Here is a 57,671-nt window from a genome sequence, read left to right as displayed (position 1 = left end):
TGATCATCAACCGTGATATGCTGATCGCCCCGCCGAAAAACGGTGAGCAGAAAGACCTCGTAAAAGGACCAAATATCTCTACACTGCCGGATTTTAGCGAATTCAGTGATTTTGAGGTATCTGTTCTGCTTAAGATGGGGGATAACGTCTCGACCGATGAAATTCTGCGCGCCGGGGCTGATGTGCTGCCATTCAGAAGCAACATCCCCGAAATCAGCAAATTCTCTTTCTCTGTGATTGATGAGTCATTTTACGATCGCGCGATGGAAACCAAAAAGACAAACGGCGGCCACGTTGTTGTTGCAGGGGATAATTATGCGCAGGGATCCAGCCGTGAACATGCGGCAATCGCGCCAAGATATCTCGGGCAGCGTGCTGTCATTGCAAAGAGCTATGCCCGGATCGGCTGGCAAAACCTGATTAACTTCGGGATTGCCCCCCTCGAGTTCAAAAACCCTGATGACTATGATAAAATTGAACAAGGAGATACTCTGAAAGTCGAAGGAATCCGCGATCAAATGAAAAGCGGACATGAAGTTACCGTCACAAATTTAACGAAAGGCTTTGAATTTAAGGCGGGTCATACACTTAGCGATCGTCAGCTAATTGCTTTGCTGGACGGTGGTATAATCAACACATTTAAAAAACGACACTGAAATGTGAATCAGAATGAAGTGTTAGGCGAATTCGGAGTTGGATACCTGATTTTTTTATTGCAATGCTGATCAAGATCGTGCCATTAATGGCTGACAGGTATTTTTGATAAAAATCTTCACCGGATGAATCCGCTTCATCCGGTGAATTCTCCGTTCTCTGTTATGACCCAACGCATACATCGCATCACTCCTCTGATTATGAAATGGCGGTTGGAAGCCGTAATTTTACAGTTTGAAAACTACACGCAATGCAGTACAAAAGTAGATGAATAAAGATAAGCAGACACTGGATTCAACAGGAAACAACCACTCTGTTCAGGATATTGACGATATAGGTGAAGATCATATTGCAACATCGGTACAGACGCCACTTCGCAAGGATGCATTCCTGCTGAGTGATGATGAAAAAATCGCCAAAATTGAAAATCATTTTGGTGAAATTATGCAGATTCTTGGACTCGATCTTACCGATGAAAGCCTGAGCGGCACACCCCGCAGGGTAGCCAAAATGTATGTGAAGGAAATTTTCCAGGGATTGAATCCAAAAAACCGCCCGGATGCCAAAAAATTCGGAAATAAATACGAATATGGCGACCTTGTAGTTGTAAAGAACATCAACGTAACGTCATTTTGTGAACACCATTTTCTGCCGTTTCTCGGTAAAGCACACGTGGCATACAAAAGCAGCGGCAGTGTGATAGGTCTCTCAAAAATCAATCGGCTGGTTGATTACTACTCCCGTCGTCCGCAGGTTCAGGAACGACTGACCCTTCAGATTGCCGATGAACTGGAAACCTCTCTTGAAACGGGTGATGTTGCAGTTTTTATTGAAAGTAAACACCTTTGCGTGTCTACACGCGGTATCCAGGACCGTGCAAGCAGCACGGTAACCACGGAGTATCGCGGAGCTTTCAAAGAAAAGGATACACAACAACGTTTTATCGATTACATCAGCACAGACACAGAGATGTAAGCCAAAAGAAATGATGAACATGCAGGAACAGGATCGCTTTCCTATCCGGTTATTTAATTCACTTAGCAGAAAGAAAGAGACATTCAAACCAATTAATCCTCCACATGTGGGTCTCTACGTATGCGGGCCAACGGTATATGGTGATCCCCACCTGGGACACGCGCGTGCCGGAATAACTTTCGATCTGATTTACCGCTACCTGCGGCAGATGGGATACAAAGTCCGTTATGTGAGAAATATTACGGATGTGGGTCACCTCGAAAATGAAGAGGCGGGAACCGGCGAGGATAAAATTGCAAAGAAAGCCCGCCTTGAAGAGCTGGAACCGATGGAAGTGGTTCAGCACTACACCATTCAGTACCACAAAGGGCTTGATGCGCTGAACTGCTTGCGGCCGAGTATTGAGCCAACAGCATCGGGACATATTCCGGAGCAGATCAGGCTGGTGGAGAAGATTCTAAAGAATGGCCTCGCCTACGAAGTGAATGGGAACGTCTATTTTGATCTCGAAGCGTATCGCAAAGGAAACAACTACGGAGAACTATCGGGTAAAGTGCTGGAAGACCTTCAGGCCGGAAGCCGCGATACCGAAGGAATGGAGGATAAAAAAAGCCCGCATGATTTTGCGCTTTGGAAGAATGCATCTCCTGAACACATTATGAGATGGGATTCACCCTGGGGCGAAGGATTTCCCGGCTGGCATATCGAGTGTACGACCATGAGCACCAAATATCTTGGAGAACAGTTCGACATCCACGGGGGAGGGCTCGACCTACAATTTCCGCATCACGAAGCAGAAATTGCGCAATGCCGCGGTGCCCACGGCACCGACCCGGCCAACTACTGGATCCATAACAATATGGTGACGATCGACGGCGCTAAGATGAGTAAATCAGCCGGAAATTTTATTACGCTGGATCAGCTCTTTTCGGGAGATCATGAGTACCTGAACCGTAAGTACAGCCCGATGGCGGCTCGTTTTCTGATGCTGCAATCGCACTACAGAAGCAAAATTGATTTCTCAAACGAAGCACTGGAGGCGGCTGAGAAGGGATATCACAAAATGATGAAAGCATTTTCGCTTATACAGGAATTGTCGTTTACAGGTGCTGACGAAAAAGGGGAGCTGGATGATGAAATCAACACGCTTTGCGACGGCTGTTATGAAAAAATGAGTGATGATTTTAATACTGCCCAGGTACTCGCTGTGCTTTTTGAGATGGTAAATAAAATTAACGCCATACATCATCGTCAGCTTGATGATAAGTCGATTTCGCAAGAGGTTTTCCAGAGAATGAAAGCCACGTTTATCACATTTGTGAGCGATGTGCTTGGACTTGAACCAGAAGCGGATCAACAGAACAGCAAAACCGACGATCTACTGAAGCTGCTGATTGAGGTAAGAGCTGAGGCGCGCGTGAATAAAGATTTCAAACTGTCAGATAAAATCCGCGACGACCTGAAAGAGATCGGTATCACACTAAAGGATGAGAAAACCGGGAAAACAACCTATGAAATTGAATAATATCGACCTGAGTTCGATTATAAAATCATGAATATAAAAGTTTCCTTGGATAGGCTGTGAGAAAATAAATCAACAAGCATTAAAAAAATTCCTTCTATTTGGCCACGAAATCACGATGACACGAAGAATCACGAAGGTTAGTAATTTGATTTTGTTATACTTCGTGTACCCTCGTGACTTTGCGTCTTCGTGGTAAAAATAATGGGCCGATATCTTTGATTAAGTATTTGCTCACAGCCTCTCGAAAAGGGAGGTGAGGGGGGATGTTTATCGAAATTTAAAAAAACGATAAACACCTCTCTGTATCCTCCCATCTTAGGGGAGGCTTTATACCAAATAAATGAATTATTTATAAGCCGAACTGATCTTATAAGTGCGTAATATGGTATCCCCGGCAACTGAACTGTTGTTTTGAACACATCCGAATCAAATAGAACAGGTGATCGAAAATCCGTAATTGAATTTATCGGGCAGGCGATTCGGTGGATTGTAATTAAATTTGTCCGAGCATATCAGCTTATCATTTCACCATGGCTTGGGTCGAACTGCCTCCATACCCCAACATGTTCCAATTATATGATCGAAGCCGTTGAAGAGTGGGGAGCGGTCAAAGGTGTGTGGTTAGGGTTGCGGCGCATCGGTAAATGCCATCCCTGGGGAACCTCGGGATATGATCCTGTGCCGAAACGAACATCAGACAGAAACAAAAGTGAAGAACAATGAAATCAAAACGTTTTGATAGCCCGAAAACCAAATCAAAAAAAGAGATTGAACTTGGCAGCCGGCTTCTGCCAAAATTCAATGAAGACGGACTCATACCGTGTATTACAACTGATGCTTCATCCCGGGAAGTTTTAATGTTTGCCTGGATGAATGAAGAGGCTCTGAGCCTGACATTGAAGACCGGCAAAGCAACGTACTACAGCCGAAGCCGGAAGAAATTGTGGGTGAAAGGAGAGAGCTCCGGACGGGAACAGAAAGTAGTGCAGCTGCTGGTTGATTGCGACCAGGATGTAATTCAGTTACGTGTGCAAGTACAGGGCGAGGGCACATGCCATAACGGGTACAGGAGCTGTTTTTACAGGGCCGTAAAAAACGGCAGCAATGATGAACTCGAATACGTGATTGAGGATCGGGCTTTCGATCCGGATGAAGTTTACGGTGCATAAAATAGATTGCAAATATGAATATTTAAAATACTGCAGTTCAATTATTTAAGTATCACAAACAATAATAATTTTAAGTTGATGAAACACTGAAATGACAAGTTGTATGGCAGACCTAATGACAATTAAATTTGCTGTATATCCACATAAACTGATGGAGTTGTGCTGTAGCAGATTCTATCTTACTTTCACAGATCAGCCGGGAAATTCCCTGAATTGATTGGAGTTACAATATTTAGAATTGACCGTCTTATCCGGTACTTTAAATAGTAATCAAAGAACAAAAGCATCGTAACAATGCCTGATATTCAATCCATCTACCCGAAAGCAGAAAATGGAAACAAGTATACTCAAATACGGATCGAAACTCTTCAGCAGGATCATGGATTTGATTTAAAAAAAACCATACTGGCTACATCTGTTTGCAGTGATGAAATCATACAATCCGCCACCAACTTCCGGGACCACGTTGCCCTGGACAACCCGTTTCAAATAGGAGGGCTTGCCGGATTTCCATTTGCAGGCCTGACCGGATTCCACGCATTTGCGGGGCATATTCCCGATGATGGTGGAGCCATAATTATTTACGGTCCGCATATCGGGGTTTCAGAGTCGAATCATACGGGTAAAGTAATTCGGACAGGGCAGAGGATCGAAACCAGTTGCTGCGGGGCTCTTGTTGGCGCTGTGGGTGCCTTAAAGAATGCCGAAAGTCCGAAACCCGATAAAGAATTAGATTATCAACAATGGCTGTTAACGGATCAGCTGAGCAGACATACAGATGAAATTACAGAGAGTGATGATCCGCTCATCGCCGCAACTGACCGAATGTTTGAGAAGATCGACGGCAGGATAAAAAAATTACTCGAAAAAAGCCGGGATCACTTTAAAGGAGTCCGCGTAGCACTGTTGGGTGGTATAATTATTAATACCGACTACGGTAAAGATGATTGGTTCGATGAACGCAATTTCGAAGTCCACTCGTTTTAAATACTATTAAACAGATTTTATAGATTCAGAAGTATGACCGATAAGAAAAAAAGACCAAGCCGACCTTCATCTTCCAGCGAAAAAGAAGATTCGTTTTCTAAAAAGAAACGTCGTCCATCGGGTAAAAAGAAATCCGGAGTAAGCCGCCAGTCCCGCCGTTCTGAAGGCTCGATGAAGGCTCCTAAAACCGCTCCTCAAAAACAAAACATTGCAGAGGAGATGAGAATCAATAAATATATTGCTCACGCGGGGTTGTGTTCACGCAGGGATGCGGATGAATACGTATCGGCCGGAAAGGTAAAAGTGAATGGAAAAACGGTGACAGAGCTGGGTACAAAAGTTAAGAAAACCGATTCAATTGTAGTCGACGGTCAAACATTAACCCTTGAGCCGTTTACCTACATTCTGCTTAATAAAAATTCCGGAACCATTACCACTACCGATGATGAGCGCGACAGAAACACGGTGATGGATACCATTGAAGATGCCACTGGTCATCGGGTGTATCCTGTTGGCCGGCTCGATAGAAAGACTATGGGGCTGCTGCTGCTCACAAATGATGGTGATCTTGCCCATCGCCTGATGCACCCCAGTTACAAGGTGCGGAAAATCTACCTCGTTCAGCCAAACCGCGTACTCACAGAAGAGGAAATTATCAGGCTGCGGGAAGGAGTGGACCTGGAGGATGGGTTTGCCAAACCGGATTCCGTAGTTCGGGATAAAATTCGGGGTGATTCTATCATCATAACTGTTTTTGAGGGGCGAAATCACCTGATCCGAAGAATGGTAGACTATATCGGGGCAGATGTTAAAAATCTGAAACGGATTGAGTACGCCGGACTCCAGGAAAAAGATCTCAACGTTGGACGCTGGCGCTACCTTCGTAAAGATGAAATCAACAACCTGAGAAAACTCGTCAAACTGGATACACTCGACTTTAACCAACCTGAATAATGCAATATAGCAGCGTAAAAAAAGAATCCGGATCTGTACCTTCTGTAGAAAATCTTCCGATCCATTATGACCTCTATTCACCGGTAACCACCCAAAGCCGATCATTTCCTGTAATTTTATTCCTTCATGGGTTCAAAGGATTTAAAGACTGGGGAGCCTTTCCCGATGCATGCGAAACTATTGCAAGACAAGGATTTTGCGTAGTTTCCTTTAATTTGTCTAAGAATGGTGTCGGCGAGAATATGCTTGAGTTTGATGAGCCGGAACTCTTTCGAAAACAAACTCTCACTTCAGACCTGGAGGATGTTGGCAGCGTAATCAAGCATCTGAAAAAGGGGCAGTTGAAAAGTGAGCAGGTGACGATGAATACTGACAAAATCGGGTTGATCGGACATTCCCGGGGTGGACATACTGCAGTTGCCGCAGCAGCTGAATTTACCGAAGTGCAATGCCTGGTTACCTGGTCTGCAGTTGCGGACTATAACAAACGATGGAGTGATGAGATGATCAGTGACTGGGAAAGCCAGGGATTCACGGATATCGTTAACGGCAGAACCGGACAGACCTTTCCGGTTGACAAGATTGTTTATGATGATGCCCGTGAAAACAGCGACAGATTAATGGCTATTAAGCGCGTAAAAGAACTTCATATTCCGGTACTTTTTGCTGCAGGCAAGGATGATGAATCTGTACCGGTTAAAGATTCAAAAAAACTTTTCCGGGCTTGTCCTTCCGATGATAAAGAGTTACTGATAATTGAAAATACCGGACATACGTTTGGCGTTTCTCATCCGTTCGAAGATGAGAATTTACCAGAACCGTTTGAGGATCTGCTTGAATCCACTGAAACATGGTTCATTCAGCACCTTAGGTAGCCGCAGATTTGCTTATAGCCGGTTCACTGATGGGTTCTGAATGACTCAACTCAACACGAACAATTCACGCACATACTGTATGAACCGTTTGTACTCCATTCTGATTACCGTAGTTCTGCTGCTGACTCTTTCGGAAAAGTCACAGTCCCAGACTCCCGTGCTGATACACGATGAATCATTCCAGAACGGTGCAGTGGAAGCAATAGACTCGCTGTACAACCGGAACACCGAGGCGGCACACCAAATCATGCAGCCGTGGAGAGACAGGCATCCTGATCACCCGATCTGGTCAATGTGGGAAGCCATGGAGCTGTGGTGGCAGGTACTCGAAGATCTTTACGACCACTCGCTGGATGACCAGTTAATGGAGATGATGCAGAGAAGCGAGTATGAAGCCGGGCGGCTGCTCAATCGTGAACGAAATCATCCCGATGCGCTGATAATCCGGGCGCTTGCCAACGGTTACATCGCCCGACATTATGCAAACCGGGACAGCTGGATTACGAGTGTACGAACAGCCCGGAGAGCCTATGTATCCTACGAACAGCTTATGGAGGTTGAGCCCGATTTTATCGATAATGAATTTGTTCGCGGGATGGTGTTGTATTATGCAGCCTACATTCCTGATGAATACCCGGTGGTACGGGCGGTATCGTGGTTTTTACCGGATGGTGACCGGAAAGAGGGGTTAAATAAAATCGATATAGCAGCATCAGACGGAATCTTTTCGCGACCGGAGGCTTCTTATTTTATGGGTAATATTTTACTGAATTATGAGAAGCGTTACGCTGCTGCCATGATTTACCTCAGCAGGCTGGTTGAGGATTATCCGAATAATAGCTATTACCGGAGGCTCTACGTGCGAACGCTTGCCAATCAAAACCGGAATAATGAGGTGCTTGAAGCCGTAGAGAGTGCGATCAGCGAATGGAAAGAAAAGAATAACCCGCGGGAAGATATTCTGCTCGAAGAACTTCGGTTCTGGGAAGGAAGGGCGCTTTACAGGATGAATCGGTTCGAAGAGGCGCTCGAAGCGTTCAATAAATCTATAGAATACGGCTACAACCTTCCAAATCGATCCGAGAGGCTTTACTACAGTGTTGCCAACTACTACGCCGGCCTCACATCAGAAGCCCTTCAGCAGCGCGATAACGCGCGCAGCTACTATACCGTTACGGTTGATCAAAATGTTGAGGGCAATTTTAAGTCGAGGGCCAGAGAACGTCTTCGTGAATTATAATCAGGAACGATTACGTAAAAGAATCATTCACCGGGTTCAGCTTTGAACTCATACCTTACCTCAGACATGTTTTCTTCTCTGCCAGAAGGATAGGTCCGCTCAATAAAAGTGACATTGTGGTTGGTATCCACCATAAGAAGTGTAGAACAGCGTGTTCCGTAATCACTTGTTCGAATAAATAGAGGGGATACCGCTCTCTCCATTTCGGGCGAAAGTCCTGTATCCGGAAGGTGAGCAGCAGGATATTTTTTATCATTTTTCAACATTCTAAAGATCGCTTCTTTGTCCGGTTCTTCGCTGCTTATACTCTCGCGGAACATCGCCTTAGCATGTTCTACTTTAGGCCAGGGCGTATCCAGGAATGCATTGCTCAGCCCGTGAATTCCCGGTTCTATAGGATGATAAATGCCGCGGATGTTGGTTAGGTAATAGAGGCGGCTGACAGAACCGGCAAGCAGGTTGTATCCGTCAAAATCCTCTCTTTGCTGAAGGAATCGCTGAAGTGTTGATTCCGGATTTTCATCATTTGTCAAAAATCTGGGAATTAAAATCCCCCTGGACTGATGGCTTTCCCGCGCAGTTTTAAAATCTCTGTAGTTTGTCAACGCCGCAAGTGTTCCGCGTTTTGATAGTCCCAGCCAGGTTCCGCCTGCTTTCAGATCTTTACCTGCAAGGATAGTTGGCTCATTCTCCCAGAAATGAGCTTTTTGAGTGGGTCTTTCGTAAAATTCATCACGGTTTCCCGCTAAAATTAAGGGGTATCTGGGATGATTTTTATAACTAAAAACAATCAGGCACATGGCGTAAATTTTTCTGTGAATACTATGCTATTAAGATTAAATTGCAGGCTGAAGTAAAAAAGAAGATGGTAAATTTTTTGCAACATTTTAGCTCATTATTACGAACTAATTTAGGTCTGGTTAAAAATTGTTCTGAACTGTTACCGGATGTAAACGAAACACTACGATAGATTCACTCATTCATGCTGGAAACGGACACGGCAAAAAGAGATATCACCCTTGTGGTGATCGGGCTTCTGGCTGCCGGTTTTTTTTATTGGTTTTACGGCTCTGTTCACCCGCTTGGGACGGCTGACGGCTCGCTGGGGGAGGATACTGCTCAATCGATCTCTTCACAAGAACTTACAAGGCTTGGTTACGCAACGGCGTCTGATGCACTTACAACATTCAGAACTAATAATTCGGTTCTTGAGGCCCGGCAGCGAAATCCTGCAGATGACAGTATTATTGTGCGATTACAAGATAGACAATCTTATTTTGTAGCTCCGGCTTTCTATTGGCACTCTCAGCAGGTTTTAACCGCAGATGAGCGGTCTCGCGCTTTAATGGGGGGTGATGCAGTTGACAGCACAGTTGAAGTTGTGCTTTCTGAATCTGGGGAATTTATAGCTCTTTATAACAGCGAAGCCATATTTCCATCAAGAGTGATGGAGCTTCCATTTCTGGAAGAAATATTTCCTGAACACGCCGGACAGCTGCAGTCTTATCGAACAGATAGCAACATATTTGATCAGTTCCATTTTCAAATAAACAGCTCAAGAAATGGATTGGGAACAAGTGAGAATCAATTTGTACTCTCACGGGAGGATGTCATCCGGCTTGCTGAGTATCATCTTGATGAAACGGTATGGCCGCTTGACTATTTTTCGTTAAGCGATATCGAATCGATTGTGTATCACGGTGTGGATCTTGCGCGTGTTGAATATACAGGTGGAGATTCTGATCAGATTGTGCTCGCGATGGAGATGCTGCCAACCGGAGCGCTGCTCAGTTTGAGCTACAATTTCACAACGGATGAAAATGAGAGCGCAATTTCCGACATCCGGATCGGAACTGTAACAACAGTCGCGCTTCTTTTTGCTATCTGGGTTCTCGTACTTCTTTTTGTGCGTATTCGCCTGAGGCTTATTGATACGAAACTTGCCGTGCTTATTGCTGTACTTGCAGGTTTTTTACTTCCGCTCGTGGGGCTGCTGGAGTGGATTTATAGTATCTTTTTTACTTTTGATGAGTTTACTCTGCAAACTATTTTCTGGGATCTTTTCCAATTTGGTTTCCTTGCTTCACTCGGTTCACTTTTCTTTTTCACAACAACTGCTGTTGGCGATTCCATCACGCGGGATAACTGGCTGGAAAAATTGAGAACTTTTGACCTGATCCGGCTTGGTAAAGTATACAACCGCCCGGTAGGATTAATGGTCATTCGGGGAGTAGCGTGGTCGTACATTATGATCATTCTATTCGGTTTCATTTTTTACATGATGCCGGATGGATATTTAAATGTGTCCGAACAGTTTCGATCAGATCGTACCATACTGCCGTCCGTTTCAGTACTGATTATCAATCTTCTTCTTTTCCTGTTTATCACCCAGGCTCTGCTTCTGATTCTTGTGGGGAAACTCCGCGCGTTCACAAAAAAAGGCATCTGGATTGTGCTGCTGGTTGGTACTGTTTCTGCTGTGATCGGATTTCTGCCGGTAAATATCGGTCCGTGGTATGTAGATATGACGGTTGGGGGGCTGGTCGGCCTGGCGATCGGGTGGATCTATTTAAAAGAAGATTATCTCACCATTTTACTTGCACTCATTTTACTTGGTATGCACCTGATGAGTGCCTCGGGGTGGGTTATGGCAACTTCACCTGACAGCTCGGTTTTTTATGTATCGCTATTGTTTACAGTAATACTGATCGGCATTGGTGCATATGGCCTCTACAGAGGACAGCCAATCGATCAGCTGCCGGAGTATGTCCCCGATTACATCAATGATTTAAAGAAAGATGAACGGGTAAAGCAGGAGCTTCAAATTGCCAGAAAAGTACAACAGTCGTTCCTGCCTGAAACAATGCCTGTAGGAAACGGAATGGAGTTTGCCGCGATCTGTAAACCTGCATACGAAACCGGGGGTGATTATTACGATTTTATCGGTATTGATGATGATAAACACGCGATTACTATCGGGGATGTGAGCGGCAAGGGAATCGAAGCAGCTTTTTATATGACCTTTACCAAAGGTGTGCTCCATGCACTCTGTAGCAGCTCCGGCTCAACAGTAGATATCCTTGCAAAAATTAATGAGCTCTTCCTGAAGAATGCAAGGAAGGGAACGTTTATCTCACTCATATTTGGTGTGATCGATACAACCCGCAACACCTTTCGTTTTTCGAGAGGGGGGCATAATCCCATTCTGCACTTTTCTGCTGAGGAAGGCGTTCTGAAGGAGCATCGTCCGCCGGGAATCGGACTTGGAATGGCACCGGACGGCATTTTCAGGAAAAACATGCAAGAAACAGAAATCTCTCTGAAATCGGGGGATCTCATTGTGCTGTTCACCGATGGAGTGGTGGAGGCTACCAATGCCCGCGGAAAGTTCTACGGTGATAAACGGCTGCATGGTGTGATTAAACGTCACTCCAGGCGAAGTGCTGAGGAAATTCTTAACGCAATTGCCGCTGATCTGTATAAATTTGCCGAGGGTTCCGATCCACACGATGATATGACGGCGATCGTTATAAAGAAGCAGTAAAATTTTTTAAGAAGTTCATTATCTTATTTTCTATGAAACATAAAATTATCTTTTTGATTGCAGTTGCAGGCTTTCTGCTGTATTCAGTTTCGGCATCTGCCCAATCCCTGAACCCCACCGAACTCGACAGAGCTCTCGAATATGCGGGGCAGAATGACAAAAAAGTTCTGATCGATGTCTATGCCGAATGGTGTCCCTACTGTGAACGAATGCACAACGAAGTTTACACAGAATCAGGTGTAATTGAAGCGGTGAACGAACACTACTACTTAGTGAAGATCAATATCGAATCGGAAGAATTGGTAAACTATCTCGGCAATGAAATGTCTGAGCGGGAATTTTCAGCTATGCTGAACAGCTCAAGTCTGCCAACTACATTCTTCATGAATCCGGATGGGGATCTGCTCGGAATGCAGCCGGGGTTACTTCCTGCCGATGTTTTCGAAGATCTGCTGTATTTCGTTGGAACAAATGCATTTGAATCGAATACTTTCGAGGAGTACAGAAACCGGAATTAGTTAAACCGAGCCCGAAATTTACCTCCATGAGCAGAAGTCAGTCCGTAGAAGACTACCTCAAAGCGATTTACAAACTTGAACTAAACCTCGATGGCAAGGGCGTACCCACGTCTGAACTTGCCCGTGAGATGGGTGTGGCCAATGCCTCGGTAACCAATATGGTAAAGCGATTGTCAGAACTTGGAATGGCAACGCATCAATCCTATTACGGCACCAAGCTAACCGAATCAGGTAAAAAAATCGCTCTCGAAATGATTCGGCATCACCGCCTGCTTGAGCTTTACCTTGCAGAGATGCTTGGTTACTCCTGGGATCAGGTGCATGACGAGGCTGAAAAACTGGAGCATCACATCTCGGAACAGTTCGAGGATAGAATTTCTGAACTTCTGGACGACCCGAAGTTTGACCCGCACGGTGATCCTATCCCTTCTAAAGATGGAAAAATTCCGAGGCTTGGACTCAAACCGCTGTCCGAAATTAATGAGAGTACAAAAATTATCGTCAAAAGGGTGAAAAATCAGGATCCTGAACTGCTCCGTTATCTTCATACGTACGGCCTGACCCCGGGATCAAACGTCAAGGTAATAAAAAAAGAGCCGTTCGATGGTCCTCTTGAATTACTTGTGGATGGGAAAACGGTTACACTTGGTCATAATATTGCAGAAGATATACTTGTTGTATACCCCGGCGAAAGTAAAAATCAACCTCAGGCAGTGTGATCCATCGGGTTGGGATAGTTGAAGGAGAAATCGAACTCTTCTTTAAGTTTTTCGTTCAAAATAATCCGGTTTATTGAATCACTCTCCTCATCAAATTGGGGTTCAGGAACATCATAATGGCGTGCAGCCGACTGATAGAGTGTCTTTCGGGGTGGGTGGCCGTCAGAAACTGCGTTATAGATTCCACTGCTAATCTCACTCTTCAACAGCGTCTGAACGATTCGAATGCAGTCCCGCTGATGAATAAGATTCACCGGTTTGTAAGGAGATTTTATGCCGGTACGACCAGACAGTTGTTTAACCGGATGGCGGCTGTAGCCATATAATCCTCCAAAACGGAGGACAATGGTTTCAAACTGATCCGAACTGCAAATGATCTCTTCCGCACGGAGAACAGCTTTTCCGGAAGGCCGGCTCGTATTGTTTATATCTGTCATCTCTTCTGTAAAGGAGCCTTCCTCCATAGGGTAAACTGAGGTGCTGCTGGCAAAAATTACCTGCTGAATATCAGAATTTTTGGATTCCAGAACGGATCGTACGGATTCGATTTTTTCAGTATAAGATTGCACGACATTTTCCGTGCCTCTCCCGGGAGGGATGTTCAAAAATAATGTATTGGATTTCCAGAATGATGATGATGATGATCCGCAATCCGACAGGTCTTCTGGCAAGGTCAGGCGATGCGCCTCAACTCCATTTTCTTCAAGAAGTCTGAATTTTTCATCTGAGCGGGTTGATCCTTTTACATTATATCCGCTTTCAAGTAACTCTTGTGCAAGCGGAAAGCCAAGCCATCCGCAACCCAAAATTGATATTTGCATTACTACATTTGATTGATTCAGTAGAAGGTAATCACTGCTGCATGTAATTAAAAAAAGAAATAAAAAAAGGGCGCTGCTAATGCCGCGCCCTTTTTGTGTTTAGTGAATTTTAGCCACTGTCCTACATTGATTCTTGGGCACGATACTACAAAAAGTGACGTATCACACGAATCAGATAATCTTACAATGTGATTTTCAATCCACCCATAAACATTCTTGGGAGTCCGGGACGAACTCCGTGTGGCCTGTCAGATACGATATATGTATCATCGAGCAGGTTACGTACATTTACAAATACATTGATATTGTTTGATGCCTGGTATGATGTATTCAGATCTACGAGGAAATATCTGTCTGTTCGTTGATCGTTTGGAATCGTACCCTGTCCGGCAACCGTTCGCATCTGGCTTGTGGTGGTGGTATTCAGGTTTAAGCTGTATTGGCGGTAATCCAGTCCTGCTGAAGCATTGAACTGATGGGAGGGAATGAATGGAAGTTCATCACCACTGTTTACCGATCCCCACGGGCTGAAATCACTGTCGAATGAATTTTTAAATGTAGCGTTTGTAAAGGTATAGTTTACGTTTACAGGAATGGAAAACGCAGAGTCGTTGGTACGAATCAGGTTGGTGCCTGCGGCTACTTCAAGGCCAGAAACTTCTACTTTACCTGCATTGAACTGGGCAGTGGTTCCTGTACCGCCTCCGGCTGCGAGATCTGAACCAAGAAGGTTGCTGTAATCGTTAAAGAATCCGATTACTTCGAGGTTGTATCGCTCATCTGCGAAACGAAATCCAAGTTCATAGTTAATACTCTCCTCTGAACGCGTATCCGCTGATGAACCCGGGCTCGGTGGAGAAAATCCTTTATGAATTCCGGAGATGAGGGTCAGGTTGTCTAACAGATCGTAGGTAACTCCAATTCCGGGGACAAATACATTGATCGAATATTCATTGACGGATAGGTCACTTCCGGTTCGGTCGAGATCCGCAGATCCATAATTCCGATTTTCAAACTGAATGTTTTCGTATCGAATACCCGGTGTAAAGGTAAATTGGTTAAACGTTATTCTATCTTGCAGAAAAACGGAAAGAGCGGTTGCAGATCCTACTCTGTTCGCTTGAGTTCCGGGTGTTCCCTGTGAAGTAAGAATCATAGTTCCTTCCTCCATTCGGTATCCATCTTCATACTGGAACCGGTCTTCTTCATCCTGGTGCAGTCTCACGCCAAGCTGAATATCATTTTGAAACGTTCCGATATCTGCAGTCATGGAAAGTACAGTTTCAACACCCTGAGAGAAATATTCGCGATTGTTGGAGCGTACTGAAAGCGCATCATCAGCACTGTTTGCACCGCGCAAGATATCCAAAGCAGCCTCGTTTTGTGCCGGGTTACGCAGAACGCCTGCAGGGGATGATCCATTTATTGTCTGCAGCTTATACCAGTCTCTCGAAAAATTATTTCTGTAGAGTGTAGTAGTGAGATCCAGTCTTTCTGAGAACTGTATGAAATGTCGCGCCATAAACTGCAGGTGTTCGGCATCCATGCGGTCCGCTTGCGAAGCGGCATAACGGCGAAATGGAGATTCTTCAAAATCAGCCCGGGTAAGTCCAAGATACGTTTCATTTGATACCTCGTCGTAATAACCCACTTTGAAATCAGCCCGCTGATAATATCTCGCATCCGGACTGGTTCGGACCATAAACTTTCCTACAAAGTTGCGAATATCGAAACCCGTATTATCACCGCCATCCAGATTTTTAAAACCATCGGTTCCAATCTGCATGCCCTCAATCATATACCCGAAATTTTGGAATGAATCTCCAACATTGGCATACAGATTGTTGGAACTATTCTCACCGATGCTCATTTCAGCATTACCGCCAAATTCAGATGGAATTGGGGTTGAAATCAGGTTAATTGCACCACCGGTGGTGTTGGGGCCATATTTGATCTGCGCCGAACCTTTACGAACTTCCACAGTATTCATGCGGCGAACCATAGGAAAATAATACGCCGCCGGAGCAGAATAGGGTGCAGGAGCAATCAATACCCCATCTTCCATAAGATTCACTTTTGAACTTCGCTCCACACCGGCTCCACGAAGTCCGATATTGGGACGAAGGCCGTATCCATCTTCATCCTGAATGTTAATTCCGCTGATATTCCGCAGAACACGGTGGATATCAGTATAGCTCTGTTTCTGAAGCTGTTCCGCTGTGATATATGTGGCTGCACCCGGAATTTTATTCATCCAAACCGGCGCACCGACAATAGTAACGCGATCCATCACCACTTTGTCGAGATGGTTTGTAGTATCACGGTCAGCCGTGGTTCTGTCCTGTGCTGAAAGAGTTGTAACTGTGAGACAAAGCGAACATAAAATCAGGATCACTTTCAGTTGTTTATTCAGATTCATAGTATCTTTTTACCAATTATGTAATTTAACAGGGTTAGTTATTTAGAACGAGTCTAATTTAAGGCGGGATTCATTAAGGTTCAACGTTATTTAGAATAAATCTAAATTAATATAGCAGGTCGCTGACCCGATCTTTAGAACGTAATATCATCATGGCCAACAATAAGATAGCAGTATTAGGAGCCGGTATAACAGGCCTGGTTGCCGCATATAAACTCAATATAATTGGAAAAACAGTTGAGCTATTTGATCGCAAACCTGTAGCCGGCGGAGCGATCCGGACACAAAAAGAGGAGGGATGGCAATTTGAATATGGACCTAATACTCTTTTGCTGAAAGATGCTGAAGTTGAAGAGTTCCTGATGGAGCTTGGACTGACTGACGAAATCAGTGTGGCAAATCCGGAAGCTTCCCGTCGATTTATAGTACGGAATGGCAAAATGCATCCGCTGCCGACATCACTTAAATCATTTATCAAAACCCCGATATTTTCAGGAAAAGCAAAATTTCGCCTGCTCGGGGAGCCTTTTCCCTCACGCGGTCCGGATGACGAATCGCTGGCTGATTTTGTGGAGCGCCGATTTGGAACCGAAATTCTAAATTACGCCGTAAATCCGTTTGTGGCCGGAATCCATGCGGGTGATCCGTCCGTTCTTTCATTGAAACATAGTTTTCCGCTGCTACATGAACTTGAACAGTCTTCTGGTTCTGTTCTGATGGGCGCCGTTCGCCGGATGATGAATCGTAACAAAACAGCGTCCGTTAAAAGACGATTGATCTCATTTAAAAACGGTATGCAGCAACTGCCTGATACCCTTTTTTCCCGCCTTGATACCACTTTTATGAATTGCGAAATCAAGAGTATCAGAAAAACGGACCAAGGTTGGAATCTTCATACCCAAAATGGAGATTTCGGACCCTACTCAGATATCATTTCAACTATCCCGCTGCATAAATGGTCTGATGAACTTTTTCCCTTTACAAAGCTGGAGATTGAAACGGCACGTAATGTATATCACCCGCCTATTTCAGTACTATTGCTCGGTTATAAAAAAGAACAAATAAGGCATCCGTTAAATGGATTTGGTTTCCTGGTTCCCGAAATTGAAAATCGATCTGTTTTAGGAGCACTGTTCACATCCACACTGTTTGAAAATCGGGCTCCTGAGGGATGCCATCTTTTAACTGTTTTTATTGGCGGGGTAAGGCAGCCGAAATTAGCGAATCTGAGCAGTGAAAAACTGGTAAAACTGGCGGAGACTGATTTAAAAGATCTGATAGGGCTCAGCGGCGAAGCTGTTTTTAAAGATCACATCTACTGGCCCAAGGCTATACCACAGTATCAGGTTGGATATGGAGAGGTGTTACAGATGTTTGATGAGCTTGAGGAAAAGCACGAGGGACTCCACCTGGCCGGTAACTATCGGGGCGGAATTTCGGTACCTGACTGCATCAAAAACGGACTACAGCTGGCGGAATCTCTACGCTGAGTGGAGGTGTCTGGAATTGGAGATATGGTATTTCTCGTGCTTATTAATCCAGCCCAAAAATTTGATGTCGCAATGGATGATTCGTTTTGCAAGGCTCAAGATTTCAGAAATACCATATCTAAGAGGCTATGAGTTATGAAAGGGAAAGATATGGTATTTCTCATGCTAATTAATTCAGTTCAAAAATCAGATGTCACAATGGATGATTCGTTTTGCAAGACTCAAGACCTTCAGAAATACCATATCTAAGAGGCTATGAGTTATGAAAAGGAAAGATATGGTATTTCTCATGCCAATGAATCCAGTTCAAAAACCAGATGTCGCAATGGATGATTCGTTTTGCAAGGCTCAAGATCTTCAGAAATACCATATCTAAGAGGCTGTTAGTTGTGTAAAGGAAAGATATGGTATTTCTCATGCCAACGAATCCAGTTCAAAAATTGATGTCGTAATGGGTGTTTTGTTTTGCAAGACTCAAGATCCTCAGAAATACCATATCTAAGAAGCCGTGAGTTATGAAAGGGAAAGATATGCTATTTCTCGTGCTTATTAATCCAGCCCAAAAATTTGATGTCGCAATGGATGATTCGTTTTGCAAGACTCAAGATCTTCAGAATTACCATAACTGCCCAACCAAAGTGACCTATTTTTCTAATGTGGGTCTGGATGAAAACATCTCCAGAACCTCCTGAAGTACATTTTGCCCGATTTTTGTAAATCGTTCTCCTCTGCTCAATGCTAAAAACCGAAGCATAAGTCTCAGGTTATTCATCAGTAGTGGAGGGTTGGTTACCAGGGTTTCATTTTCAATGATAAAATCCCAGTCTATTTTTCCATCAAATTGAACACCCTCTTTCTCCATAAACTGCTTATATATATTCGCAATTAACCCATACCCGATAGTGGACGGATGCAGCCCGTCGAGGCTAAAAATTCCACCTCTGTCAATCTTCCCTGAGGAATCCGCAAGCCTGAGGTAATCGGTGGAAATCCGGGGTTGTCCATCTTCGTCAACCAGGTAGGAGGTCGAACGGTTTTTTTTGAGAGCTTCAATGAATGGTTCTGGAAACGGGCGAACATTTTCAGCACCCATACGCCGGCGTGCCGCTGCCTGAACATATCGCCCAACGGGCACTACATGAAATCCAAACTCATCCGCAAGTTCCAGGATGATAGCGTTATACTGATCGATATGCTGATCCAGGGTAATAGCTTGCTCTTTTGTAAGATGCGGATGCTTGTCGGGATCAAAATCCTCATCCCAGATCCAAAACCTTGAGTAGTAGTCAAAGTAGCCGGTTCTCGGTTTCGTTTTATCCGAATTTACTCCACGAATGGCAGGGGGGATTGTCAAATAAGGAAGTGTGGGTAAAAACACGCGATTTACACCAATTCTACTGATTTTCTGATACAGAATCCGAAGTTCATCTTCAAAATGTTCCGGACGGAAAACTGTACATGTGCGTTCATTATGCGGAGCATTCAGATCATGCTCTTCAGAGTAAATGAGCTCCAGGTTTGTAACTGCCCCCACAATATTGTTGTGTCCCACACAGCAGATCAGGTTTTCAATTCCGCCATCTTTCTGGAGCCATTCTACGTTGTCAATCATCGAATAACCTTCAAACTTTTCTGAAAAGGAAGGATTTAGAACCATTCGCGCGGTTATATGCATGGCATGATCCGGCAGAACACTGAATACCGTATACCGGGGAGCGTTATTTTCGATGAATTGCCGGCTGTATGATTCATTTATCAGCCAGGTATCACTCAGTGAAAATCCCCACACCGACAGGTTGTGATAGGGTGCATTTCGTTCCACTCGAAGGGATCTGTTTTGACCTTCCCAGTGATTTTTTATTCTGCGCAGGGTTTTAAAAAGATGCGTTCCGGCACTGAGGTATTGATTCCACGAAATTTCATCTCCGAACTCTTCAGACATTTCCCGAACCAGCATTTCTATGTTGATGGGAATACCGGTGTGAGCTGTGAAGGAGGGACGTTCGAATTCAACTTTTGGTTTAAAAGCTCGCGCAAGAAGGGCCGGAAAACTGAGATCTGTACGATAGATTCCCCCGTTTTTAAATCCCTGTGCCATACTATCCCCGATAGCGACAAGCCGATGTTTGTAAGAAGTCCGTCTGCTAAACACGAGATGAAATTGTTATCTTATGGAACTAATTCTGTTTCATGTGTACAATTGACTGTACTTAATGGAACACAATTGTGCCTGATTCATTTTCTATTTTGCATAAATAGGGGGCTTTGCAATACTACCCGTCTCCACGCTGTATGAGCGGACTGATGGGTATTTCAAAGCTTTCTAATAAACCATTGGTTTTGCAGTGATTTACTGCTCAGTTGCCAACGCAATAATAGTCATTAACGATGATGCATCTACAAAGATATAAACTTAAGTATTAAACGAGATTAAAATTATGTCCAATCCGTCAAGTGATCTTCAAAATTTCAGAGAATCCCGTCAGATAATGAATGAAAAAATTCTCGACCTGGATCACCTTGGAATTAAGCGGTTTTTCAATTTGGATACAAATACATATCGCGATGGTGCTCTCCCGTCACAAACGAAAGAACTTCTCGGGCTTGTGGCATCAGCCGTTTTGCGCTGCAACGACTGTATCGATTACCACCTGGAGCAGTGCGCTGCCTCCGGCTCAACGAAAGAGGAAATTATCGATGCAATGAACGTTGCCCTGGTAGTGGGAGGTAGTATTGTGATCCCCCACTTACGCCACGCGGTTCAAACCATAGAAACACTTGAAAATGAAGGAGCCCTTTGAAGAGATTGATTCTCTGTATTTCAGTTTTTTTAATTGGATTTGTCCTATTTAGTCCGGTTTCCGCACAATTGATGGATGATACCGATCGGCAGGGGAGTCAGCATTCGATTTTTCCGTTGGTCGGTTATACGACCGATTATGGACTTTTCGGCGGCGGGGTTTACCAGCGAATCAACTATGCAGATTCAAGACGTCCTTTTTTATCCAATATGATGGTTGATGTTACGGGTTCTACAAAAGGAAAATGGGCCGCCCGGGTTGATTATGAACGTATCGAAATGTTCAGCCGCCCGATCCGGAACCGAACAATTGTTGATCTGGAATTGAACCCCATCCGCAGTTATTTTGGTATTGGAAACAATACACTCTACACTCGAGAGGATTTGGATGACGGGCTCTACTACTTAAATCAACAGCATGCTCTTGTTACTTTTGAAGCCAGGACACCTCTGTTTGATATTACAGGTGAATCGGCACTTGACGGCGCTCTGCGCCTTAAGACATCGTACACATCGGCTACAGAAGATGGCGAAGAGACTCGCTTTTATACAGATCCGCCATCTCATTTTGATGCAGGATGGGTAAATACACTGGGAGCCGGACTGCTCTTTGACAGCCGGGAAAATGAGTTTGCCCCAAAATCCGGTCAGCGACACGAAATCGGTATTGATATAAGCAGTTCACTGTTTGGCAGTTCTTATTCGTTTTATGAACTTTTTGCTGATTTGAGTTATTATCTTTCACCGCTGGAAAACACCGTTCTGGCGCAGCGTTTTACAGCACGCCATAACATTGGTGATACACCCTTCTGGGAACTTCCTGCACTCGGAAGCAGTCGTGGCTTACGTGGGTTTGCACTGGACCGTTTTATGGGCGACAGCTCCGTGCTCTACATGGCTGAACTCCGGCAGTGGCTCGTTTCTTTTCTTGACGATGAAATCCGGTTAGGTGCACATCTGTTTTTTGATACCGGCCGCGTTTTTTCTGAATTTGATTCAAACGAACTATTTGACGAATGGAAAAGAACGTGGGGAGTTGGTGGTGCAATGACACTATTTAGCCCCGATCTTATCTTCCGCGGTGAAGTCGGCTTTTCCGGGGAAGATTACAGGATTTATGCGGGAGTGGGGTACGCTTTTTAAATCAGTCATTGAAATTTGAATGAACCGGGAATTACCACGCAGCCCATTAATTCAAAAACGTACTCATAACCGTACACTACTAACTCCAATCAATGCTGAAAAACTTTTGATTGAGAGTTTGTAACCTCTTTCCATTTCAAAAAAAATGCAGGACAAACAATTAAACTTTTTTATGAGCAGTAAAAATATTCTTGTGACAGCTCCATCTGAAATGTGCGGAAACCTAAAACTGTTGATAGATCAGAATCCGGATTTCTTCACCCATACACCGCTCGAACAATATGAACCGTTCATTCAGCGAGAGGAGTCAGACGCGCTGAAAGCACTGCTCCATACATTTACATTCGTTGTGTATGGAAGCCTCGGAAATGCGAAGTATTTTATCCGATGGGTGAAAGAACATGAGCAGATGGATGTCATACAAAATCTCGTCCATTTTGTGATGGATAAACCGGCTGCCCAATTCTTAGAAAAAAACGGAGTGCCTGCAATTATGCCCCGGGAGAATGCCCGCCCGATTGATATCATGGAGTTTATGCTGAGGGTTTCAAAAGAGGGGAAAACTCTGTATCCAAAGTCCAAGGAAAAGGCTGAAGAGATGCCCGGTTTGCTTCATGAACTTCAAATGCCCGTTGCAGAATTTACCGTTAGCCGCGAGAAGGAACTGCAATCCGGTACGCTGAAATCGCATCGGCTGAAATTTTCGGATGAGGATCCAAAAGTGATTTTATTTCATAACCGCTCATCTGTCACCCGTTCGGTTACGGCTTTCCCAAACCTGAACCTGTCTGAAAAAGTAATTATTTCAGGAAGTGCCGGTGTTACCCAAATGCTGGTAGATAAGGCCATTGAGCCGGGTTTTGAGGCGGAAGGGAGCTGGCCATCGATAGGGGAACTGATCCAAAAAGAGATCTTGAGTTAGTCGTACACTGAAGAAAACCTGTGGCTTTAGTGTAATGCCTTCAATAAAATCTGGCACGTCATCGGGTGAGTTTTTCGAAAAATCGAGTCACATTGGGTCAATCAATTGACTCATGGATGACTCATCCGAATACTTATGTCATGTCAACCCTAATCCTGTCAGGTTTGAAGAATGAAAGCCTTGATAAGAAGTATAAACCCAAAAAACCTGACAGGTTTTAACCAACATTATCGATCACACGGCACTAATTCAAAAAAGGAAATCTACTTCAGCTCCACAAGCGTGCATCCCGGTCCACCTTGTTCCCATGGGGCGAGGTTGTACTTTTTGATCTCTTTTCTCTTTTCGAGGTGTTCATGCACGAGTTTTTTCAGGATACCGTCACCTTTTCCATGGACGATTTCCACCTGCTGCATTCCGCGGGCAACGGCGTTATCGATATAGTGCATAAGTTCTTTAACGGCTGCATCTCCGCGATAGCCGCGTATATCGAGGCGGGGTTTTACATTCAGGTCAATTTTATCAGATCCGCCATAACTTCGGGTACTCTGCTTTTTCTTCTTTTTGGGTGGAGATGCAGGTGTGATTTTGTTTAGTTTTGATTTAATCTTCATCCCGTTCACAAGAATAGTGACTTGTTTGCCGGATATCTCCACAACTTCGCCGGATGTTCCGCCTTCTCCAACAGTTACATAATCGCCCACTTCCGGAATTTTTGACGATTTACTGCTTTCCATGGAAATTTCAAGATCCGCTTTACCGCGCCGAACAGCTTTTTTTGTATCCTGGATCTCCCGCCTCGCCTCACGGATCGTCTCACGATCCTCATTCCCGGCTGCAATAATTTTTTCAACCGCTGCCTCAATTCGTTGATTGGCAGTCTGCATGATTCTGTCCGCCTCTTTGTAGGCATCATTCAGAATCTTTTTCTTTTCCCGGTCGAACTCCTGTTGTTTTTTGCTGAGTTTTTCATCCCGTATTTCCGCCTCAATTTTTAAATTACGGAGTTCATCATGCTCGGATTGATTTTCCTGGATCTGTTTTTCGAGTGAAAGAAGCATTTCACCCATTCGGTTTTTTTGATCTCCAAGCAGTTCACGTGCCCGCTTCATCACATTTTTGTGAAGGTTCATCCGGTCGGCAATCTCAAATGCATAACTGCTGCCGGGAACACCTTTGCGAAAGCGATAGGTTGGGGAAAGGGTACTCTGGTCAAATTCCATAGCACCATTAATTAGATTGGGGTGTTCATGGGCAAACACTTTCAGAGAACCGTGATGAGTGGTGCCGATGACCCGCGCTCCATTTTCAATCATCCGCTCAATAAAAGCCTGGAAAAGAGCGCCCCCTTCATCGGGATCGGTTCCGGTACCGGCTTCATCAATCAGTATCAATGCTCCTTCTTTGGCGTGATCCAGCGTATGACGCATCCACTGCAACCTTGAAGAGAACGTACTCAGGTCATTTTCAATAGACTGATCATCGCCCACATCAACAAACAAGCCGGAACAGACCGGCAGTGTGGAGTCGGGCTGAACGGGAATTGGATATCCCATCTGATGCATGCATGTGAGGAGTCCGGCCGTTTTCATTGCAACTGATTTACCCCCGGCGTTGGGTCCGGTTATGATCAACCCGAGTTCGTTTGACTCCAGCGATAAATTGAGCGGTACGATCGGCTCCGACTCTTCCGTCAGGCTGTTCTTCAACACAAGATTTGGGTTTCTTGCGCTGATCAGGTTCAGTTCCCCGTCATCAGAAAGCTGCGGGATCGCCCCGTCTAATTTCAGGCCGAGCTCCACTTTGCTGTGAAGTGCATCAAGCTGACCGATATAACGGATGTTGGCCCGAAGCGCATCGGAACTCTGGCGTACCGATGTGGTGAGGTCACGAATGATCCGCTCTATTTCGCGTTTCTCTTCCGATTCAAATTCCCTGATATCGTTGTTGATCTGCAGCGCTTCAACCGGTTCAACATATACGGTCTGTCCGGAGGAGGAGAGATCGTGAACAAAACCGTCTACTTTTCGTTTGTACTCCGCCTGTATCGGAATAACCATCCGTCCGTTTCGAATGGTTGGCCCTTCATCGGAACTCATTCCTTTTTCGCGGGCAATTTTCATCACGCGGTTGATGGTTTTCCTGAGCTGGCTTTTTCTTCGGTTAATCTTCGTGCGAATGGACCGAAGTTTCGGGCTGGCATCATCTCTCATCACACCATTTTCACTAATCACCCGGCGAATTTCATCTTCCAAAGACTTGAGCGTCAATAGCTGTTTTACGTATTTATCAACAGCCGGGGCCTGGATTTCATCATTTTTAAAAAACTGTTTGATGATTCGCGCAAGACGTGCATTATCATACACAATGTCGAATGCATCAAGCGGCAACATGGAGCCATCAGCATAGCTATCGTCAAGAATGGGGCGTACATCTTTGACCCGAAAGAGCGGCTGATTTCCCTCACGCTGAAGAATTTCCATCCAGTTGGATGCAAGTTCGTTCAGATGTTTAATCTCGCCGGTATCACCGGAGGGTTTCTGCTTATCAAGACGTTCACGTCCATACGGGGTGTATGAACGTGATTTTGCCTGTTCGAGAATCAGGTCGAGCCCGATTTTTTTAGAAATTGTGGATGGGTGCAGCTGCATTATATGACTCATTCCCCTAAGTTCGGGATCTTTTGATATAATGTGAAATGTGTTCACCTGAATTTATGGATTCATCTGCAATTGCAATGAAGCAGGCAAAAGTATGATTCGGAAGGTTCAGGTTTTGTATCTTCTGCGAGTGTGAATGGAAACCAAATACCGGGATATTCTATTCCGAAACGGATCATTTTCATTTATAAATAACCGATAGTAATCACATAATTTCAAAGACATCTATGGACATTTACCAGGTTGATGCATTTACAGAGACGCTTTTCAAAGGTAATCCGGCTGCAATTATTCCGCTAAAAAAGTGGATGAATAGCGAGGATATGCAACATATTGCGGCTGAAAATAACCTGTCTGAAACAGCCTTTTTGGTAAAAAAAAGTGAAGATCGGTACGGAATTCGATGGTTTACACCGGAAACGGAGGTTGATTTGTGCGGGCACGCAACACTGGCTTCGGCACATGTTCTGTTTGAACATCTTGGGTTTTCCGGCGAAAAGATCCGTTTTGATTCTCACAGCGGTGAGTTAAATGTTCAAAAGAAGGATAACCTCTACTGGCTCGATTTTCCCTCGCAGCCGCCCAGCCCGGTATCTGTTCCAAAACTTCTGCCTGAAGCGATCGGCTGCATTCCCATCTACACCGGAACGAACGTAGACCTTTTGATTCTTGTGGATAGTGAGAAGACGGTTCAAAAAATGAAGCCCGACCTTGAAATTTTAAAACGGATGGACGTCCGTGGGGTGATTGTTACTGCTGAGGCCGAAGAGAGCGGCATCGATTTCGTTTCCCGTTTTTTTGCTCCGGCTGTTGGAGTTCCGGAAGATCCGGTAACAGGTTCTGCCCACACGGTTTTAACGCCGTTTTGGAGTAAAAAACTTGGAAAAACGGAATTCAAAGCGAAACAACTATCGAAACGCGGAGGTACACTCGATACGATTTTGAAGGATGACAGAGTCTGGATTGGCGGACCGGCGGTAACATATATGACCGGGAAAATCGAAATTTCCGAATGATCCTTCTTCTTATCGTTATTGGAATTTTTACCGGAATACTCGCCGGTGTATTTGGCATTGGGGGCGGAACACTTTTTACTCCCGTGCTCTTTATTTTGTTTACTTCGCTTGGGGTAGAGCAGCCCGTAGCGTGGACAATTGGCACCTCGCTTTTCTGTACATTTACGGCAGCATCCAGCAGTTCCATTCAGCAGCTTAAGCAGAAAAATATGTTCGGCAGAGAGGGAATAAAAGTGGGACTTTTTGGGGCAGCAGGAGTCTTTATTGGTAAACAGATTTCCACCTCAGCGATCTATACAGAACAGATATTCGTCACCTTTTTTGCATGTCTTTTGATTCTTGTGGCCTGGATGTTTTACAGGAGGGGTAAGTCGGAAAAAATTGTAACCGAACGAACATCAGCGATTGGGACTAAGAAAACGGCAGTAACTGGTTTAGGAGGCGGTTTTGTGGCGGCACTGGCCGGAGTAGGAGGCGGGGTTGTGGTCGTTCCGGTTTTGAATCTGATTTATAAAATAAATATTTCAAAAGCGGTCAGTGTTTCATCACTTGCGGTTCTCGTGATTTCACTCTCCGGCTGGCTTCAATTTGCACTTCTTTCCGGGCAGGTAGCCGGGGCAACCGGTTTTACTCTTGGGTTCGTTGATTTTGGTACGGGGTTCCCTTTGATTATCGGGGCATTCATCGGCGGGTTTTTCGGAGTAAAATTAGGAGAGAAAATGACCCAGGATCGCAGGCAGGTGGCTTTCTCTGTCCTGGCCATTATTATTGCCCTGATCATGATCTATACCATTTTATAGCCTTGTGTAAATGAACTACCTCGGGCAGAGCCCGCGAGGTATCAACTAAGAACCCTTAACTTTTTGGTCAATACAAAGCTTACTTTTGGAGTGTCCCCCTTCGAAGGGGGCAATGGGGGATGACTTGTAGAGTTTTGAGCCCATAAAAATTGTTAATTTGCTTGGATCAACGCCTACTGGATCATCCCCCAGCTCACTCCGTTCGCTTCCCCCTTCAAAGGGGGACTTTTATCTTTTCCGACCCAGAAGAGGGTCGGGGAATTAAACCACTTATGATTAAAAGCCAGATCAGAGTACGACAGTAAAAAAGAAATTGTGGTAATCGATTCCGGGATTAACTCCTGCTGAGTTTGCGTTGGATAGATGTTGTAGACTGTACCCGATTTGAACGTCGAGCCGCTCTGTCAGTGTAATTTCCAAACCGGTACCCAGATTGAGGAGATAGTTTAATGATGCACCGTCGGCAGCGGGAAGTTTTTCATTAAGAAACAGCAAACCGGCAGAAAAGAATGTAATTGGCCGAACGGTGGAGGTACCCATTGGTATCATAAATTTGACTGGTATCAAACCAAAACCGAGCCGCTGATCCCGCGGACCGTCAATCCCGTTCAGCGGATATTCCAGGTGCTGGGTAATAATGATTTCACTGCCAAACCTTGTTCTGAAGTTTCGAAATTCATACTCGGTAAACCAAACTTGTCCCTTAATAGAATATGACTGGCTATTTTTGATTTTCCCCCATGCCGCAAAACTGTTAGGTGAATAAACAGCCGATACACCAATTTTTGAAGAATTGTGATCTGCAGTGTCAGAGATCGTTTCAGATTGGGCATAGAGGAGTGAAGAGCCGCATCCCAACAGGAGAAAAACTAAGATAAGAGCGTTCGAAATATGGCGATATGTTGATCTTTCGAAGCTTTTCAAAATGACCGTTTGTCTACAATAGCAGCGGCAGCCCAGATAAAAATCCAGCCACCTGCAGTGACATACCAGCCGCCAATCCCCAATATCAGAACATTGATACAGTAGATTATGTGATAGACAATCCGGGGGGCTTCTGAAACTTTCTTTTTGGTGATTGCACTGAAATTCTCGCTTACCAGGGATAAAAATCTGGCAATGACCATCAGGACTGTATACGTATATACAACGTAGGCGAGATAATTAGACTCGTAAAATACTGCTAATGCAATGACTATAATTGCAAACAGATCAATAACAATTTGTTTTAGCCACTGCATAAACTTCATTATAGGGAACACCTAAAAGGTGTTCCCTTTTATAGGTGAGAATTACTGCAGTTCAATGACTTCTCTGGCCTGTAGGCCTTTATCACCCTCTGCAATTGTGAACTCAACTTTTTGACCTTCTGCCAGTTTTCTAAAACCGTCGGATTGAATTTCTGAATAGTGTACAAATACATCTTCACCATCTTCCCGAGTGATAAAGCCGTATCCTTTCCCATTATGAAACCATTTGACTGTTCCTATTTCTCTAACTTCTTCCATTTTATTCCCATCTTAGTTCCCAGTGATAGTTTACAACAGCTTGATTATAATAAATTATATCAAAACCATCGCGCCTAAAATAGTTTGTAAAAAACTTTTTAGCAATAAACAATGCAAAAATTGATAAGACTTATTGCGTAGGTGTTTTTATCAGGGTTATTATTTGCGAGTAAAACAGGAATTTTTAGCAAAGAGAACGCAGGGATCATTTTACAGGATCTTCAATAATTTCAAGATCTTCAAACCATACCCATTGAGATGAACGCTGCTGTGGCCAGTGATCACGCACAGGAGAAATCCACTCATTTCCAATTCGGTTTTCTATATCAACAATATATCCGGTGAAGTGAATCAACTGTCCGCGCCGGATCGATTTCAGTTTGTCCTGGATTCGTTCGGTTGCAGGTATGGTGTGCGCCATTATCAGGTTATCATGGATATTGCCGCGCTGAAACGGAGGTTTGGTCATCTGAACGTGATAGGAGCGGTCATCAATTTTTACAAGCATTCGCCTGAGAAGATCTTCATCAGACATGCGGTCCCAGGCAAGTAGAAGATCTACGGAAGATACATGGCGCATATCGTCAAACCAGTAACGTTTGTTTGCAATAACCCGAACTTTACCTTCTATCTGGTAACGAGGTGTAATGATGTAATTATCAGTCTCGATGGAATTTGGAAATGCAATGTGGGTCACCATCGGCTTCGATTCCACAATTATGCCACCCCCGTAACGAACAGGCCGCTGCTCCCAGAGAAAGTAACAGCAAATCAATACAATAATTAAGAAGATATGCTTCAACATGTGTGATTGTGTCTGATAGGCAGACCTTTTACCGGTTCAAAGTTCAGGTTTTAACTGGAATCTGCTGAATTTAAAAACGTTTGAGCAACACCCAGATCCCCTTGTATACAAGAGTATTCCGGCACCCTTTTGTTACAAATATTTTCAAGTAAAAGGCACAATCTGATGTCTTAAACTCAATTTTACCTATCAGCGATCAATGTATTATCGGTAGGGAGATAGGATTCATTAAACGGCATGTTAATCCACATATATCAAAACAGAACCGGAATTTGTTATGATTTGATTTACATAAAGTTGATCTGAATTCCGGCATTAAAAGAGCGTGCAATGCCCGGTTCGAAAAAGAAGCCGCCGAATGCATCAATGTTCACGGAAGAAGCATACCGTGAGTTGGTGATATTCATCACATTCAGAAATGGTTTGACAGATGCATTTGATCCGAGCGATATCGGAGTTATAGTCCATCTAAGATCCGTGACCAGGTAGCTGTCGGTCAGGCTGCTGTTCACGCTGTTAGCCGCATAGCGGTCGGTATAGCGCGAATCGATAGTGAAAATTTGCGATCCGGGTCGAAGGGTAAGAATTGCACCGCTTCGGAATGTGGGAACACCGGGAAGATCATTGCCGTCGTACTCTCCGCCATTAAAAACGGCACGAAGAACATTCGCCATCAATTCCAGAGAATAGATCGGATGTGTTGAAAAACGGATAGATGTTTCAATGCCGTAGTGATCGGTTTTACCTTCATTTCTGAAAAATACGGGACCATCCGTTTCTGTCTGAAATCCAAGCAGCAGATCTCTGACCTGCATGCGGTAAGCCGTTACATCATAATCGGCGTTGATTGCCGGAATGGAGCCTCTAAACCCGGTTTCGAGGCTGATTGCGCGTTCGGGATCGACGTTTTGATTAAATCCGTTGCCGCCTTCGGGTCGGTTGACCAGTTCAGTTGTGGTAGGGGACTCAAATGAGGTGCTGAAATTTGCAAAAAGCTGGGAATTTCCAAAACGGTAGATCAGCCCGGCGCTGGGATTCAGCGCAAAGAAATCCCGTTCGCCTTCAAGATCATCGCCAAGACCGTCTTCCCCTTCAAACCGGATCCAGTCTGCACGAATTCCAGCACTGAATGTTAATGATGAAGTAAGGGGCACAGAGGAACGAAGAAACAGCGCCTGGTTTGATACAGTTTCAGTCTGTTCAACGCTGATTTCATCACCGCGTTCTCCATTGATGTTATCTGTTTCGAACCTGTCATCTTGCTGTATCTTCCATTCAAAACCACTGTCGAGTTCAAAGGGAAGATTATTGAACGAATAGGTTCCCCTTGCACCACCAGCGTAGCGTTCAAGGCCGATATATCCAAAGGGGAGCGGATTTTGCAGATCTCTGTAGGTGCCATGAACCGATAATTCCATCACGCCCGTATTGAAATCATGCAGATAAGATGTTCCGGCCATGGCTTGGTCAAATTGCTTACCCGCACTGCTGTTTACAAAATTTTCGCGCGCTGCCTGCGGACTCTCTTCAAGCATTTCATCCGTTAGTGCCCCGGGATGCTGCGCTTTCGGCATGGAGGTGTAATTGGCGCTAAATGATAATCGCCCGCTGTTGCTGATTTGATGTTGAGCTCCAATACTTCCCCGGAATAAGCGGGCTGCACTGTGATCCCGGTATCCATCTGTGTCGAAGTAAGTTGCATATCCGTACAGCTGCGTGCCGTTCTCACTGTAATTGAATCTTAACTCCTGCTTCACTGTTTCGTGGCTGCCTGCATATCCCCGGTACTGAAGCATGGGGGCATCTGTTGGCGGAACTGTAGAAAGGTAGAGCACTCCGCCGCTTGAATTTCCCCAGAATGTAGCTGATGGGCCGCGCAGAAGTTCAACCCGCTGCACCATGGCCGGGTCGATCATGTTCATAATGGTTTGCCCGTCAGCGACCGTAAGCGGAAGATCATCCATCAAAACCTGCACTCCACGCACACCGAAGGGCGATCGCCAACCGAGTCCGCGTATTGTCATCCGTTCACCCAGAGCGTAATTTTCGCGATTCTGGATCACGATCCCGGGCATACTGAACGTAAGCTCGTCCATAGTGGCACCGGGCCTGGCTGTGATATCATCAAGGTTACGCAGCCGGTAGCTCAATGCCATTGGCGCACTGCCGATAGAAATAGGGGAGTACGTTGCTTCAATTTTGATTTCTTCCAGGTCAGCCCGGAGTGTATCAGAAACGACTTGTGTGAAAGCTTCTCCTGCGCTTATGAATAGAAAAAGAGGTAGGAGTAGAAATAGAACTTTTATCTTCTGCATGCGTAAATTATGTATCCGATTCACCGTGATTTGGAATTTTCTTATTACAAAATGTAACATTCTGTACATCCTTCGTAACGTTTGATAGTGTACATTAATAATTGTGTGATCTTGATATCATCTATACTATGAGTTTCACCATATCATTCCAACGAATCTTTTTTTTACATTTTGAATGGGTTGCACTGCTGACCGGCTTGATACTAATGGCGGCTATCAATCCTGCAGCAGACGGCACGTCTCTATGTGTATACAATTACCTGGGAATTTCGTTCTGTCCCGGGGAAGGATTTGGCCGGTCCGTTTCACTGTTCTTTCGGGGTGAAATCATATCATCATTCAAAATGCACCCGGCCGGAATTCCCGCAGTGGCGATTATACTATATCGAATCATATCAATCCATAACAGAAACCGCACTTTATTTAACTGCTGATGAAAAACGCATTGAAACACTTTCCCGAACTGGAAGGAGAAGAATTACAGTATGTGTATAACTCTGTTAAAGATTTAGACGAAGAGCAGTTTGAGGTGTTTAAGGCGAGTTATCGTGCCAGGAGAAAAGACCCGCTGTTGTTTTTGATCCTTGCTATGCTAGGGTTTTTCGGTATTGCCGGCATACACAGGTTTTTTGTTGGTCATATCGGTATTGGACTGCTTTATATAGTTACAATTGGCTTTTGCGGGGTTGGAACAATCGTGGACATGATCAATTATAAAACGTTTAGTTTTGAATACAATCGAAAACAGGCATTGCAAATTTTGCAGGATATAGAATAGATGGTGAACACGAGGCAAAAATCCGAGAATCTGTTGAATCAATGGGTAGTATCCGATAGCCTTCGATTGCACTGCCACATGGTTGCTGATGCCATGGAGGGGTATGCTCAAAAACTTGAAAAGCCAGCTAATGTTAGAGACATCTGGTGGACGGCAGGGCTTTTGCATGATCTTGACTGGGAAAAATTTCCAAATGAGCACCCGAAGAAAGCCACTGAAAATATCCTTCCAGAAAATGGATATTCCACCGAAATTATTGAAGCTATTGAATCACATGCGCCGGAACGAACAGGCCGGGAACCAGAAACAGAAATGGAACGGTATCTGTTTGCTTGTGATGAACTCAGTGGCTTTATGCATGCCGTTTCCCTGATGCGGCCCAATAAATTTTCGGATATGAAAGTTCGTTCTGTAACTAAAAAACTTAAAGACAGGCGGTTTGCCGAGAATGTTCCAAGAAAGGACATTGAAAAAGGCGCGAATCTGATTGGAGTATCGTTACATGATCACATCCAAAATTTGATCGAAATTTTTAAGACAAAATACTGATGAGATACAATTACAACAGTTTCTGGATATTCCTTTTACTGTTCATCCTCTTTGTACCGATCACGCAAAACGTATATGCACAGCAAACCGGGGAAGAAACAGGAGAAGAAGAGGCCGAGGAACCATTTCGCCGTTCCGTAATATTTGGCCCGTCAATCGAAGAACTGCTGGAAGACCCGGCATTTGAATTTGATGAAACAGAGATTGAACGAAATGCAAGGTACCTGGCATCGACCGGTCTTGATCTTGGAGGCGGATTTGAAGCGGGTCCATACTACAGTAATTCGCTTTACAGCCAGTATCCCAATCTGCCGGCGGTTCATTTTAACCGGGTGAACGGGCTTTTTATTTCAATCAAAAAAGAACGGATGCAGTGGTATCGGCGCAGTTCATTTTTGACCATCCCTGAAATTCAGCCGCATGGATTTCTTGGAATAGGAACCGCATCAGGTAATGTAGAATACGCTTTTGGCCTTGAACGGCTGTTCGGTGAGAGCGAACGGTTTATGCTTGGAGCTGAATTTCACCGGGCAACCGGAACTGAGGATTACTGGCGTACAGGTTTGATTGAAAATACAATAACTTCTCTTTTTGCCTCCTACGATTATCTGGATTATTACCGGTCCGACGGATTTGGAATCTACGCGGTTTACAGGACAAACAGACTCCTTGAAGCGGCATTTTCCTATAATGCAGATAGTTTTTCGTCCCTTGAGCAGGAGACAAGCTTTTCTCTTTTCGGGTATTCCAGTACATACCGGCCAAACCCGCCTATAGATGCCAATGCGGATGAAATTGATATCGACAGCTACAGCTTCAGCCTTTCGATTAATCCGAGAAATGTTCTGCTGACTGAAGAGTTTACCATTTCTGGATTTGTGGGTGTTGAACTGGCCGATAACGGGCGAACTGACTCAGATTACAGGTATTCAAAATACTGGGCCGGCACTGAACTCTATTTTAATATAGATGAAGGGTCGGTTTTGAACTGGAGATTGCGGGCGGAATCGATTACGGGAACGGCTCCGGATTTTAAAGCGGCTTACCTGGGCGGAATCGGAAGTTTGCGTGGTACACCGTATAAATTTTATAAAGGAAATCAATCTATTCTGAGCAACATGGAGCTGAAAATTGGTACGCCTGGACTTACAACAGGTCGCTGGCTGAGAACTTATAACATGCACTTTCTCGCGTTTTTAGATTCCGGTTGGGTACAGCAGAATGAAAACCTTGAAAACAACGGGGGGCTTTTCAACGGCTTTGGCGAAGCGACCCTGAATCGTTTTCAGCACGATGCAGGTGTGGGAATCGGGAACGGAGTGCTTCGCCTGGAGGTGGCGTGGCCGCTGAATAACTTTGAATCCGAACCCTACTTTTGGATCCGGTTTAACCCTACCTTTTAAGTGGATGCTAAAGAAGAAACTATTATGCGGTTTAAATCAGCAAGGTCTTGTTGTTTCAACAAAAGAATATGCCGTATCTTAAGGATCTATTTTTAAGCTGAAATTTGATTTATGAGTTATCCATCACTGCGCGAATTTTTGTTCGCGCTGTTGCTTTTTATTACCGTTCTTGCACTTGTTTTCGCATCCCGCTACAACCGGCTCTACTCACCTCAAACACTTGATACCGAGCAATCCGTTGTGCTGCATATCCACGAACGAATTGGCCTTGATCAACTCCACGCGAAATTTGATTCCCTCGGTGTTGAAATCGATCGTGAAGAGCTTCTTTGGGCGGGATCAATTCTTGGATGGAGAAATTTCAGGCCGGGGCGATACGAAATTGGCTATGAACTTTCATATGACACATTTTTGTCCAATCTCGCAAGAGGAATTCAGGATCCGGGCAATGTAATTGTGCACAGCGGGATCGATATCCCCATCTTTTCACAGAGATTATCACGACAGCTGTTTGCAGATTCTGCTTCCATTGCAGCTCAGTTTGCTGATACCTCCGATATTGCCCTTGAACTGGGCCTTACCGGGGAAGAACTTTTCGCAAGGATGCTGCCAAATACGTATCAAATGTACTGGACCAGTAACCCCGAGAATGTAGTCAGGAGAATATACAGGGAGTTCAGTCAGCGAATTGAAAACCAGCTGGATCAACAGATTGCCGAGAGTGATTTTGATCTGAATGAAATCGTGATTATGGCTTCAATTGTGGAGTGGGAAGCGAGACACAGCGATGAAAAACCAAAAATCAGCGGGTTATATATAAATCGACTGAACCGGAATATGCTGCTTCAGGCAGATCCAACTGTATTGTATGCGTTGGGTGAGAGAAGACGAATCTTGTTTGAAGATTACCGTTTTGATCACCCCTACAACACCTACATTCACGCGGGACTGCCGCCGGGACCAATTACCAACCCGGATGAAGCTTCTATCCGCGCAGTGCTCAACCCTGAAGAGCATGATTACCTGTTTATGGTGGCGACGCCGGAGGGAACACACGAGTTTAACCGAACTTTTGAAGAGCACCGAACCTCAAGTGAGCGGTGGAGGCGATGGATACGCGAACAGTACCGGATAGCAAGGGAACGGGAAGAAGCGGAAAACGCCGGTCAATAAAACCGGGTTTTATGATGGATAAGATCATTATACGAAGTCTATGCATTACCGCCAGTCTTTGCGGGCTAACGATTATGGACACCCATCACTGCAGATGTGTATTTCAAGCCTTCAAATCGAACCCGGGCTTTCAACCATAGGTTGATTGAAAAATCTCAGGTTACTGCGAATAGCTTTGCACATGCAATTGAAATTGGCAGCAGCAACAGAATCCCCAATCCAAACCATATACCTGAAAATCCCGCTGCAAGGGCACTGTTTAAAATGATCAGCGATAAAACACCCCGTTTAACCGCTTTTTTGATGGTTCCGGGCTTCGGATTCTTTGCCGCCAGAAAGAATGGCGGAATCACCACACCGGCAAAAAGAACTGCAAAGGGGAGGGCGGTAAGCCAGTTATATGGAAAATAGATTGCGAGCAGAAGCAGAGTGCTAAAAATAAGCGTCACCACTATTGCAGCAAGATATCCTGCAGTTTTACTGCCACCCTTCACTTCGCCCTGACTAATCAGAGTGATCGCTCCAATGTATGCAACAGGAATGAATATAAGCGGCCACAAAATCGTGAGTGTACCCGGTAAAATGGCGGCTCCAAGCATCAAATTTCCTCCCCGGCACAGTCCCATGTAAAGAGGGCCGAAAAGTACAGAATGTTTTGCCCGGGCATCGTAATAGAGTGCGCAGGCGGCGATCAGAAGTGCAAGCATTCCGGCCGGTTGGTTGACCATAAATGCGGAAAGAATTCCAAGTATAATTAGTGATGCGCCAAGTATGGAAGCAATTGATTTGGATACTCTTCCACTTGGGATGGGCCGCTCGGGTCGTTCATCTGCATCCAGGCGGGCATCAAAAACATCATTAAATACAACCCCGCCACCATAAAGACCAAATGTTGAAAGCAGCAGCCAGAGCAGTTCACTCTGCTGAAATAGTTCTCCTCCGGTGAAAACCATCGAAACACCCGCCGCCGCCGCTGCCCCGGCGAGGATATCCGCAAAAGCTGTGACGATGTTGGGCGGACGCATCAGCTCAAGCGATGCACGTAGTTTAACTGAAAATGGGCTCTGAGCCGTTTTATTTGATCGGTTCAATGAGAAGTATTATTCGTTAAAATGCGGTTTATTCAATGATAATATCATTTTTAGCGTCATCTTCATCTTCAATATATGGCTTATAACCGCCGCGAAGAACCGTATTGCCGCTAAACGTTTTCCGCTGATCAATTTTTGAACGGTTCAGCCAGTCGTTCTCATTCATTTGTCCGCTCTGGCTATAGGCATCAAGTGCATTTTGATAGCATACTTTTTTCACGTCATCCTCTGAAATTCCTCGCTGCAGCATTAATTTTGCAGTTTTAGGAACTCCAAGCGGATCGCTGTGGCCCCAGTCCGCCGCACTATCGATAAAAATACGCTCTGTGCCGTACTCCTTCACAATTTCCACCATACGTTCGTTACCCATTTTTGTGCCGGGATAAATGGTGAATGCCGTCCAGTATCCGCGTTCCAGCACATCTTTTATGGTCTCCTCGTTATTGTGATCAATAATCACTTTTGAGGGATCCAGTCCGTGCTCTTCACAAACATCCATGCTTTTAAGTGTCCCTTGTTTCTTATTTCGATGGGGAGTATGTATCAAAACCAGCATATCCATCTTTTTGGCGAGTTCTACCTGTTTTCGGAAATATCGATCTTCCAGGTCGGTCATGTCATCATACCCGATTTCTCCAATCGCCACCACGCCTTCCTTACTCGCATACCGGGGGAGCAGCTCCATGGTCTCTTCGGCAAGTTTTTCGTTGTTGGCCTCTTTAGAGTTTAACCCAATTGTGCAGTAATGCTGAATGCCAAACTGACTGGCCCTGAAACGCTCCCAGCCAACGATCATACTAAAATAATCAAGCATGGAACCGGGATTTGTTCTGGGCTGGCCAAGCCAGAAAGCGGGTTCAATGACGGCCACAACACCCGCTTCATACATCGCTTTGTAATCGTCGGTTGTTCTGGAGATCATGTGAATGTGGGGGTCGATAAACATCATATTGTCGATACTCATAATGAAAAAGGTTTGGCTGAAATATTCAGTTCGAAAAAAATGGCATCAAAAAAAAGTTTTACCTGGCTGCATCGTATTGTTCACCGATTCGATGCCAGTTAATTTCCTGCTTATGCACGTTATGCAGTACATCCTGGTACTTTTTGATGAGATTGCTGGCTGCTTTGGATTCTGATGCGCTGAGTGCCAGAATTGCTGCCTGACGGTGAAGTGTATCCTCGTGGTTCAATACTTTTTCAATCTCTTCCAGGTTGGCTTCATCGATAAACGGGCCTACGGGACGCCAAAGTTCGGGGGAGACTTCCCGGCCGGCTGACCATCGTTCATGTGCGTATTCTACGAGGATGTCTGCCAGTTTATCGTTGGCCCTGCGATCGATTCCGACGATGAGATAGAGCGGCGTTTGTACGAACAGGGATTTCAGAACCACCTGGTTCCAGGCATCTTCATCAAGAAAATCGGCAGGGTAGGGATTTCGTTGCGCTACAGCTGTGAAAACTGAGGTGATGTTGCTTCGGATTCCCTCAGCGGCACGATCTTTCAACTCATCCGGATATGGAAGAACCGGTAAGCTTTGATAAAGCGCTTCCGCTTCACCCATATCACTGGAAATGAAAAGTTTTTCAAGTTTATCAAAAAATTCATCTTTATCCCGTTCGGCAATCGAAAGCAGGAGCAGGGTTCTGGCCAGCTGGTCAACGCTCCACTGAGATGGATCCCACCCGGTCCGGATATTGCGGGCTTCTTTCAGTTCATCATCCGTTAACTCAAGAGGGCTTTTACCGGTATACCGGGGTACGGCACTAAGGGATGAATACACTTCCCAGTCTTCGGCGTCTCCTGCAAGTGCTTCGGACATAGTTGAAATTTTATCATAAGATTCATCACTCAAACGTTCCTTAAGCCATTGTAGGATACTGTTCCGAAGCTTTTTTAAATCGAGATTCTGATGATCAGTGCTCATTTCGTGTAATTGATTTAATATTATACCCGGAGAGAATATAAGGGGCAAATATGCATTTAATATAAAGAACAAACAACCGCACCCGGCGATCAGATTGTTAAAAAGAATAACCGATTAGCGGTTACTGAAGTCAAACATTTGCGAAACCAGGATTCTAAGAAAACAGGCTGTTTAAAGTATGTAATGGCTATTGAAACCGCTTGCATATATTCACCGAAATAGGTATTTACTTGAAGTGTTAATGTAACACTTTAATCGAGATCAATAAACCGTTTCGAATCACGACAAAGCAGTTTTTGGATTGGTAACTTCGCCTTATAGTCAGGAATTAAATTGAAGTTAAAACTCTGAGTAATGATATATTATTTATGTCTTCTCAGATTTTAAGCAATCTCAAATAATCACAACAGATATTAGTATGTTAATCATCACATCCATTGCGTGAAAAAGCTGTTTTACGCTTATTTGAACAAGTTTTAGTAAATACAACAACTCGGATAATCCTACCATATAAACATGAAGAACTACCTACTACAATTCAGTACTATCTTTGCCTTGCTGCTGATAGCGGCTTGTGCAACACAGGAAACGACGTCCACGCAACAGCAGGAGTCCGCTCCTGAAACTGCAGAACAGGAAGAACCACGAAAATCTCTTGAGGTATTGTTTTTGGGTGATGATGGCCATCACAATCCAAAAACAAGAATTCAAACGGTTATTCCCTACCTTGCAGAACATGGAATTCATGTTCACTACACCGACAGGCAATCAGACCTGAATCGAAAAACACTCGATAAGTATGATGTTTTTATGCTTTATGGAAACCGGTCGGGACTCACCAGGGAGCAGGAGCATTCTCTTCTTTCCTATATTGCTGATGGCGGTGGATTTGTTGCTCTCCACTCCGCGTCCGCTTCGTTTAACGATTCAGACGCATTTGTAAATTTGGTTGGCGGAGCTTTTAAAGCTCATGGTGCCGGCACTTTTTCAACACGCCAGGTGGTTTCTGATCATCCTGTTCTGGAAGGAGTTCCTGAAATTGAGAGCTGGGATGAAACATATGTTCATATGAAGCATAATCCGGATCGAACCGTACTTTCTGTTCGGGTTGAAGGGGATCACGAAGAGCCGTGGACATGGGTTCGCAATCATGGAGATGGCAGGGTTTTTTATACCGCCTGGGGCCATGATGAGCGAACGTGGTCGAATGATGGATTTAAGCAGCTTTTGCAAAATAGTCTTCGCTGGACAGCCGGCGACTGGGCACTGGATGCCGATTTTTCTAAGCCTGAACTGGCATTTGGCGACGGAGAGCTCCCGAATTATCCCGCAGGAGAAAGCTGGGGAACAGTTGATGATCCGATCACACAGGTGCAGCTACCACTTTCACCCGAAGAGTCGCGGGAGCATATCGTTGTAGATCCCGATTTTGAAGTTGTACTTTTTGCATCTGAGCCCGATATCGTAAACCCCATTGATATGACATGGGATGAAAGAGGTCGTCTTTGGGTTCTTGAGACAGTTGACTATCCCAACGATTTTAAAGATGAACGGGAAGGGAATGACCGTATTAAAATTCTGGAAGATACTACCGGCGACGGCAAAGCAGATGAGATTACCGTATTTGCTGAAGGTTTAAATATTGCAACCAGTCTCGTACTTGCAAATGGTGGGGTAATTGTAGCCCAGGCGCCAGACTTTTTCTTCCTGCAGGATACAAATGGAGATGGAAAAGCAGATCATAAAGAAGTGATTATGACCGGCTGGGGTGATTTTGACACGCATGCCGGCCCAAGTAACTTGCAATACGGAATTGATAACCATATTTGGGGAGCTGTAGGATATTCCGCATTTGATGGAACGGTAGGAAATGAAAGGCATCGTTTTAGCAGTGGATTTTACCGTTTCACACCAAACGCAGACTCCCTGGAGTATATCTCAAATACCTCGAATAACACCTGGGGACTTGGATTTAACGAAGAAGGCTTTGTATTTGGCTCAACAGCGAACCGTAATCCCGCAGTTCAAAGTGCGGTGCCTAACCGGTTTTACCGTGGAATTCGCGGTGTTGGAAGTACTCCTACTTTACCGATGATTGCGAATACATCTGAAATTTATCCAATTATGGAAGAAATCCGCCAGGTTGACCAGCATGGGCATTACACAGCCGGGTCTGGTTTCCATATCTATACTGCGAGAAACTATCCCGAGTCATACTGGAATAGCCGGGCATTTGTTGGTGAGCCTACCGGGCAACTTTTGGGTGAGTTTATCCTGGAAGAAGAAGGAAGCCATTATCATGCGCACAATGCATGGAATTTCCTGTCCAGCCTGGATGAATGGTTTTCTCCAACACAAACTAAAGTTGGGCCTGACGGAGCGCTCTGGATGGTTGACTGGTATAACATCATTATTCAGCACAACCCATTTCCAAACGGATGGGAGCGGGGTGAAGGAAACGCATATGTAACCGATCTCCGTGATGTTGAGCATGCACGAATTTACCGTATCGTATATAAAGGTGATGAAAACGCTGATGAAAATTTCTCGCTTGAAAATGCAACAGAAGCGGACCTTGTTGATGCTCTTACACATACTAATATGTTCTGGAGACTCACTGCACAGCGTCTGCTGGTAGAAAATGGCAATGCGAATGTTCTGCCGGATCTTTACGAAATGGTCAATGACCGTTCGGTCGATCAGCTTGGGCTCAATCCCGGAGCACTTCATGCGCTCTGGACCATGCATGGCCTTGGAGCACTTGATGGAAATAACGCTGAAGCATTTGATGTTGCTGCGGGCGCACTCCATCATCCAGCCAATGCTGTACGCCGTGCTGCACTGATGACACTCCCAAGAAATGAAACAGCACGTGATCTTGTGCTGGCCGCTGATTTTGTGCCGAACCCAGAAGCTCCGGGTGATATGGGTTATACTATGCCGGCAACTACAATGATGTCATCCAGTCTGCATGTGCGTCTGGCTGCACTTCTTGCTCTCGCTGAAATGCCAGCATCTGATAAAGCCGGACAGGCCGTTGCTGAAATGATTGTGATGTCTGAGAATGCTAACGATCGCTGGCTGCGTGATGCAGCATCCGCGGCGGCTGCAAAAAATGAAGTGAGCTTTCTGGATCACGTATTTACAAAACATCTCCCGGAATCTGCAGACAGCACGTATAAAGAAAATGTTGCAACTGCAATGGAACGCGTTGGGGGCCATTATGCACTTGGTGAATACAACGGAGATGTAAGCAAATATTTGTCAGGTCTGCCTGATGCCGACCCCACACTTGGAGCGGCGTTTGTTGGAGGACTGGCTGAAGGATGGCCGGAAGGAGAAGCTCCGCAATTCAGCGATAGCGAACGGAATTCACTCAGTTCATTGAGAGCAAATCTTCCGGAAGAATACGACGAACACCTGGATGCACTTGCTGAGAAATGGGAGTCGTCCGATATATTTGGGAACAGATAGTAACATCATAAAGTACACAGTAGTAAATGATTTAGTAGCCGGGAAGACAACAAATCTGAATCTTCCCGGTTTATTTTAAATCAAATAATAATCATAGCAGAATCCGGAAGTGTACGGCCGGCAAACTGCCAAATATAGAATCAAATGAAGCAGTCAATAATTACCTTCACAACAAGTATCATCGTTATGGTATTCGCAGTTGCGGCTACCGGATATGTTATGAACGATCATAATTCGAATAGCAAAACAAATGCACATTCTTCTCATGAGATGAATGCATCTGCTGAGGCGGAGACTTTTATTAATGATGGAAAAACCGTTACGGTTGAACCGGGGGATACTCTTGAAGTAAGATCAGAAGGAAGTGATTTGAGTTATGATATCACTGAAATCCGTGCCGAAGCGGGTTCTGAACTTACCATCCGCTATATAAATTCAAGCACGATGCCTCATAATATTCTGTTTGTTTACACAGAAGATGATATTCGTCCCGTTGGTGTTGCAGCTCTTCAGGCTTACCAAAATGAATATGTTCCTGAAGATAAAATGGATAGAATTTTCGGTTATACATCCCTCGCCGTTCCGGGTGACACGGTTGATGTAAAGATTACTGTTCCTGAAGAACCCGGTTCATATCCATACATCTGTACTTATCCCGGACACTTTACACAGATGCAGGGACGATTGATCTCCCGGTAATTACACGCACGAATTGAATTAAAAATTTAATCAATCAAAAAAATAAATATGAAATTTGGTGTCAGCCTTTGGCTTTGGACGTCTCCTGTAACAAATGAAGTAATTGAAAACTACGCACCTAAAATCGCTGAACTCGGATTTGATACGGTTGAACTACCGATTGAAGATCCCGCATCGCTGGATTGCGAAAGAGCCAGGAAGGCGATTGAAGATAGTGGTTTATCGATCACAACCTGTGCCGCAATGGGCGGTGGAAGAGATCTGATTCATCCTGATAAATCCGTACGGGATGACGGCATACAGTATATGAAAGATTCACTGGATGCAGCAGAAAAACTCGGATCAACACTATTTGTTGGACCCCTCGCTTCTGAAGTGGGACGCCTATGGCAATCAGATGATAAACAACGGGAAGAAGAGACCAAACTTCTTGTCTCACAGCTGCGCGAAGTTGCCGAATATGCGGAGAAAAAAAATATTGTAATCTGTCTGGAAGCGCTTAACCGGTTTGAAACCAGTTTTTTGAATCTGACAAGCCAGGTTACTGATGTGGTTAAACGTGTAGATCACCCATCATGCAAAGTGATGATCGACCTGTTTCACGCAGGTATTGAAGAGAAAGATCTCGGTGACGCCATACGAACCGCAGGTGAACATCTCTACCATCTGCAGGTAGCTGAAAATGACAGGGGAACACCCGGAACTGGTCAGTTTGACTGGGACGGAATCGCATCAGCTCTTAACGAGATTGGGTACGATAAACACGTGATTATCGAAACATTCTCACCGGATAATGAGCTCCTGGCAAAAGCTGCTGCCATCTGGCGTCCTCTTGCCGAGAGCCCGGATAAGCTTGCAAAAGACGGACTCGCTTTCATAAAAAAACTGCTTGGATAATCTTCTGCGGAGTGTTGAAGATTTTAGAATATGTTGATTATCCGATAAACAGGCAGGCTGTCAAAAGCTTGTAAAATTAAGGATCAGTGCTACTTTTTGATCCTGCAGAACTACGTTGCACAATTTATGCTTCGCAACGTGGTACATCGCAAATATACAAACAGATCTGTTCATCTGATCAGATCTCTAAACCTGTAAACTCTAACTAAACGAAAAAAATTATGGCGAACAAAAAGGTAAACGTTGCTTTATTAGGATTAGGATTCGGAGCTGAATTTATTCCTATCTACCAAAAACATCCAAACGCGAATATGTACGCAATCTGCCAGCGTACGGAATCCAAGCTGAAAGAGATCGGGGATGAATTTGGTATTGATACCCGTTACACATCATACGAAGAGATGCTGAAGGATCCGGAAGTGGATGCGGTTCACATCAACACTCCAATCCAAATGCATGCCGAGCATACCCTGATGGCACTTCGGGCAGGCAAGCACGTGGCCTGTACGGTTCCAATGGCGACCACCATTGAAGATTGCGAAGAGATTGTAAAAACGGTTAAAGAAACCGGCCTGAAGTACACTATGGCAGAGACAGTTGTTTACAGCCGCGAATTCCTTTTTGTAAAAGAGCTTTATGAGAAAGGCGAACTGGGAGATATTCAGTACCTGCAGGCAAGCCACCCACAGGATATGGAAGGATGGCCTGAATACTGGGAGCGGATGAAACCGATGCATTACGCAACGCACGTTGTGAGCCCGGTTCTCGGCCTGATGAATAAGTCTGCTGAATATGTATCCTGCTTTGGATCCGGAAAAATAAGCGATGACCTGATTGAGAAATCCGGGTGCCCGTTTGCCGTTCAGTCCGCCCATATTAAGCTTCTTGACTCTGACGTATCTGCTCATATTTATCGTTCGCTGTTTGATACAGCGCGTCAGTATCGTGAGAGTTTTGATGCGTACGGATCGAAAAAATCATTCGAATGGGCATTGATTGAAGGTGAAGAGCCTGTAATTCACACCGCGAAAAAGCCCGAACCTGAAATTCCGGAGCGTGTGAAAGTGCCTGATTACGGACACCGTTTGCCGAAAGAAATCCAGTCGTTCACCCAGGAGGGTGTATACGATGCAGAAGACCAGGCACACCTTTCATTTATCCAGGGTGCAGGTCACGGTGGTTCGCATCCGCATCTTGCCCATGAATTCGTATCTTCAATTGTTGAGGATCGTGATCCATATCCAAATGCAGTTCAGTCTGCAAACTGGACATGCGTGGGACTGCTCGCACACGAGTCGTCAATGAATGGCGGTGAGATTAAAAAACTCCCTGAGTTTACGCTCTCCAAATAATCTATATGAAAAACACCAGGCGGCAGTTAAAATTGCCGCCTGATTTTTTATTCCTTCATACTATTCAATTAGTCTTTTCAGGTCATCAACTTTAAGGTTATTGAAATCGCTGATCACCATCGCACAGTCGGATAACTCCTCTGGCGTATGTGTGGAGGAGATTCCCACAACTTTTGAACCGGCCCGTATTCCGGCTTCCACACCGGCGAGGGAGTCTTCAAATACAATACACTGCGAAGGGGGCAGGCCGATCCGCTCGGCAGCTTTCAGGTAAACCTGTGGTTCCGGTTTACCTTTATCAACGTCTGATGAGTCGAGCACATCGCTGAAAAAATCTCGTATGTTTAGCTGTGACAGAATAAAATCTGCATTTTCACCGGGTGCTGATGTTGCTACCACGGCCGGAATGGATTGCTTCCTGAGTTTCTCAAGGAAAAATACTATTCCGGGAATCACGGCAGATTTTGGATCAAACCGATCTCGAAACATCTGCTCTTTTTCATCCGCGAGTACTTCGCACTCTTCAGCGGAGATATCACCAAAAACCTCTGGAATCCACTCTTTGTTTGTTCGGCCCCATACTCTTTCTTCCAGAAATGTGTCTGATACGTCTTGTTTATGTTTGATGCAAAATTCTTTGATCGTCTCTTTATGAACCGGGTTGCTGTGTACAATAACGCCGTCCATGTCGAATACGGTACCCATTAAGTGTTTCATGTAAATATTTATAGGTGGTTAGATGATTTTTTTTGTCAACCTCATCGGGTAGGTTTTTCGAAAAATCGAGGTGTTAAAATTCAATTTATGATTCATAGTTGACTCATCCGATGAATCTTGCAGGACTGATAATCTATGACAATTCACGAATAATCAAATTCAGGAATCATTATCAATTTCGTAAATTTAGAGATGTTTCCGGCCCAATTCCAATCTGCTTTCAGGATGGCAATATCTTGATTAAAAAGCGGTTAACTTCACCGTCATCTATCTGCAAAAAAAATACAATCCATTGATTAAATATTTTTCGATCCTTACCTGTTTAGTTTTACTGTCTTTGCCTGTTTTAGCTGATAGCCTTGTTGAATCAATCGGCAGTGAAATCACCGATCCTGTCATCCGGTATGCAGGGAATCATGCGATTCTATCCGTAGCCAGCATTACAGACCGAACGTTTGAAATCACGCTCTATCCGCTTGAAACCATTCACAGCACACCTGAAGATCTGCCCGCATCTCCATTTTTGAAAGAATACGACAGCCGTTCACTGTGGAATAGCCGCACGATTATGGATCCGGTTCGTGGGTCAGTCGGGGACCATATCCTGGAAATTCTGCGAACACCCCTCCGAATCATTCTGCGTGATGAAGAGAACAACATTATTCAGCAGCTCACATGGCCCGAAAGCAGCGACGGGCGTCTTGAGTTTATGCGGGGTGATGCGCTCCTCGGCCCGACAAACAACGGCGACTGGATTGAAATTTCCAATGGGAAATCCGAAAGTGATTTATCAGAAGAGATACAACGGGATGACCTGTCTATGCTGATTGATCCGGCTGCAGGATGGGCGCTGTTTTATCATCATCCCGAAAACGGCACCCGACTTACTTTCGACGGTGAAAATGGAGTCTTGACTCCCGATCCCAATGATCTTGTATCACCGGTACAGCTCTTTCTGACGATCTGGGATGATGTCGACCAGTTACAAGATGAGTACCACCAATTTGCAGAAGATCAACTGCTGAATCGGGTTGAATCAGCTGCGGAGTTTATTCAGAATTTGTCCGGTAAATGATCTTATTTACTCAGTCTTCATTATGGATATACGATGCTGAAGGCTTCGTTGACAGGCATGTTTATTATCTTGTATTTGAACCCAAACAACGATTTAAATAAAAAGGCTACGTATTCGAACAATAGGAAAATTTAGCGAGAGTGGTGAAAGATTCTTCAGAGCGTAACATATTATATCTATTAAATTCTCTCCCTCCATATGCCGGGGTCTCTGAAGGTATTGAAAACTCCATGAATTATAACATGCCGTTCTATTTCATTGATAGTGAAATGAATCATATATGGAAAGTTCTTCAACGGCAGGCAATGAACTTTTTCGTACCGCACCTGGTAAAATGGATTTGCCTGTAACTTTTTGAAATGGAATTTTACAGCCGAATGAAATTCCCGGCCTAATCCAGCTTGCTGTTCATTATACCAATCTATCCCTTCTTGTATATCACGCCTGGCCTCCGGTTCGATTTTAATCGAAAATGCCATTAATCAAGTCTGAAACTATCCTTCACCTGATCCCATTCAAGCAGACGTTCGGGGTTTTCTTTAGATTTTTGCATGCGCTCTCTGACAATAGCTTTATGCTCTTCAGGGATTTCCATTATTTCAGAGGAAACTTCCAGCCCTAATTGTTCAATGAGCTCCAGGACAAAATCTACTTTCTGATCGGGTACTTTAAGAATGATCTCTTTCATAAGCTTATGTTGTTGGTGAATCACTTATAATAGTAATAAATAAACTCAAAAATAGACACTTAAGTTTTGTCTGAAGCCTGAGACCGATAGCTATTAACGAAAAGAGTTCGTCCGGTTTACACAAAAAATAGAAAATAAAGATTAGAAATGTTCGCCTTATGGAAAGGCAGTTCGCCATATAAAAAACCATAAGTTTAAATTATGGCTTTCTTAAACCCTGAAAGTTTACCAATTCAATCGAATGGAGTGATTAAAACCGGGAAAAAGGACAGGTGTATAGACATTCACATAATCAATCCTGGTTCTGTTTTTTCGCAGATTTTCGCTGTGTATATCGCGGAGTAGCGCTGATAAATACTGAACAGAATAAAAATCATCTGCGAAAATCAGCGGATGAATCAGCGAAACTCTGCGTGTAAAATTTATTGGCAGAAATACATTTCATCCATTCTCAATTTACTCATGAATTGTTCCCAATCACGATTCGGTCACATGACTATAAATCAGGTTGAACACATCCGTTGGTTTTAGCGAATCGCTTTTTAACAGATCGGTCTGTTGGGTAGCCACCATTGGTCCCGCAGCGGGTGTTGCCGGAATTCGGCCATGTGATCCTTTCACTCCAGAACCTTCAATTGGAATCAGGTCCATTTTGTAGCGAAATCCCAGTTTTTTCTGGAGCAGTCGAAATCCCGCTTTCAATTTTGGAAACGTGATTTCCGGATTGATCAGGAGTTCAGCGGGATCATATCCCGGTTTAGTGTGTATATCCACTGTTGGAGCAAAATCGGGTGCTTTCTCATCATCCAGCCAGTAGTAGTATGTAAACCAGGAATCCGTCTCGGCGATAGCTACAAGCTCACCAGATCTTGGGTGATCCAGGTGATGTTCCTTTTTTCCCACTTCATCCAGAACCGTTTCGACTCCCGGTATATCTTCAACAATTTTCTTCACCTTTTCGATATTGTCGGGATCATTTACGTAGATGTGGGCAACCTGGTGATCGGCCACTGCAAAGGCTGAGCTGGTATCGGGTATCAAAATTTCCCCGCCCATCTCTTCACGAACGGTGATATGGCCATGCTTTCTCAGCTCCCGGTTGATGGAAACCGGACGCTTAACAGGTTCAATTCCATATTCAGAGAGCAGAATCACGCGGATTCCCTGCTCTTCGTAAAAATCAAACAGGTCCCCGCAGACGGAATCAATTTCGTTGAGGTCTTTGCTGATATCCGGATCATCGGGGCCGATTCGCTGAAGATTGTAATCGAGGTGGGGGAGGTAAATTAGTGTGAGGGTCGGATCGTGAGCCTTGGCGATTTCAATGGCGGAATCGGCAATCCATTTACTGGAGAAGATCGTCGTATTTGGCCCCCAGAAATTGAACAGCGGAAACTGGCCGAGCTTGTTTTGAAGCTCATCTCTCATTTTGATCGGTTTGGTATAGATGTCCGGCACCTTCACGCCGTCAGCCCTGTAAATGGGTCGCGGAGTGATCAGGTAATCCACAGAGGAGTTCATATTGTACCACCAGAAAAGGTTTGCGCAGGTAAAATCGGGATTCTCCGCCTTCAGCTTTTCCCAGATTTTTTGCGATTGCACAAGTTTATTGGATTGCCGCCAGAATTTGATGATATCCATCTCACGAAAATACCAGCCGTTCGCAACAATTCCGTGCTTGTCGGGCATCTCTCCGGTCAGATAGGTCGCCTGAACGGAGCAGGTGACTGCAGGAAGCATCGATTCAACCGGGGCCATTTTACCTTTCTCAATCCACTCAGAAATTCGCGGCGTGTGTTCCCCGATGAGATCAGGAGTGAGGCCCACAACATTAATGACGGCTGTCTTATTCATAACAGTTGTATATAAAATTCAAAAAGATTTGTGATGTTGAGCGGGATTTGATTAAAGAGTCTCAAATTGCTCAAGAGTCCACCGATACTCCCGTTCGATTGAATCGGCGAGGTCTGATTTCAGATGATCCGGCAGCACATCCCAGGTGTAGGTTTCAATTTCGAAATGTTTACACACTGCTTTATCAAGCAGTGGTTTCAGGCTTTTTTTGATGTGATCCTGCGTGGAGCTCATTTCATCAAACCGGTCAATAAAAACCGGAACGTGAAAATGGACTCGCCATTCTTTTACAGTTTCATCATGAATGGAATTAAGCGCATCGGGCAGATCCCGGAACTGTTTAAAAGTGGAATCTTCTTTTCGGGCGATGACCTGGTGAAGGTAAACGGGTTCATCAAACCGCTCGAGCCGTTCAGCCATCTTTTTCCGCTGATCGGGGTCTCCCAAAGAAACTTTTAATGCGGCACTGATCTGCGTTTTTCCGATCAAAATTCCGGCGTTGTGCAATTCCTGAACAGCCTGATTCGGATCTTCGTATGCCAGGGCGAAATGACAGGTGTCATAGCAGACCCGTATGTGGCGCCTGATGAGCAGCTCGGCCTCTTCTCTGCCGTATTTATATTGCTGTGCAAGATAATCGCTGCCTACAGGAAAGAGCCAGTTTGTGAAGAAATCGATGGTCTCCGAGCCGTTCTCAAGAGTGCAGTCGGGTTCCGGTTCAATATCCAGATGTATCAATTTTCCGCGGTTTTCTTCAACCTGTGCCATGGTGTGAGCCGCTTCGGCAAGACGTTGTGTTGCATTCTTAAAAAGTTCATCGGATCGGTTGCCGTGATTCCAGTATTTGTAGGAGATGGGGGAAGTGGAAATTCCGCCTTCGATTCCATCGGGCAGCAAATCGGCAAGTATATAAATCAGATCCCGGGTGTAATCGAGTCGTTCGGGGTGATTCCAGTCCGGTTTGTAAACGTTATCCTTCACTCTCTCACCATGGAAACTGCCGTATGGAAACCCATTGATGGTAAACAGGTAGAGTCCTTCATCATCCAGCCACTGTTTAAACCGATTTCGGGTGTTTTCATCTTTGAGTTCCCCGGCTGCTTTGGCGGAGAGGCGAAGTCCAACTCCAAAAGGCGCGTCAGGGGAGAGGCGCTGTTTCAGTTCAGGCAGATAGGTTTTTAGTTCGTTGAAGTGCGCATCCCAGGTTTCGCCGGGATGGATGTTGGAGCAATAAGTGAGATGTGCGCCGGAAGTGCTTGAGAGTTTCATAAGTTGGATCAGGCGAGTTCTTTTTCATTCGTTTCAAGAATCTGGATCGCTTTTTTGTAGAGATCTGTATCCACCTCATGAACTTCGGTGCCTTTTCCGATTTTTTCGAGGAGCATAATAGTAAGCTCCCCGCCAAGATGTTCACGAAACTCCTGCAAACCGTGCAGAACCGACTCAGCTTTATCCGGATTCTCAAATTCGTGTTCCAGTTCAGGCACATAGAGAGAGAAACCACAATCTTTAAACACATTCAGAACCCGGTTCATACTCTGTTCAGAGATCATACCTTTAAGATGGGAGTAGGCTGTATCGAGGGATATTCCGATCGCAACCGCTTCCCCGTGGCGTAGTTCATAATTTGTAAGCTGCTCCAGTTTATGCGCGGCCCAGTGGCCAAAATCGAGCGGGCGGGATGAGCCCATTTCAAATGGATCACCCGCTGTGCTGATATGTTCCAGGTGCAGTTCTGCACAACGGTGGATCAGCTTTTTCATCGATTCAATATCGCGATTGTTGAGCGCCTTGGCGTTTTCTTCAAGAAACTCAAAGAAGTTTTCATCTTTGATCAGCGCCACTTTAATCGCTTCTGAAATACCGGACCGCCAGTCGCGGTTATCAAGTGTCTTCAGGAAATTGAAATCATTTAAGACGGCATGAGGGGGGACAAACGTGCCGAGGAAATTTTTCTTTCCATAGGCATTCACCCCATTTTTAACTCCCACAGCGGCATCATTTTGAGCCAGTACCGTGGTTGGGATTCGAACAAGGCGAATGCCCCGGTGTGCGATGGCTGCAGCATAACCTGTGGTATCGATCACGGCACCGCCTCCAATTACCGTCACAAAGCTGTGTCGGTCGATATCAGCGTTTTCAATTGCATCAAGAATGGTTTGAACATGAGCCGGATTATTCTTCGAGGCCTCACCTCCCGGAATGGTGACGAAATCATCAACCAGAGTGAATTCATCTCTGAAGTGATTGGCATATGCCTGGATATTTTTCTTCAAATGGGGGTGTTTGGCCGCCATGCCCTCATCCAGAACAAACAGTACTTTTGGCCGGGGACCACCCAGATTTTTGGTTAGTGTATTTTTGAAGAGAATATTATCCGGTTCAAAAAGCCCTTCCGTGAACTCAACATTGTACGAAAAGGAGACGCTAAAATTCTGTGAGATGGTATTCATGAACTGCAACTGCAATTTTAGAGGTAAATAGTTGACGTGAGATAAATTTGAATCTCAGCTTGTCAATATCGTGATAGTATACAATGAATGCGATCAAAAAATGAAGAAAACGGAACACTTTTTACATTTATACCGGATTCATAAATTTAACATTCCGAACAGCTTCAGCGTTTGAAAGGATCCTGTGCAACCTGTTTTGAAAAGCTATAAGATTTCTATTTGCATACATGCGAATTGCTTCTATTTTATTTGTAGCATTACATGAAAAGTGTTACAATAACACTTAAACATCTATAACTATACATTCAATAGGCAGGGAAACACCGGATAAAACTAACGCCGGTTAAAAATTAGTGAGGATTTTATTATGGCCTTCGTTATCGGAATTGATTTTGGTTCGGATTCAGTTCGGGCGCTTCTGCTCGATATAAACGGCAATGAAATCGCTGAAGCTGTGCATGAATATACCCGCTGGGCCGACGGTAAATATTGTAATCCGGCAGAGAATCGATTTCGTCAGCACCCGCTCGACTACATTGAAGGTGCGGAGGCGGTTATCAAAGGAGTAGTTTCCGGTCTTTCTGATGAAGAGAAAAAAAATGTGAAGGGAATATCGGTGGATACTACCGGATCTACACCGGTAGCTGTAAACAGGGAAGGGCGCCCGCTTGCTCTTACTGATGGATTTGAGGAGAATCCCAACGCGATGTTTGTGCTGTGGAAAGATCACACAGCAATAGCTGAGGCTGAAGAGATCAATCGTCTGGCAGATTCCTGGGATGGACCACATTTTACAAAATATGTGGGCGGTATTTATTCATCTGAATGGTTCTGGGCTAAAATGCTCCACATCCTTCGTGTGGATTCAGATGTGAGAGAGCAAGCCTACTCATGGGCAGAGCATTGCGACTGGATTACGTTTGAGCTCACCGGCGGTAAGGACGTGACCGAGATGAAACGAAGCCGGTGTGCTGCAGGCCACAAAGCGATGTGGCACGAAGAATTTAATGGCCTGCCTTCAGAAAATTTTCTTTCAGAGCTTGATCCGCTGCTTTCAGGGCTCCGGAGCAGACTGTATGACCAGACAGAAACTTCAGATAATGCGGCCGGAACTCTTTCGCCGGAATGGGCGGAACGAACCGGATTGCATAGCGAAGTAATTGTAGGCGTAGGTGCTTTTGACGCGCATATGGGAGCAGTTGGTGGTGAAATTGAGCCGTATTACCTCAGTAAAGTGATGGGGACATCCACCTGCGATATGCTGATCGCCCCGCCGGAAGATCTGGACGGCAAACTGATCCGCGGAATATGTGGTCAGGTTGACGGCTCCATAATTCCAGGGATGATCGGACTCGAGGCGGGTCAGTCCGCTTTTGGTGATATCTACGCCTGGTATAAACAGCTCATCATTCAGCCGGTAAATCGTCTGCTCGATGAAACAGATCTTATTGATGGGCAAACGAAAAAGCGCTTACAGAATGAACTGGACGATAACCTGATCAAACACCTGTCCGGGGAAGCCTCAAAAATTGAAGTGAAAAAGACTGATCCCGTGGCGCTGGACTGGCTCAATGGCAGACGCACTCCGGATGCCAATCAAAAACTAACCACAGCGATTGAAGGACTCAATCTCAGCAGCAGTTCTGCACAGATTTTCAAAACCCTGGTGGAAGCATCCTGTTTTGGGGCCCGTGCGATTGTGGAGCGTTTTCAGAATGAAGGAGTGCCGATCAAAGGTGTGATCGGCCTGGGCGGTGTGGCAAAAAAATCTCCCTATGTGATGCAGACACTGGCCGATATTTTAAAGATGCCGATCCGGATTGTGCGAAGTGAGCAGACCTGCGCTCTTGGCGCGGGAATGTTTGCCGCTACCGCTGCCGGGCTTTTCTCTTCGGTGGAAGAAGCAAAGCAGGCGATGGGCCGGGGGTTTGAACATGAATATTCACCCCGCGAAAAAAATGCCGCTGCGTATGACATTTTATACAGCAGATACCGCTCACTTGGCGGTGTGATGGAAGATCGAACCGAAATAAAAGAAAACTGAATATCTGACTCATGAGCAGCTTTAAAGAGATAAAGGAGCAGGCTTACCGGGCCAACATGAAAATTGAGGAGCTGGACCTTGTGCTGTTTACGTTTGGAAACGCCAGTGCAGCTGATCATAAAAACGGGGTGTTTGCAATCAAACCCAGCGGTGTGCCCTACAGTGATTTGACACCAGGCGATATGGTGATTGTCGATTTCGAAAATAACGTGGTTGAAGGGGATCTTCGCCCCTCATCCGATACCAAAACTCATGCGGTTCTGTATAAAAACTGGTCCGGCGTCGGCGGCATTGTTCACACACATTCTACCTATGCCACGGCCTGGGCTCAAACACTTACCGATATCCCAATTCTCGGAACCACGCACGCCGATCACCTGGCTCAGGATATTCCCTGCACACCTCCCATGAGTGATGAGGCGATAAAAGGAGATTATGAACATGAGACCGGTCTGCAGATCCTGAACGAATTTGAGAAAAGAAATTTATCATACCAGGAGGTGCAGATGGTGCTGGTGGGAAGCCACGCGCCGTTTATCTGGGGTGAAAATGCCGAAAAGGCGATCTACAACAGTGCTGTACTTGAAGAGGTCGCAAAAATGGCTGCCATTAGCTTGCAGATTCGGCCTGACACCCCGCGCATTAAAGAAGCACTCAGGCGTAAACACTATGAGCGTAAACACGGCAAAAATGCCTACTACGGACAAAAATAACAAACTAACGAAACAGCTTACATAATGATCGAAAAGCGAAAGCCAAAAATCGGGCTCCTTGGAATTATGCAGGAGCTTTATGATAAATCTATACCCGATATCACAGAACGACAGGAGAAGTACGCGCGAAATGTTTGCAGTGAACTGAGCGAGGTTGCTGAGTGGTACTTTCCAAAAGCCGCCCGGAACCGCGATGATATCGAAGAGATACTCGGAAAGTTCAATTATGAAGGGCTTGACGGCGTGATGATTGTGATGTTAACCTACGGTCCCGCAATGAGAACCGTACGGGCACTTCAGAAAAATTCACTGCCGCTGCTTCTGGCTAATATTCAGCCGGAACCCCGGGTTCGAAACGATTGGAATATGGATGATCTGACCTACAACCAGGGTATCCATGGAGCGCAGGATATGGCGAATGCCATTTTGCGAACCTCCGGCGATCGCTTTGAGGTGATCTCTGCCGACTGGAAAAGTGATGAGTTTAAAGAGTACGTTTCGGACTGGTCTCGCGCAGCAATGGCCGCATCGGAACTGAAACGCATGAAGATTGCAGCATTTGGCAAGATGCACGGAATGGGGGATACGCTATCCGATGAAGCCGCATTCACACGTGTGATTGGCCCCGAGGTAAACCGGGAGTATATGGGCGAAATCCACCGGCAGATGGAATCAGTTACGGATGATGAAATTTCCAAACAGATTGAACTCGAAAAAGAGAAATTTGAAATTGATGAGACTCTGGAGGACAGCAATTTAAACTACTCAGTGAGAATGTATCTGGGGTTTAGAAAATTTCTTGAAGAAGGGGATTATGCCGGGTTTTCTGCTCATTTTGATACATTCAAAGGCGATGGCCGGTTTGAGCAGATCAATATGCTTGCCGCATCAAACCTGATGGCTGAAGGGTACGGCTACGCAGCGGAAGGAGATACCAACACCGCAAGTATGGTAGCTGCAGGACATCTGCTCGAAGAAAATGCACATTTTACAGAGATGTACGCCATGGATTTTGAAAAAGGATCCATGCTGATGAGTCATATGGGCGAAGGAAACTGGAAAATTGCTCGTAAAGATCAGCCGGTAAAGCTTGTGAATCGTGAGCTGGGAATAGGTGATCTCAACAATCCGCCAACCACAGTGTTTATGGCGGAACCGGGTCCGGCTACAATGGTCTCGCTTGTTCACCTTGTTGGTGAAAAATTTCGCCTGGTTGTGAGTTATGGAGAGATTCTCGACACAGAAGAAGTGCCCACTATCGAGATGCCCTATTTCCATTACAAACCGTCTACGGGCCTGCGCAGCTGTAACGACGGCTGGCTGAAAGCGGGCGGAACCCATCATCAAACGCTGCACCTGGGCGACCATCGGCAGAAATGGGAAATACTCACACGAATTCTTGGAATTGAGTATGTGGAAGTGTAATTGCAATCAAAGTTTCAATCCACAAGAAAAAATAGTACAATCGTAAGATATCAACCTGAACCAAAACCTTAATATATCATGATCTTATGGGAGCTTTAGCTACGTTAGACTGGATTGTTATCGGCCTCTATTTTGCCGTAATAGCCGGCCTCGCCTGGTGGGTGATCCGTCAGCCCACGGAAACTTCAACTGACTACTTTTTGGCGGGACGTCATCTCGGTTGGCTGATTGTAGGTGCATCAATTTTCTCTTCAAATATCGGTTCGGAACACCTCGTAGGCCTGGCAGGATCGGGTGCAACCGATGGCGTTGCGATGGCTCACTACGAGCTCCATGCATGGTGTCTGCTTGTACTAGGGTGGATCATGGTGCCGTTTTATATTCGGTCGAGGGTTTTTACGATGCCCGAATTTCTCGAAAGACGGTTTTCGCCAATGGCGCGGGCACTTCTCTCCGGGATTTCTCTGGTTGCATACGTGCTTACCAAAATTGCGGTTGGGATTTTTGCAGGAGGGATTGTTTTCAGTGTATTGATGCCTGAGCTGAATTTTATGGGAATGAACAGCTTTTGGATCGGTTCAATCCTCGTCATTCTTTTCACCGGTGCATACACCATTCTCGGCGGTTTGCGGGCAGTTGCCTACACGGAAGCTCTCCAGACCCTGATTCTTGTTTTTGGTTCGCTTATGGTTCTCATCTACGGACTGGATGCCATCGGCGGATGGGGGCGACTTTACGACATAGCGGGTGAAGAGATGTTTAACCTCTGGAAACCGCTCGTACCCGAAGGGATGGACGGAACCTGGGCGCCCGTGCTCGATGAAAATCGGATGGCTTGGTATTTTAACAGCAATTACCCGTGGCTCGGTATGCTCTTTGCTGCACCAATTGTAGGACTCTGGTACTGGACAACCGATCAATATATTGTACAGCGCGCATTGGGTGCTGAAAGTGTTCAGCAAGCGCGCAGAGGATCTATTGCTGCTGGTTTGCTGAAGCTTCTTCCGGTGTTCATTTTTATCATACCCGGAATTATCACATACGCACTGGCACAGTCCGGAGAAATTGCGGCTCTCCAACAGGCGTTAATTGATGAGAATGGAGAAGTGATCACACAGAATGCACAGGCCGCATTCCCGATGCTGGTGACGCATGTTCTTCCGGTAGGTATCCGGGGGATTGTAGTAGCCGGACTGCTTGCTGCGTTAATGAGCTCCCTTGCCGGTGTATTTAACGCTTCTTCCACTCTCTTTACCATGGATTTTTACAAGAAAATCCGCCCTGAATCTTCCGAGGAGCGTCTCGTATGGATGGGTAGAATAGCAACCGTTGTGATGGTGATCATCGGACTGCTTTGGATACCGGTTATCCAGGGAAGCCGCGGACTGTATGATTATCTGCAGGGTGTCCAATCCTATCTTGCTCCGCCAATTTTTGTGGTCTTTTTCCTTGGCGTGTTCTACAAACGCCTGAATAAAGAGGGTTGTATGGCCGCGCTG

The 57,671-nt window shown here is 45.1% G+C and carries 50 protein-coding genes (2 of these 50 cut by a window edge); 32 read left to right on the top strand and 18 right to left on the bottom strand.

Going from position 1 to position 57,671, the window contains the following annotated elements:
- The 9 genes from DYD21_RS07515 to DYD21_RS07475 all read left to right on the top strand — a co-directional run.
- Window positions 1-656, top strand: the 3' end of a protein-coding gene (locus tag DYD21_RS07515; protein ID WP_116034814.1) for an aconitate hydratase. Its footprint begins 1,300 nt before the window's first position; 656 of the gene's 1,956 nt are visible here — the last part of the coding sequence; its start codon lies off the left edge, out of view; the stop codon is at window positions 654-656.
- A gap of 265 nt (window positions 657-921) precedes the next feature.
- Window positions 922-1,629 carry a GTP cyclohydrolase I FolE gene (gene folE, locus DYD21_RS07510; protein ID WP_116034812.1) on the top strand — a complete coding sequence of 236 codons (708 nt, stop codon included), beginning with the start codon at window positions 922-924 and terminating at the stop codon, window positions 1,627-1,629.
- 10 nt (window positions 1,630-1,639) lie between these two features.
- Window positions 1,640-3,154 carry a cysteine--tRNA ligase gene (cysS, locus tag DYD21_RS07505; RefSeq protein ID WP_233505497.1) on the top strand — a complete coding sequence of 505 codons (1,515 nt, stop codon included), beginning with the start codon at window positions 1,640-1,642 and terminating at the stop codon, window positions 3,152-3,154.
- A 477-nt stretch (window positions 3,155-3,631) separates the two neighbouring features.
- A complete protein-coding gene (gene yidD, locus DYD21_RS07500; protein ID WP_209388402.1) occupies window positions 3,632-3,877 on the top strand; it encodes a membrane protein insertion efficiency factor YidD in 246 nt (81 codons plus the stop codon).
- Complete coding sequence (gene hisI, locus DYD21_RS07495; RefSeq protein WP_116034810.1) at window positions 3,874-4,323, top strand: phosphoribosyl-AMP cyclohydrolase; 450 nt, start codon at window positions 3,874-3,876, stop codon at window positions 4,321-4,323. Before yidD ends, hisI begins: the two co-directional genes overlap by 4 nt.
- A gap of 294 nt (window positions 4,324-4,617) precedes the next feature.
- Window positions 4,618-5,310: a hypothetical protein gene (locus DYD21_RS07490; RefSeq protein ID WP_116034808.1), complete on the top strand. Its 693-nt coding sequence runs from the start codon at window positions 4,618-4,620 to the stop codon at window positions 5,308-5,310.
- Window positions 5,311-5,343: 33 nt separating this feature from the next.
- A complete protein-coding gene (locus DYD21_RS07485; RefSeq protein ID WP_233505493.1) occupies window positions 5,344-6,264 on the top strand; it encodes a pseudouridine synthase in 921 nt (306 codons plus the stop codon).
- Window positions 6,264-7,139 carry a S9 family peptidase gene (locus tag DYD21_RS07480; RefSeq protein ID WP_116034806.1) on the top strand — a complete coding sequence of 292 codons (876 nt, stop codon included), beginning with the start codon at window positions 6,264-6,266 and terminating at the stop codon, window positions 7,137-7,139. Before DYD21_RS07485 ends, DYD21_RS07480 begins: the two co-directional genes overlap by 1 nt.
- 79 nt (window positions 7,140-7,218) lie before the next feature.
- On the top strand, window positions 7,219-8,379 hold the full coding sequence (locus DYD21_RS07475; protein ID WP_158551448.1) for a M48 family metallopeptidase: 1,161 nt from the start codon (window positions 7,219-7,221) through the stop codon (window positions 8,377-8,379).
- A 23-nt stretch (window positions 8,380-8,402) separates the two neighbouring features.
- Here DYD21_RS07475 and DYD21_RS07470 read toward each other — a convergent pair whose 3' ends face one another.
- Window positions 8,403-9,179, bottom strand: a complete 777-nt coding sequence (locus tag DYD21_RS07470) for an NRDE family protein (protein WP_116034802.1) — start codon at window positions 9,177-9,179, stop codon at window positions 8,403-8,405.
- Window positions 9,180-9,361: 182 nt separating this feature from the next.
- Between DYD21_RS07470 and DYD21_RS07465 the strand changes: the two genes are divergently transcribed.
- From DYD21_RS07465 to DYD21_RS07455, 3 genes are read left to right on the top strand one after another with little or no spacing between them, the layout of a single operon-like run.
- The gene (locus DYD21_RS07465) at window positions 9,362-11,923 is read left to right on the top strand and encodes a PP2C family protein-serine/threonine phosphatase (protein WP_116034799.1); all 2,562 of its coding nucleotides are present in this window, start codon (window positions 9,362-9,364) and stop codon (window positions 11,921-11,923) included.
- 32 nt (window positions 11,924-11,955) lie between these two features.
- Window positions 11,956-12,441 carry a thioredoxin fold domain-containing protein gene (locus tag DYD21_RS07460; RefSeq protein ID WP_116034797.1) on the top strand — a complete coding sequence of 162 codons (486 nt, stop codon included), beginning with the start codon at window positions 11,956-11,958 and terminating at the stop codon, window positions 12,439-12,441.
- Window positions 12,442-12,467: 26 nt separating this feature from the next.
- Window positions 12,468-13,160, top strand: a complete 693-nt coding sequence (locus DYD21_RS07455; RefSeq protein WP_116034795.1) for a metal-dependent transcriptional regulator — start codon at window positions 12,468-12,470, stop codon at window positions 13,158-13,160.
- On the opposite strand, the gene DYD21_RS07450 is transcribed toward DYD21_RS07455, so the two are convergent.
- Both DYD21_RS07450 and DYD21_RS07445 read right to left on the bottom strand, forming a co-directional pair.
- Window positions 13,148-13,981 (bottom strand): SDR family oxidoreductase, encoded by an 834-nt coding sequence (locus DYD21_RS07450; protein WP_116034793.1) that lies wholly within the window; start codon window positions 13,979-13,981, stop codon window positions 13,148-13,150. The genes DYD21_RS07455 and DYD21_RS07450 overlap by 13 nt on opposite strands.
- Before the next feature lie 181 nt (window positions 13,982-14,162).
- On the bottom strand, window positions 14,163-16,400 hold the full coding sequence (locus tag DYD21_RS07445) for a TonB-dependent receptor domain-containing protein (protein WP_116034790.1): 2,238 nt from the start codon (window positions 16,398-16,400) through the stop codon (window positions 14,163-14,165).
- Window positions 16,401-16,552: 152 nt separating this feature from the next.
- Here DYD21_RS07445 and hemG point away from each other — a divergent pair, with 152 nt between their 5' ends.
- Window positions 16,553-17,890, top strand: coding sequence for a protoporphyrinogen oxidase (gene hemG, locus DYD21_RS07440; RefSeq protein WP_116034788.1), 1,338 nt, complete (start codon window positions 16,553-16,555; stop codon window positions 17,888-17,890).
- Between the two features lie 643 nt (window positions 17,891-18,533).
- On the opposite strand, the gene DYD21_RS07435 is transcribed toward hemG, so the two are convergent.
- On the bottom strand, window positions 18,534-20,042 hold the full coding sequence (locus tag DYD21_RS07435) for a hypothetical protein (RefSeq protein ID WP_116034785.1): 1,509 nt from the start codon (window positions 20,040-20,042) through the stop codon (window positions 18,534-18,536).
- A gap of 286 nt (window positions 20,043-20,328) precedes the next feature.
- On the opposite strand from DYD21_RS07435, the gene DYD21_RS07430 reads away from it, so the two are divergent.
- From DYD21_RS07430 to DYD21_RS07420, 3 genes are all read left to right on the top strand, one after another.
- Window positions 20,329-20,691 carry a carboxymuconolactone decarboxylase family protein gene (locus DYD21_RS07430; protein WP_116034783.1) on the top strand — a complete coding sequence of 121 codons (363 nt, stop codon included), beginning with the start codon at window positions 20,329-20,331 and terminating at the stop codon, window positions 20,689-20,691.
- Window positions 20,688-21,833, top strand: coding sequence for a BamA/TamA family outer membrane protein (locus DYD21_RS07425; RefSeq protein WP_116034781.1), 1,146 nt, complete (start codon window positions 20,688-20,690; stop codon window positions 21,831-21,833). The genes DYD21_RS07430 and DYD21_RS07425 overlap by 4 nt, the downstream gene beginning before the upstream one ends.
- A 172-nt stretch (window positions 21,834-22,005) precedes the next feature.
- Entirely contained in the window at window positions 22,006-22,755 is a 750-nt protein-coding gene (locus DYD21_RS07420; protein ID WP_147303519.1) for a hypothetical protein, read from the top strand.
- Between the two features lie 263 nt (window positions 22,756-23,018).
- Here DYD21_RS07420 and DYD21_RS07415 read toward each other — a convergent pair whose 3' ends face one another.
- Window positions 23,019-25,418 (bottom strand): endonuclease MutS2, encoded by a 2,400-nt coding sequence (locus tag DYD21_RS07415; RefSeq protein ID WP_116034777.1) that lies wholly within the window; start codon window positions 25,416-25,418, stop codon window positions 23,019-23,021.
- 224 nt (window positions 25,419-25,642) lie between these two features.
- Here DYD21_RS07415 and DYD21_RS07410 point away from each other — a divergent pair, with 224 nt between their 5' ends.
- Together DYD21_RS07410 and DYD21_RS07405 are read left to right on the top strand one after the other, a co-directional pair.
- Window positions 25,643-26,431 (top strand): PhzF family phenazine biosynthesis protein, encoded by a 789-nt coding sequence (locus tag DYD21_RS07410; RefSeq protein ID WP_116034775.1) that lies wholly within the window; start codon window positions 25,643-25,645, stop codon window positions 26,429-26,431.
- A complete protein-coding gene (locus DYD21_RS07405) occupies window positions 26,428-27,231 on the top strand; it encodes a sulfite exporter TauE/SafE family protein (protein ID WP_116034773.1) in 804 nt (267 codons plus the stop codon). The genes DYD21_RS07410 and DYD21_RS07405 overlap by 4 nt, the downstream gene beginning before the upstream one ends.
- A gap of 288 nt (window positions 27,232-27,519) precedes the next feature.
- Here the strand turns inward: DYD21_RS07405 and DYD21_RS07400 are convergent, their stop codons facing one another.
- The 5 genes from DYD21_RS07400 to DYD21_RS07380 all read right to left on the bottom strand — a co-directional run bounded on the left by DYD21_RS07400 (window position 27,520) and on the right by DYD21_RS07380 (window position 31,859).
- Window positions 27,520-28,155 (bottom strand): acyloxyacyl hydrolase, encoded by a 636-nt coding sequence (locus DYD21_RS07400; protein ID WP_116034771.1) that lies wholly within the window; start codon window positions 28,153-28,155, stop codon window positions 27,520-27,522.
- A complete protein-coding gene (locus tag DYD21_RS07395; protein ID WP_147303518.1) occupies window positions 28,152-28,472 on the bottom strand; it encodes a hypothetical protein in 321 nt (106 codons plus the stop codon). The genes DYD21_RS07400 and DYD21_RS07395 overlap by 4 nt, the downstream gene beginning before the upstream one ends.
- Window positions 28,473-28,523: 51 nt before the next feature.
- Complete coding sequence (locus DYD21_RS07390) at window positions 28,524-28,739, bottom strand: cold-shock protein (protein ID WP_116034766.1); 216 nt, start codon at window positions 28,737-28,739, stop codon at window positions 28,524-28,526.
- Window positions 28,740-28,944: 205 nt separating this feature from the next.
- The gene (locus DYD21_RS07385) at window positions 28,945-29,541 is read right to left on the bottom strand and encodes a hypothetical protein (protein ID WP_158551447.1); all 597 of its coding nucleotides are present in this window, start codon (window positions 29,539-29,541) and stop codon (window positions 28,945-28,947) included.
- A 290-nt stretch (window positions 29,542-29,831) separates the two neighbouring features.
- A complete protein-coding gene (locus tag DYD21_RS07380) occupies window positions 29,832-31,859 on the bottom strand; it encodes a TonB-dependent receptor domain-containing protein (protein WP_158551446.1) in 2,028 nt (675 codons plus the stop codon).
- A gap of 128 nt (window positions 31,860-31,987) precedes the next feature.
- Between DYD21_RS07380 and DYD21_RS07375 the strand changes: the two genes are divergently transcribed.
- The 5 genes from DYD21_RS07375 (at window position 31,988) to mltG (ending at window position 35,762) form a co-directional block, all read left to right on the top strand.
- A complete protein-coding gene (locus tag DYD21_RS07375) occupies window positions 31,988-32,293 on the top strand; it encodes a DUF2752 domain-containing protein (RefSeq protein WP_116034760.1) in 306 nt (101 codons plus the stop codon).
- Window positions 32,293-32,637, top strand: a complete 345-nt coding sequence (locus DYD21_RS07370) for a TM2 domain-containing protein (protein WP_116034758.1) — start codon at window positions 32,293-32,295, stop codon at window positions 32,635-32,637. Before DYD21_RS07375 ends, DYD21_RS07370 begins: the two co-directional genes overlap by 1 nt.
- Window positions 32,638-32,715: 78 nt before the next feature.
- Window positions 32,716-33,186: an HD domain-containing protein gene (locus DYD21_RS07365; protein ID WP_233505491.1), complete on the top strand. Its 471-nt coding sequence runs from the start codon at window positions 32,716-32,718 to the stop codon at window positions 33,184-33,186.
- Window positions 33,186-34,589, top strand: coding sequence for a hypothetical protein (locus tag DYD21_RS07360; RefSeq protein ID WP_116034756.1), 1,404 nt, complete (start codon window positions 33,186-33,188; stop codon window positions 34,587-34,589). The genes DYD21_RS07365 and DYD21_RS07360 overlap by 1 nt, the downstream gene beginning before the upstream one ends.
- Window positions 34,590-34,700: 111 nt before the next feature.
- Window positions 34,701-35,762 carry an endolytic transglycosylase MltG gene (mltG, locus tag DYD21_RS07355; RefSeq protein ID WP_116034754.1) on the top strand — a complete coding sequence of 354 codons (1,062 nt, stop codon included), beginning with the start codon at window positions 34,701-34,703 and terminating at the stop codon, window positions 35,760-35,762.
- A 155-nt stretch (window positions 35,763-35,917) separates the two neighbouring features.
- Here the strand turns inward: mltG and eboC are convergent, their stop codons facing one another.
- From eboC to DYD21_RS07340, 3 genes are all read right to left on the bottom strand, one after another.
- Window positions 35,918-36,853, bottom strand: a complete 936-nt coding sequence (eboC, locus tag DYD21_RS07350) for a UbiA-like protein EboC (protein WP_199535485.1) — start codon at window positions 36,851-36,853, stop codon at window positions 35,918-35,920.
- A gap of 28 nt (window positions 36,854-36,881) precedes the next feature.
- Window positions 36,882-37,802, bottom strand: coding sequence for a TatD family hydrolase (locus DYD21_RS07345; RefSeq protein ID WP_348636180.1), 921 nt, complete (start codon window positions 37,800-37,802; stop codon window positions 36,882-36,884).
- 73 nt (window positions 37,803-37,875) lie between these two features.
- The gene (locus tag DYD21_RS07340; protein WP_116034752.1) at window positions 37,876-38,781 is read right to left on the bottom strand and encodes an EboA domain-containing protein; all 906 of its coding nucleotides are present in this window, start codon (window positions 38,779-38,781) and stop codon (window positions 37,876-37,878) included.
- Window positions 38,782-39,297: 516 nt separating this feature from the next.
- On the opposite strand from DYD21_RS07340, the gene DYD21_RS07335 reads away from it, so the two are divergent.
- The 4 genes from DYD21_RS07335 (at window position 39,298) to DYD21_RS07320 (ending at window position 45,203) form a co-directional block, all read left to right on the top strand.
- Window positions 39,298-42,255, top strand: a complete 2,958-nt coding sequence (locus DYD21_RS07335; protein ID WP_116034750.1) for a PVC-type heme-binding CxxCH protein — start codon at window positions 39,298-39,300, stop codon at window positions 42,253-42,255.
- A gap of 144 nt (window positions 42,256-42,399) precedes the next feature.
- Window positions 42,400-42,954, top strand: a complete 555-nt coding sequence (locus tag DYD21_RS07330; RefSeq protein ID WP_116034748.1) for a plastocyanin/azurin family copper-binding protein — start codon at window positions 42,400-42,402, stop codon at window positions 42,952-42,954.
- A gap of 48 nt (window positions 42,955-43,002) precedes the next feature.
- Window positions 43,003-43,851 carry a sugar phosphate isomerase/epimerase gene (locus DYD21_RS07325; protein ID WP_116034746.1) on the top strand — a complete coding sequence of 283 codons (849 nt, stop codon included), beginning with the start codon at window positions 43,003-43,005 and terminating at the stop codon, window positions 43,849-43,851.
- 221 nt (window positions 43,852-44,072) lie between these two features.
- Window positions 44,073-45,203, top strand: coding sequence for a Gfo/Idh/MocA family protein (locus DYD21_RS07320; RefSeq protein ID WP_116034744.1), 1,131 nt, complete (start codon window positions 44,073-44,075; stop codon window positions 45,201-45,203).
- A 60-nt stretch (window positions 45,204-45,263) separates the two neighbouring features.
- On the opposite strand, the gene DYD21_RS07315 is transcribed toward DYD21_RS07320, so the two are convergent.
- Entirely contained in the window at window positions 45,264-45,920 is a 657-nt protein-coding gene (locus DYD21_RS07315; protein WP_116034743.1) for an HAD family phosphatase, read from the bottom strand.
- A gap of 337 nt (window positions 45,921-46,257) precedes the next feature.
- Here DYD21_RS07315 and DYD21_RS07305 point away from each other — a divergent pair, with 337 nt between their 5' ends.
- Complete coding sequence (locus DYD21_RS07305; protein WP_147303517.1) at window positions 46,258-46,995, top strand: hypothetical protein; 738 nt, start codon at window positions 46,258-46,260, stop codon at window positions 46,993-46,995.
- 478 nt (window positions 46,996-47,473) lie between these two features.
- Here the strand turns inward: DYD21_RS07305 and DYD21_RS07295 are convergent, their stop codons facing one another.
- The 4 genes from DYD21_RS07295 to DYD21_RS07280 all read right to left on the bottom strand — a co-directional run bounded on the left by DYD21_RS07295 (window position 47,474) and on the right by DYD21_RS07280 (window position 51,990).
- Window positions 47,474-47,683, bottom strand: coding sequence for an addiction module protein (locus DYD21_RS07295; RefSeq protein WP_116034735.1), 210 nt, complete (start codon window positions 47,681-47,683; stop codon window positions 47,474-47,476).
- A 477-nt stretch (window positions 47,684-48,160) separates the two neighbouring features.
- On the bottom strand, window positions 48,161-49,537 hold the full coding sequence (locus tag DYD21_RS07290; RefSeq protein ID WP_116034733.1) for an alkaline phosphatase family protein: 1,377 nt from the start codon (window positions 49,535-49,537) through the stop codon (window positions 48,161-48,163).
- 51 nt (window positions 49,538-49,588) lie between these two features.
- Window positions 49,589-50,806, bottom strand: coding sequence for a metabolite traffic protein EboE (eboE, locus tag DYD21_RS07285; RefSeq protein ID WP_116034731.1), 1,218 nt, complete (start codon window positions 50,804-50,806; stop codon window positions 49,589-49,591).
- An 8-nt stretch (window positions 50,807-50,814) separates the two neighbouring features.
- Window positions 50,815-51,990 carry a 3-dehydroquinate synthase gene (locus DYD21_RS07280; RefSeq protein WP_116034730.1) on the bottom strand — a complete coding sequence of 392 codons (1,176 nt, stop codon included), beginning with the start codon at window positions 51,988-51,990 and terminating at the stop codon, window positions 50,815-50,817.
- A 367-nt stretch (window positions 51,991-52,357) separates the two neighbouring features.
- Between DYD21_RS07280 and DYD21_RS07275 the strand changes: the two genes are divergently transcribed.
- The 4 genes from DYD21_RS07275 to DYD21_RS07260 all read left to right on the top strand — a co-directional run.
- A complete protein-coding gene (locus DYD21_RS07275; RefSeq protein WP_116034728.1) occupies window positions 52,358-54,034 on the top strand; it encodes a ribulokinase in 1,677 nt (558 codons plus the stop codon).
- Between the two features lie 11 nt (window positions 54,035-54,045).
- On the top strand, window positions 54,046-54,747 hold the full coding sequence (locus DYD21_RS07270) for an L-ribulose-5-phosphate 4-epimerase (protein WP_116034726.1): 702 nt from the start codon (window positions 54,046-54,048) through the stop codon (window positions 54,745-54,747).
- A gap of 24 nt (window positions 54,748-54,771) precedes the next feature.
- Window positions 54,772-56,172 (top strand): L-fucose/L-arabinose isomerase family protein, encoded by a 1,401-nt coding sequence (locus DYD21_RS07265; RefSeq protein ID WP_116034724.1) that lies wholly within the window; start codon window positions 54,772-54,774, stop codon window positions 56,170-56,172.
- Window positions 56,173-56,258: 86 nt separating this feature from the next.
- Window positions 56,259-57,671, top strand: partial view of a sodium:solute symporter gene (locus tag DYD21_RS07260; RefSeq protein WP_116034722.1) — the 5' portion only. It continues 339 nt past the right edge of the window; 1,413 of the gene's 1,752 nt are visible here — the first part of the coding sequence; its start codon is at window positions 56,259-56,261; its stop codon lies beyond the right edge, outside the window.

The sequence above is a fragment of the Rhodohalobacter sp. SW132 genome (genome assembly GCF_003390325.1).
GTDB lineage: Bacteria > Bacteroidota > Rhodothermia > Balneolales > Balneolaceae > SW132.
Note: the sequence above shows the minus strand (reverse complement) of the source record. Positions and strands in the feature narration are given on the sequence as shown.

Coding starts and splice junctions, on each gene's coding strand:
- folE (WP_116034812.1), top strand. CDS start 922: ATGAATAAAGATAAGCAGACACTGGATTCAACAGGAAACAACCACTCT.
- cysS (WP_233505497.1), top strand. CDS start 1,640: ATGATGAACATGCAGGAACAGGATCGCTTTCCTATCCGGTTATTTAAT.
- hisI (WP_116034810.1), top strand. CDS start 3,874: ATGAAATCAAAACGTTTTGATAGCCCGAAAACCAAATCAAAAAAAGAG.
- DYD21_RS07490 (WP_116034808.1), top strand. CDS start 4,618: ATGCCTGATATTCAATCCATCTACCCGAAAGCAGAAAATGGAAACAAG.
- DYD21_RS07485 (WP_233505493.1), top strand. CDS start 5,344: ATGACCGATAAGAAAAAAAGACCAAGCCGACCTTCATCTTCCAGCGAA.
- DYD21_RS07480 (WP_116034806.1), top strand. CDS start 6,264: ATGCAATATAGCAGCGTAAAAAAAGAATCCGGATCTGTACCTTCTGTA.
- DYD21_RS07475 (WP_158551448.1), top strand. CDS start 7,219: ATGAACCGTTTGTACTCCATTCTGATTACCGTAGTTCTGCTGCTGACT.
- DYD21_RS07470 (WP_116034802.1), bottom strand. CDS start 9,179: ATGTGCCTGATTGTTTTTAGTTATAAAAATCATCCCAGATACCCCTTA.
- DYD21_RS07465 (WP_116034799.1), top strand. CDS start 9,362: ATGCTGGAAACGGACACGGCAAAAAGAGATATCACCCTTGTGGTGATC.
- DYD21_RS07460 (WP_116034797.1), top strand. CDS start 11,956: ATGAAACATAAAATTATCTTTTTGATTGCAGTTGCAGGCTTTCTGCTG.
- DYD21_RS07455 (WP_116034795.1), top strand. CDS start 12,468: ATGAGCAGAAGTCAGTCCGTAGAAGACTACCTCAAAGCGATTTACAAA.
- DYD21_RS07450 (WP_116034793.1), bottom strand. CDS start 13,981: ATGCAAATATCAATTTTGGGTTGCGGATGGCTTGGCTTTCCGCTTGCA.
- DYD21_RS07445 (WP_116034790.1), bottom strand. CDS start 16,400: ATGAATCTGAATAAACAACTGAAAGTGATCCTGATTTTATGTTCGCTT.
- hemG (WP_116034788.1), top strand. CDS start 16,553: ATGGCCAACAATAAGATAGCAGTATTAGGAGCCGGTATAACAGGCCTG.
- DYD21_RS07430 (WP_116034783.1), top strand. CDS start 20,329: ATGTCCAATCCGTCAAGTGATCTTCAAAATTTCAGAGAATCCCGTCAG.
- DYD21_RS07420 (WP_147303519.1), top strand. CDS start 22,006: ATGAGCAGTAAAAATATTCTTGTGACAGCTCCATCTGAAATGTGCGGA.
- DYD21_RS07415 (WP_116034777.1), bottom strand. CDS start 25,418: ATGAGTCATATAATGCAGCTGCACCCATCCACAATTTCTAAAAAAATC.
- DYD21_RS07410 (WP_116034775.1), top strand. CDS start 25,643: ATGGACATTTACCAGGTTGATGCATTTACAGAGACGCTTTTCAAAGGT.
- DYD21_RS07405 (WP_116034773.1), top strand. CDS start 26,428: ATGATCCTTCTTCTTATCGTTATTGGAATTTTTACCGGAATACTCGCC.
- DYD21_RS07395 (WP_147303518.1), bottom strand. CDS start 28,472: ATGCAGTGGCTAAAACAAATTGTTATTGATCTGTTTGCAATTATAGTC.
- DYD21_RS07390 (WP_116034766.1), bottom strand. CDS start 28,739: ATGGAAGAAGTTAGAGAAATAGGAACAGTCAAATGGTTTCATAATGGG.
- DYD21_RS07380 (WP_158551446.1), bottom strand. CDS start 31,859: ATGCAGAAGATAAAAGTTCTATTTCTACTCCTACCTCTTTTTCTATTC.
- DYD21_RS07375 (WP_116034760.1), top strand. CDS start 31,988: ATGAGTTTCACCATATCATTCCAACGAATCTTTTTTTTACATTTTGAA.
- DYD21_RS07370 (WP_116034758.1), top strand. CDS start 32,293: ATGAAAAACGCATTGAAACACTTTCCCGAACTGGAAGGAGAAGAATTA.
- DYD21_RS07365 (WP_233505491.1), top strand. CDS start 32,716: ATGGTTGCTGATGCCATGGAGGGGTATGCTCAAAAACTTGAAAAGCCA.
- DYD21_RS07360 (WP_116034756.1), top strand. CDS start 33,186: ATGAGATACAATTACAACAGTTTCTGGATATTCCTTTTACTGTTCATC.
- mltG (WP_116034754.1), top strand. CDS start 34,701: ATGAGTTATCCATCACTGCGCGAATTTTTGTTCGCGCTGTTGCTTTTT.
- DYD21_RS07345 (WP_348636180.1), bottom strand. CDS start 37,802: ATGATGTTTATCGACCCCCACATTCACATGATCTCCAGAACAACCGAC.
- DYD21_RS07340 (WP_116034752.1), bottom strand. CDS start 38,781: ATGAGCACTGATCATCAGAATCTCGATTTAAAAAAGCTTCGGAACAGT.
- DYD21_RS07335 (WP_116034750.1), top strand. CDS start 39,298: ATGAAGAACTACCTACTACAATTCAGTACTATCTTTGCCTTGCTGCTG.
- DYD21_RS07330 (WP_116034748.1), top strand. CDS start 42,400: ATGAAGCAGTCAATAATTACCTTCACAACAAGTATCATCGTTATGGTA.
- DYD21_RS07325 (WP_116034746.1), top strand. CDS start 43,003: ATGAAATTTGGTGTCAGCCTTTGGCTTTGGACGTCTCCTGTAACAAAT.
- DYD21_RS07320 (WP_116034744.1), top strand. CDS start 44,073: ATGGCGAACAAAAAGGTAAACGTTGCTTTATTAGGATTAGGATTCGGA.
- DYD21_RS07315 (WP_116034743.1), bottom strand. CDS start 45,920: ATGAAACACTTAATGGGTACCGTATTCGACATGGACGGCGTTATTGTA.
- DYD21_RS07295 (WP_116034735.1), bottom strand. CDS start 47,683: ATGAAAGAGATCATTCTTAAAGTACCCGATCAGAAAGTAGATTTTGTC.
- DYD21_RS07290 (WP_116034733.1), bottom strand. CDS start 49,537: ATGAATAAGACAGCCGTCATTAATGTTGTGGGCCTCACTCCTGATCTC.
- eboE (WP_116034731.1), bottom strand. CDS start 50,806: ATGAAACTCTCAAGCACTTCCGGCGCACATCTCACTTATTGCTCCAAC.
- DYD21_RS07280 (WP_116034730.1), bottom strand. CDS start 51,990: ATGAATACCATCTCACAGAATTTTAGCGTCTCCTTTTCGTACAATGTT.
- DYD21_RS07275 (WP_116034728.1), top strand. CDS start 52,358: ATGGCCTTCGTTATCGGAATTGATTTTGGTTCGGATTCAGTTCGGGCG.
- DYD21_RS07270 (WP_116034726.1), top strand. CDS start 54,046: ATGAGCAGCTTTAAAGAGATAAAGGAGCAGGCTTACCGGGCCAACATG.
- DYD21_RS07265 (WP_116034724.1), top strand. CDS start 54,772: ATGATCGAAAAGCGAAAGCCAAAAATCGGGCTCCTTGGAATTATGCAG.